This is a genomic window from Paenibacillus caseinilyticus, from assembly GCF_027533645.1.
Classification (GTDB): Bacteria; Bacillota; Bacilli; order Paenibacillales; family NBRC-103111; genus Paenibacillus_G; species Paenibacillus_G caseinilyticus.
This window is the reverse complement of record NZ_JAQAGY010000006.1, coordinates 57,672-115,342: the sequence shown is the minus strand read 5'-3', so window position 1 is coordinate 115,342 and position 57,671 is coordinate 57,672. Positions and strand designations below refer to the sequence as shown.

Below are 57,671 nucleotides of genomic sequence, written 5' to 3'. Positions count from 1 at the left end.
CGAGCAGGAAGTGGGCCGGGAAGCGGTACACAGCTTTGGCCCGGCCGATGGTGACGTGCCGGTCCTCCATGGGCTGCCTCAGCACCTCCAAGGCGACGCGGGAGAACTCCGGCAGTTCGTCGAGGAACAGTACGCCCCAGTGAGCGAGGCTGACCTCGCCGGGCTTCGGGATCCCGCCGCCGCCGACAAGCCCCGCCGAGGATACCGTATGATGCGGCATGCGAAAGGGGCGGGAGCGGATAAGCTGCCGGCGGTCTGAGAATTTGCCGGAAGCGCTGTAGATGCGCGTCACGTCGAGCGATTCCCCTTCGCTCATCGCCGGCATGATCGAAGGCAGCCGCTTAGCGAGCATCGTTTTGCCGGTCCCGGGGGGCCCGATGAGCAGGATATTATGCATTCCGGCGGCACAGATCATGAGGGCGCGCTTGACATGCATCTGACCGCAGACATCCGCGTAATCCTCTGCTGCGTGTCCTGCTTCGGGCGCGCGGGCTTTTCCCGTGTCTGCCCCTCCCGCAATCCCGTCATCTGCCGGCAATTCTGCCGCAAGACCGAGGCTCGCCCGCATTTCGCCGCCTCCTTCCGGAGAGGGACGAAGCTCGGCCAAATGGGAAATACAGCGGGTATCGCAGCCTTCGATCCATCCGGCTTCCTCCGCATTGTCGAGTGGCACCAAGGCTCGCGGGATGCCCTGCTCCCCGGCGCTCATCATCATAGAGAGCACCCCGGGTACGCCCCTGACGAAGCCGTCGAGCGCCAGCTCGCCGATAATGAGCCGGCCCTGGCACACCTCGGGAGGGATTTGTCCGCTCGTCATGAGAATCCCGGCCGCAATGGCAAGGTCAAAGGCAGCCCCTTCCTTGCGCACGTCCGCCGGTGCCAGGTTCACGGTAATGCGCTGCAGCGGGAAGACGAACCCGCAGTTTTTGATGGCGGCCCTCACCCGCTCCATCGATTCCTTGATCGCGGAGTCGGGGAGGCCCACGATGTTCATCTGAGGCAGGCCATTGCTGAGATCGACCTCCACCTCGACGAGCTTCCCTTCCACTCCGTGCAGACATGCGCTGATCACTTTACCGTACATAACAAAAAAACACCTCTTCCATGAATGGTCATGGCTCAAGGTGCTTCCTTATCCGCCTGATTCTATATCCGCTATTGTAATACGCTTCGGCCTTCAGGCGCAATCCCCCAAAATCCGGCCGCTGCTGAATATTTTGAGCGCGGTCCGGTTTAATTCTGTGCGGGGATGGCGACAATGAGGGCAGAGGTGAATAATCATGCAGGAAAAACCGTATTTTTGCCCGAACTGCCGGTCAAACCGGGTCAAATTCAGCGTGATCTCCAGTATCTCCCAGCGTTTTATGAAAGATGCCGTCACCGGCGAGCTCATGGAGATGGGGGACCAGGAGTCCTTGCCGGAAGCGGAACCGACCATTCAGTGTCTCGTTTGCAGCTACAGTGCCAATGAGCTGAGGTTCATCAAACAGGCGGAACGCGAACCGCGCTCCGGTGCTTCCTTCCCGCCGACATTCCAGTAAAGAGCATTTGTCATAAGACGCCGAACAGCCGCATGTTATGTTATAATGTGCGGTTGTTTTTTGTCGTTCCAGGGGGAATAAGCTTTCTTTTTGTTTGCAATAAAAAAGATATATCGAATTCTTCACAGAAAAATTAAGGAAACCTCAAGAAAAAAGTGGTACAATGAGTAAGGTTTGCGTCTGCGGACAAGCTAAACTTTGGCAGGCGGACTGTTGTAGATGGGCGGGTCCCCTCACCAGAAAAGGGACCGATTCCATAGAGCAAGTCATTACCGATAGGAGGATTTTGCTAAATGAATATCCATGAGTATCAAGGCAAAGCAGTGCTCAAGCAGTATGGGGTTGCCGTACCGGAAGGTAAAGTGGCGTTTTCGGTGGATGAAGCGGTAGAAGCGGCGAAGTCCCTCGGCACTCCCGTTGTTGTGGTGAAGGCTCAGATTCATGCCGGCGGCCGCGGTAAAGCGGGCGGCGTGAAGGTTGCCAAAAACCTCGATGAAGTGCGTACATATGCCGGCGAAATTTTGGGTAAAGTCCTCGTGACCCACCAAACAGGCCCGGAAGGTAAGGAAGTTAAGCGTTTGCTCATCGAGCAGGGCTGTGATATTAAAAAAGAATACTACATCGGCGTTGTTGTTGACCGTGGCACAGGCCGCGTGGTTATGATGGCGTCCGAAGAGGGCGGCACGGAGATTGAGGAAGTGGCCGAGCATTCCCCGGAGAAAATCTTCAAAGAAGTCATCGATCCTGCGATCGGTCTGCAGGCATTCCAAGCCCGCAAACTGGCTTACAGCATCAATATCCCTACCGAACTCGTGAACAAAGCCGTGAAGTTTATGATCGCTTTGTACACGGCATTCGTAGAGAAAGACTGCTCTATCGCTGAGATCAACCCGCTGGTTGTTACAGGCGACGGCAGCGTCATGGCGCTGGATGCGAAGTTGAACTTCGATTCGAACGCCCTGTTCCGCCACAAGGATATCCTGGAGCTTCGCGACCTGGAAGAAGAAGACGAGAAGGAAATCGAAGCTTCCAAATTCGATCTGAGCTATATCGCCCTCGATGGCAATATCGGCTGCATGGTTAACGGTGCGGGCCTTGCCATGGCTACGATGGATATCATCAAGTACTACGGCGGCGACCCGGCCAACTTCCTGGACGTAGGGGGCGGTGCTACGACGGAGAAGGTAACCGAAGCATTCAAGATTATCCTGTCCGATTCGAAGGTCAAAGGGATCTTCATTAACATCTTCGGCGGAATCATGAAGTGCGACGTGATCGCGAACGGCGTTGTGGAAGCGGCCAAGCAAGTGGGTCTCGACCGTCCGCTCGTCGTGCGTCTGGAAGGTACGAACGTTGAGCTCGGCAAGAAGATCCTTGCAGAGTCCGGCATCAACATCGTGGCAGCCGATTCCATGGCTGACGGCGCACAGAAGATCGTCTCGCTCGTGAAGTAATTCGGAAGCCGGGACTCCAGGCTCTGAATCGTAATTTGCAGGATCTCTTCAAAATAATCAGGGGATGTGAACAATCAACATGTCTATTTTGGTTGGTAAAAATACAAAGGTGATCACACAGGGCATCACGGGTTCCGTGGGCATGTTCCATACAAAAGGCGGCTTGGACTACGGTACGCAAATGGTCGGCGGCGTTACGCCGGGCAAGGGCGGAACGAAAATCGACATCGAGCTCGAAAACGGCGAAACGGCTTCCCTGCCGGTATTCAATACCGTTGTCGAAGCCAAGAACGCTACGGGCGCTACCGTATCCGTCATCTACGTGCCGCCGGCATTCGCTGCCGATGCGATCATGGAAGCCGTTGACGCGGAACTTGACCTTGTCATCTGCATCACAGAAGGCATTCCTGTGCTTGACATGGTGAAAGTCAGCCGTTATATGGAAGGCAAGAGAACCCGCCTGATCGGCCCCAACTGCCCAGGCGTCATCACGCCGGGCGAGTGCAAGATCGGCATTATGCCGGGCTACATCCATACGCCGGGCCATGTCGGCGTCGTATCCCGCTCCGGGACACTGACGTACGAAGCGGTTCACCAGCTCACGACCCGCAACATCGGACAATCGTCCGCTGTAGGGATCGGCGGCGACCCGGTTAAGGGTTCCGAGTTCATCGACATCCTGAAGCTCTTCAATGAAGATCCGGACACCTATGCGGTGATCATGATCGGCGAAATCGGCGGTTCTGCCGAGGAAGAAGCAGCCGAGTGGATTGCAGCGAACATGACAAAGCCAGTTGTAGGCTTCATCGGCGGCCAGACGGCGCCTCCAGGAAAGCGGATGGGCCATGCAGGCGCCATCATCTCCGGCGGCAAAGGGACGGCAGCGGAGAAGGTAGCTACGATGGAGCGCTGCGGCATCAAGGTAGCTCCAACACCATCCGAGATGGGCTCCACGCTGGTCAGCGTGCTCGAAGAAAAAGGCCTGCTCGAGAAGTGCATCACCAAGAAGTAAGATGAGGATTATGCACCTCATTCCATAGGAATTCCGGTGGGCAAGAAGCCCCTCCTTTCGCGTATGACCGCGGCTGGAGGGGCTTTTTGTTGTTAGTACGTACCGGTCCTGGGGGGTGAAAGTTGTTTCTACTTAAAGGAGGATATATACTAGATGAACAACCGCGACATGTTACTCGCCCTGCACCATATGCCGGGCGTAGGTTCCAAGACGATAGACGTCGTCTTTCAGCAGGTTCCCTGCGGCATCGAATGGAGCCTCGAGGAGCTGCGGCGCCTAAGAGTAGCCGGTCTGACGCCGGCCAGAGCATCGGCCCTGGCGAAGGGGCTGGCCGAGCTCACGACGGAAGGGATAGCGAGGCGCAATGAAGCCTACCGGGAGAAGGGGATCGGCTGCGTTACCCGCTGGGATGAGGAGTACCCGGACCTGCTGCTCGAAGCGCCGGATGCGCCTTGGGTGCTGTATACCCGAGGGGACGTCTCGCTGCTGAAGCGTCCCTGCATCGCCATGGTGGGCACCCGGACGCCGACGGCCTACGGCCGGACGGCTGCCGAGCGGCTAAGCGAATCGATGTCGGCAGCAGGCCTTTGCGTCGTCAGCGGGCTGGCGCGGGGCATCGACGCTTCGGCTCATATCGGCGCGCTGAAGGGGGCGGGGGGGACGATTGCCGTTCTCGGCTGCGCTATCGACGAAGTATATCCACCGGAGAATAGGCCCTTGGCAGGCAGCATCGCCGCGAGCGGGCTCATCCTATCGGAATACCCGGTCGGCACGAAATCTCATCCAGGGTTGTTCCCGCAGCGCAACCGGATCATCGCCGGGCTGAGCCTGGGTGTCGTTGTGGTGGAAGCGGCCCTGCGCAGCGGCTCGCTCATTACGGCGGACCAAGCGCTCGAAGCTTCGAGAGATGTGTTCGCCGTGCCGGGGCCGATCTCTTCGCCGAAGAGTCAAGGGACGTTATCCTTATTGAAGCAAGGGGCGAAGCTCGTGACCGGTCCGGAAGATATCCTCGAAGAATATACGGACCGGATAACTTTACCTCAAGCCGCATACATTATCGGTACGGGAGGGGCACAGCCGCAGCCGGGGGCAGACGAACAGCAGATCCTCGATTTGCTGCTTGATCGTCCCATGAATTTCGATGAGCTGATGGCGGCCAGTGGATTTACGTTTGGACATTTGCATTCAGTTTTGATAAATTTACTAATGATGCGGCGAATCGCCGAACTGCCAGGGGCTCTCTATACCGTACCCTGACCATAATACATATTTTTTCGTCGAAAGGGGATGGACACCTATGGCCGATTCGTTAGTCATTGTGGAGTCACCCGCAAAAGCCAAAACCATAGCCAAATATCTAGGCAGCAAATATATCGTGAAAGCGTCCATGGGCCATATCCGCGATCTGCCCAAGAGCCAAATCGGGGTCGAAGTCAAAAAGAATTTTGAGCCGAAATACATTACTATCCGTGGTAAAGGTTCCGTACTGAAAGAACTGAAAGACGCGAGCAAGCGCGTCAAAAAAGTCTATCTCGCAGCTGACCCGGATCGCGAAGGGGAAGCGATTGCGTGGCATTTGGCACACTATCTCGAATTGTCCGACCAGGATGCGTGCCGTGTCGTATTCAATGAAATTACGAAACAGGCAGTCAAAGATGCTTTCAAGACACCGCGCAAAATCAACCAGGATCTCGTGAATGCCCAGCAGGCACGGCGGATTCTGGACCGGCTCGTAGGGTACAAGATCTCCCCGCTGCTGTGGAAGAAGGTCAAGAAGGGCCTCTCCGCTGGGCGGGTTCAGTCCGTAGCGGTCAAGCTCATCTTCGACCGGGAGAACGAGATCAAGGCGTTCGAGCCTGAAGAGTACTGGACGATCACCGCAAAGCTCGCATCCGGCAAGGCCGAGTTCGAAGCGAAGTTCCACAGCGTAAGCGGAGAGAAGAAGGAACTGAAGAGCGAGTCCGATGTCAATGAAGTGCTTTCACTGCTCCAAGGCTCCGATTTTGTTGTAAGCGAAGTCAAGGAGAAAGAGCGCCAGCGCAACCCTTCTCCACCGTTCATCACGAGTTCCCTGCAGCAGGAAGCGGCGCGCAAGCTGAACTTCCGGGCAGCGAAGACGATGTCCGTAGCCCAGCAGTTGTATGAAGGAATCGACTTGGGCAGCGAAGGGACAGTAGGTCTTATCACCTACATGCGTACGGACTCCACCCGGATCTCGCCTGTTGCCCAGGAAGAAGCCAAGGAGTACATTACAGGCAAATACGGCGAAGCCTATTATCCAGCCGAGCCCCGGATTTATGTCAAGAAGAATGCGAATGCGCAGGACGCGCATGAAGCGATTCGTCCGAGCTCGGTGCTGCGCGAACCCGATTCGATCAAGGCGCATCTGAGCCGGGACCAATTCCGTCTCTACAAGCTCGTATGGGAGCGGTTCGTCGCTTCCCAGATGGCTTCTGCCGTACTGGATACGATGACGGTGGATCTAACCTCCGGTCCGGTCGTGTTCCGCGCTGTGGGTTCCAAAGTGAAGTTCCACGGTTTCATGAAAGTGTACGTGGAGAGCAGCGACGAAGGGGCGGCGGACGCGGGAGAGGATGATAAGTTCCTGCCTCCGCTGAAGACGGGGGACGAAGCACAGTCCCAGGCGGTCGATCCGAAGCAGCATTTCACCCAGCCGCCGCCAAGGTATACGGAAGCGAGACTGGTGAAGGCGCTCGAAGAGATGGGGATTGGCAGACCGAGTACGTATGCGCCTACCCTCGAAACGATTCAGAAGCGCGGGTACGTGGCGATTGAAGAGAAGAAATTCATTCCGACGGAGCTCGGAGAGCTCGTTATCCAGCAGATGATCGAATTCTTCCCTGAAATTCTGGATGTCGAATTCACGGCGCATATGGAAGAAGGCCTCGACCATATCGAGGAAGGCAAAGAAGACTGGGTCAGCGTACTCAGCGAATTCTACGACTCGTTCGAGAAGCGGCTTGAGGTAGCGGAAGAAGAGATGGAGAAGATCGAGATTCAGGACGAGGTGTCTGACGAGATCTGCGAGAAGTGCGGGAACCACTTTGTGTACAAAATGGGCCGCTTCGGTAAATTCCTCGCCTGCTCCGGCTTCCCCGACTGCCGCAACACGAAGCCGATCGTCAAAGATACCGGGGTCACCTGTCCAAGCTGCCATGAAGGCAAGATTATCGAACGGCGAAGCAAGAAGGGCCGTATCTTCTACGGCTGTGACCGGTATCCAGGATGCGAATTCGTCTCGTGGGATAAACCGGTGGAACAGCCGTGTCCCAAATGCGGAGCCCTGCTAGTCGAGAAGAAGAACAAGTCCGGAGTCTTCATTCAATGCGTTTCTTGTGACTTTAAGGAAGAAGCGAAAGAAGATGACCGGGAGGAAGATTAACGGGCCGTCCAAGGGGAGCGTGAGCTCCCCTTGGGGCTTTCTTCAATATCTAAGAATTTATATCTCGCCAGGGCTCGATCCTGTAATCTTATATATCTAATAAACGAGCTTACAAGAAAAACCACCCGCTCTGCGGCATGTGCATATTATAGGAGGAACATCAGGTGACAGAAGTACAGAAGGTAACAGTAATCGGCGCAGGCCTGGCAGGCAGCGAGGCCGCATGGCAGATCGCTTCCCAAGGCGTGCCCGTCGTATTATATGAAATGCGGCCGGTGAAGAAAACCCCGGCCCACATCTCCGACCAGTTCGCGGAGCTCGTATGCAGCAACTCACTCCGGGCCAACGGCCTCACTAACGCCGTAGGCGTGTTGAAGGAAGAGATGCGGATGCTGAACTCCCTGATCCTAAGGGCAGCGGACAAGCATGCGGTACCAGCCGGCGGGGCGCTGGCGGTAGACCGAGATCATTTCTCGGGCGAAGTGACGTCTCTGCTCCGCAATCATCCGCTGATCGAAGTGCGCAACGAAGAACTCGATTCGCTGCCGGAAGGCATCACAGTCGTAGCTACCGGACCGCTGACGTCGCCTGCCTTGTCGAAGCATCTGCAGGAGCTGACGGGAGAGGACTACTTGTATTTCTACGATGCGGCTGCACCGATCGTGGAGAAAGATTCGATCGATATGAGCGAGGTCTATCTCGCGTCGCGCTATGACAAGGGGGAAGCAGCCTATCTCAACTGCCCGATGACCGAAGAGGAATTCAATGTATTCTACGAGGCGCTGATCACGGCAGAGACAGCGCCGATCAAGGAGTTCGAGAAAGAGGTATACTTCGAAGGCTGTATGCCGATCGAGGTCATGGCTTCGCGTGGACGCCAGACGTGTCTGTTCGGTCCGATGAAGCCGGTAGGTCTCATTAATCCGCATACGGGCGAGCTGCCCTTCGCTGTTGTCCAGCTGCGCCAGGACAACGCAGCCGGCACCCTCTACAACCTGGTAGGCTTCCAGACCCATCTGAAGTGGGGCGAACAGAAGCGGGTCTTCTCCCTGATTCCGGGACTCGAGAACGCCGAGTTCGTGCGCTACGGGGTGATGCACCGCAACACGTTCATCAATTCGCCGAAGCTGCTTCGTCCGACATACCAGTTCCAGGCGAGGGACAACCTCTTCTTCGCCGGCCAAATGACCGGGGTCGAAGGGTATGTAGAGTCGGCCGCATCCGGCCTGATCGCAGGCCTGAACGCCGCACGGTTTGCCAAGGGAGAAGAGCTCTTCGTGCTTCCTGAGGATACGGCGCTCGGCAGTATGGCGCAGTACATCACTACGGCCGATTTCAACCACTTCCAGCCGATGAATGCGAATTTCGGATTGTTCCCGCCGCTCGAAGAGCGGATTCGTAACAAGAAACTGAAGAATGAGAAGATCGCCGAGAGAGCAATTGCGAAAATTCAGAATTTTTCTCAAAACCTATACAATTCGACTTGTAAATAAAACTTGACCTATGTTACGATAGTCCCGTCTGCATGGAATGCAGGGGGGAAGCTCCCTGCGGGCCTACAGGAAACTAAGCTGACCGGCTTAGTTTCTGCCTGTGTGGGGTCGTGTGGGAATCGGCCTGCTTGCCCCCTTGAGGGAGCGAGGCAGCCGGCGGAATAAGGACGGCCTGAACGTACATAGCTGCACTATCAGCCTATATGGAGGAGAATCCGGCCTATGGAACAAACCTTTCACGCGACGACGATCTTCGCCATCCGGCATCAAGGCAAGGGCGCCATTGCCGGAGACGGCCAAGTTACCTTCGGTAACTCGATGGTCATGAAGAGCCAGGCCAAGAAGGTCAGAAGATTATACCGCGGCAACGTCATCGCCGGATTCGCGGGATCGGTAGCGGATGCGATTACGCTGTTCGAGAAGTTCGAAGCGAAGCTCGAAGAACATCACGGGAATCTGCAGAGGGCAGCGGTGGAACTGACGAAGGATTGGAGACAGGACCGCGTGCTGCGCCGGCTTGAAGCCATGATGATCGTCATGGACCGCAGCGGCTTGCTGCTGCTCTCGGGCAATGGGGAGATCATCGAGCCGGATGACGGAATCCTGGCCATCGGTTCCGGCGGCAGTTTTGCGCTGGCCGCCGGGAGAGCGCTTCACCGTTATGCGCCGGGCATGGATGCCAAAGAGATCGCCCATGCGGCACTGACGATGGCCGCCGATATTTGCGTATTCACAAACCATAATATTATCGTGGAAGAAATCGAGTAATGTTAGTTTTGGTAGCGGAAGGCCATCCTATACAGGGAGGTTATAACGAGTGAAGCCATCAGCCTTGACTCCCAAACAAATCGTAGCCGAGCTTGACAAATATATCGTAGGCCAGAAGCAAGCCAAAAAATCCGTCGCTGTGGCCCTCCGTAACCGCCACCGCCGGAGTCTGCTCGACGAATCGATCCGTGACGAGATCGTGCCGAAGAACATCCTCATGATTGGCCCTACAGGCGTCGGCAAAACGGAGATTGCACGGCGTTTGGCCAAATTGGTTGGCGCCCCTTTCGTCAAGGTGGAGGCGACGAAGTTTACCGAGGTCGGTTATGTGGGCCGTGACGTCGAGTCGATGGTCCGCGACCTGGTCGAAACCTCCATCCGTATGGTGAAAGCTGAGAAGACGGAGAAGCTCAAGGACCGTGCGGAGCAGATGGTGCTGGACCGTCTGGTCCTCATCCTCGCCCCGAATCCTGCCAAGAACCGCAGCCAGCGCAATCCGCTGGAAATGCTGTTCGGCCAGCAGCAGGGAGGGGGTGCCCCGTCGTACAGCGAGCCTGACGAAACGGCAGACGCCTCCTTGACGGCCCGGCGCAAGGAAATTCGCGAGAAGCTGCTCCGCGGCGAGCTGGAGGGGGAAGTCATCGAGATCGAAGTGGAAGACAGCTCGCCTTCGATGCTGGATATGCTGGCCGGTCAAGGGAACGAGCAGGCCGGCATGAACATGCAGGAACTGTTCGGCTCCCTGATGCCGAAGCGGACGAAGAAGCGGAAGCTTCCGATCCGCGAAGCGCGCAAGGTGCTGCTGCAGGAAGAGGCGCAGAAGCTGCTCGATATGGATGAAGTCATTCAGGAAGCGGTGCGCCGCGCCGAACAGGATGGTATCATCTTCATCGACGAGATCGACAAGATCGCAAGCTCCACACGGGGAAGCGGTCCCGATGTCTCGCGGGAAGGCGTACAACGGGATATTCTGCCCATCGTCGAAGGATCCACGATCATGACCAAATACGGGCCTGTGAAGACCGATTACGTGCTGTTTGTAGCCGCGGGTGCTTTCCATATAGCGAAGCCTTCTGACCTGATTCCCGAGCTGCAGGGACGGTTTCCGATCCGGGTGGAGCTCAGCTCGTTGACCCAGGAAGACTTCGTGCTGATTCTCAGAGAGCCGAAGAACGCACTGACGAAGCAGTATACGGCACTGCTCGAGACCGAAGGCATCCGGGTGGAGTTCTCCGATGATGCCATACTGGAGATCGCGCGCATCGCTGCCGAGGTCAATGTCAACTCGGATAATATCGGAGCGAGACGCTTGCATACAATCCTCGAGAAGCTGCTCGAGGACCTCTCCTACGAGGCGCCGGATATCACCCTGGAGAGCATCGTTATTTCACCGGAGTACGTCAGAGAGAAGCTGTCCGGTATCGTGCAGAACAGGGATTTAAGCCAGTACATTTTGTAATTGGAATTTTGGAGGCAGAAACATGACATTATTGATGAAGACCCGGAGGCTGAACAAACTGCTGCAAAAAGAAGCGGGTCACGCGGTCTCCTTTACGGATATGGCCTCGGTGCTCAGCGACATTTCGCAAGCGGATATCTACGTGATCAGCCGGAAAGGAAAGGTGCTGGGGAGCGCGTTTTCATCACTGGATGGAGATTTGCTAGTTCATTCGTCCGTCCTGCAGGAGAACCGATTTCCTTCGGAATACAACCAGCTGCTGCTGAAGGTGGAGGAGACCTCGTCGAATCTTGCAGGCGGGAGTGCTTACGATGTGTTCGGCAATCACTCGGGGGAGGAAGATTTCTATATCACCATCGTGCCGGTGATCGGCGGCGGGGATCGTCTCGGGACGTTAGTCCTAACGAAGCGGGGCGGCGCATTCATCGACGACGATCTAGTGATGGCGGAGTACGGCTCCACGGTCGTAGCTATGGAGATTCTCCGCGAGAAGGCGGAGCGCATCGAGATCGAAGCCAGAGGCAAAGCGGTGGTTCAGGTGGCCGTTGGATCGCTGTCTTTCAGCGAGCTGGAAGCGGTAGAGCATATTTTTGAGGTGCTCGATGGGCACGAAGGTCTGCTTGTGGCCAGCAAAATTGCCGATCGCGTGGGGATAACCCGGTCTGTGATCGTCAATGCGCTCCGGAAGCTTGAGAGTGCCGGCGTGATCGAAACTAGGTCCTTAGGCATGAAAGGGACCTATATTCGGGTGCTTAACGATCAACTAATGCCCGGAATCCAGAGCGTAAAGTCATAAACAGCGTGATATATGATACAAACAAATACCTTGTAGAGCCCTATATGAAAATATAGGGCTTTTTTCTTATTGTAAACATTTCCAAAAGTCCTCAATATAGAGTCTAGTTCGTTAATTCTACAAATTTCTCCCTTGAATGCTATAAAGTATGGCGAAAAAAATGTCGAAACAAAGAAGGATATGCATGTGGTGTCGTTGAATACCTACGGGAGACTACGTAAGAGAAAGTGGGAGAGCGTCCATGAACATTATGAATAAATCAGGATTCAACCTGCTGGAGCGCTCGCTGGATGCGGCAGCTCTGCGGCAGAAAGTGATTGCAGATAACGTGGCGAATGTCGATACACCGAATTTCAAACGTTCGGATGTTCGTTTTGAAGAACTATTGGATCAAGAGATGAACGGAGGAGGTACCCTGGTAGGGAAGCGGACGGATGCCAAACACATTGAGATTGGCCGTTCCTCGCTGGGCACGCCTCAAACCGTACAAGATAGCCAGACCATCATGAACAACAATGGCAACAACGTAGATATCGATTATGAGATGGCACTGATGGCGAAGAACCAGCTTCGATACAACGTCATGGTTCAGCAGGTCAACAGCGAATTCAAAAAAATGAGAGCAGCCTTGGGGAGGTAATCTAGATGAAACTTTCAAACGGATTTGATATTAGTGCCTCGGCACTGACGGCGCAGCGCTTTCGGATGGATGTCATCTCGTCCAACATCGCCAATGCGGATTCCACCCGTGCAACGAACGTGAACGGCAAATGGGTGCCCTACCAGCGCAAGATGGTTACACTCGAGCCCAAGCAAAGCTTCTCCCAGACACTTCAGGGAGCCATGGGCGGTGCGCAGCAGAGCGGCACGGCCGGCGAAGGCGTACGGGTGACGAAAGTCGTCGGAGATACGACGCCGTTCAAGCAAGTGTACAACCCGACGCATCCGGATGCGGACGAGAACGGATTTGTGATGCTTCCCAATGTGGATATTGCCAAAGAGATGGTCGATATGATCTCCGCTACGCGCTCGTATGAAGCAAACGTGACGGCACTGAACGCATCCAAATCTTTAATTGGAAAAGCGCTTGAAATCGGAAGATAAAAAACCTAGTATAAAGGAGCTCAAAGCCCATGATTAATAAATTGAGCCTGCAGCCTCAGAACATCGTGAGCGCAGTGCAGCCGAAGAACACGACTACGAGTGCTGCTGAAGTTGCGGATGGTTTCGGCAAGTTCCTGACAACCGCAATTGAAGATCTCAATCAAGGCCAAGCTCAAGTAGACAAGCTCAATGCTTCCTTCATTAAAGGGGAGACGACGGATGTGCACCAGATCATGATCGCATCCGAGAAAGCTTCGCTTGGACTCGAAATGACGGTGCAAGTGAGAAACAAGATCATCGAAGCCTACCAGGAAATCATGCGCATGCAAGTATAAAGAGAAGGCCGGGACGAATTGCTTGCAATAATCGCCAGTGTGATGATCGTCATATGGCGGCCCGGACATATCGGTTATAGTTTGGATGAAAGCTTCGCCCGGTTGACGAATTCGTTCCAAGCCAAAGGAACCAGGTCATTGAAGCCTTCCAGGATAACATGCGGATGCAGGTTAGATGATTACGATCCTTATAAGAAAATGGGGTGAAATGGTGAACGAGAATTTACTCCAAGCTTGGAGCCGAACGAAACAATATTGGAGCCAGTTCAGCAAGATGCAGAAAACCACCATCATTGCAACGGTGATGATCGTCTTACTGAGTCTCGGACTCATCAGTTATAATTTCTCGAAGACGGAATACGCCCTGGCTTACACCAACTTGCAGCCGAGCGATGCGGCGTCGATTAAGACGTATCTGGACGGAGCGAAGATCCCGTACCAGTTAAGCGAGGACGGCAAGAGTATCGGCGTTCCCCGCAGCGAGGTGGCCAGCGTGAAGCTTGCCATTGAGTCGCAGGGCCTGAACAAGACCGGTAACGTTGGTTATGGCGCGTTCAGCGAGAGCTCCACATTCGGTACAACCGACCAGGAGTTCAACGTCAAATACGTGAACGCCGTGCAAGGTGAGCTTCAGCAGCTTATTAACTCCAACCAGGCGATTGCAAGCTCGAAAGTGTTGATCTCCATGCCGGAGAAGGAAGTGTTCCTTCGTGCGGGAGAAGAGCAGGAGAAAGCGACGGCTTCCGTTGTGCTCGATGTGAAGCCCGGTTATACGCTGGACCAGACTAAGGTAGATACGCTCTATAACCTGGTATCGCACAGTATCAAGGGACTTCCGGTCGAGAACATTACGATCTCCGACCAGAACGGCGACCTGCTCGAGTACTCCAAAGGCCAAAGCAAGGTGGCCGGTGCTTCGAACCTGGCGCTTCAACAGTTCGAGATTAACAGCCAGTTCAAGAATGATGTGCAGAAGAACGTACAGCAGATGCTCGGATCGATCTTCGGTAAAGACAAAGTTATCGTAAGTGTGTTCTCGACGATGAACTTCGACCAGAAGAGTTCGAAGAACCAGCTCGTGACGGCTCCGAACCAAGCCGATCAGAAGGGGCTTGAGATTTCGACGCAGGAAATTCAGAAGAACTCCACCTCTAACGGCGGTGCTGCCGGCGGTGTAGCCGGTACGGGCGAGACGGATGTACCGGGTTATCAAGGTGCAGCTACCAGCGGCAATGCCCAGTCGGAAGAGCTGCAGCGTACCGTGAACTATGAAGTGAACCGCATTACGGAAGAGATCGTAGCGACGCCTTACGTGGTGAAGGACTTGACGATCAACGTCGGCGTAGAGCCTCCGGATCCGGCGGATCCGAATTCGCTCAGCGATGCGACGATGACTGAAGTAAACACAATTCTCCAGAATGTCGTCCGCGCCGCTTTGGCTGATAATGGACAAACAATCACAGACGCCGATTTGGCAAAGAAAGTAACGGTTGTTAAACACACGTTCGCTAAAACGAATGAAGCAGCAACTACAGATACGAACACGATGCTGCTGTATGGCGGTTTGGGCGGCTTGGCTCTGGCGCTTGTCGCTGTAGGTGCATTCTTCATGATGCGCAAACGCAAGAAGGCTGCTACAGTAGAAGAAGAAATGATCGTGAACGATGCAGCGGCCACTCGCGTTGAGTTCCCTACGATCGGCATGGAAAACAATAATGAGAACCAAGTGCGCAAACAGCTCGAACAGCTGGCGAAGAAAAAGCCGGAAGAGTTCGTGAACCTGCTTCGTACCTGGTTAGCAGAAGAATAGAGGTGTAGAAGATTTGGCTAAAGTACAAACATCGGGTTTGACCGGCCGACAGAAAGCCGCAATCTTGCTCATCAGCTTGGGACCGGAAGTGTCTGCGCAAATCTTCAAGAACCTGAGGGACGAAGAGATCGAGCAGCTCACGTTGGAAATAGCCAATGTCCGTAAAGTGGATGCAGGGGAGAAGGATGCGATCCTCTCCGAGTTCCATCAAATCTGCATGGCACAGGAGTTCATCTCCCAAGGCGGTATCTCCTACGCTAAGGATATCCTGGAGAAGGCGCTGGGGTCAGCCAAGGCCTTCGATATCATCAACCGCTTGACGGCTACGCTGCAGGTTAGACCGTTCGACTTTGCCCGCAAAGCCGACCCGGGCCAGATCTTGAACTTTATCCAGAACGAGAATTCGCAGACCATTGCCCTCGTGCTGGCTTACCTACAGCCGGAGCAGGCTTCTATCATTCTGTCGTCGCTTCCGCAGGAGAAGCAGGCCGATGTGGCGAAGCGGATCGCTCTGATGGACAGCACGTCACCGGAAGTCATCTCCCAAGTGGAGCGTGTGCTTGAACAGAAGCTCTCCGCGACCGTTACGCAGGACTATACGAATGCCGGCGGCATTACTTCGGTGGTATCGATCCTGAACGGGGTCGACCGCGGTACGGAACGTACGATTCTCGATTCGCTCGAGATTCAAGATCCGGAACTGGCCGAAGAGATCAAGAAGCGCATGTTCGTCTTCGAAGACATCGTCAACATCGACGACCGTTCGATCCAGCGGATTATCCGCGATATCGAGAATGCCGATCTGCAGCTTGCGCTTAAAGTGGCAAGCGAGGAAGTGCGCGAATCGATCTTCAAGAACATGTCGAAGCGTATGGCCGAGACGTTCCGCGAAGAAATGGAGTTCATGGGTCCTGTACGTCTGCGTGACGTGGAGGAAGCCCAGACCCGCATTGTAGCGACGATCAGAAGACTCGAAGAGTCCGGGGAAATCATCATCGCACGCGGCGGAGGAGATGATATCATTGTCTAATATCATCAAGTTCTTTCAATACAAGCCGGTGGACGACAACAGCCAGAAGGTCGTTGTGGCCCACCCGCAGCACTTTGGTGTTCTTGATAACGAACAAACGATCCAGAAAACTTCGCCAGCCGAAAGCCCGGAAGTGATCGAAGCGCTGCAGATGAAAGACCAGATTCTCCAGGATGCGGAGTCTTTCGCTGAAGAGCAGGTCCGCGCAGCGATGGATGAAACGGCAGCGCTGAAAGAACAGGCGCAAGCCGACATCGAAGCCTGGTGGAATGAGCGGCGCGAGCTGGACCAGGAAACGGTCGAGGCGGCGATGGATCAAGGGTTCACGCAGGGCTATGAAGAGGGCCTGTCCCGCGCCGAAACCGAGCTGAGAGAGAAGTATGATGCGATGCTGCAGGAAGCTTCCTCGATCTTGGAGCAGGCTTACGCGCTGAAGCAGCAGATTATTCAAGAGTCCGAACCGTTCCTGATCGATCTCAGCTGTTCCATCGCGGAGAAGATCGTAGCCCGGCAGCTCACGCTGGAGCCGGAGTGGACGGTCGATCTCATCCGCAAGACGCTGACCCGCCGCAAAGACACCGGCGTCATCGCGCTGTGTGTATCGCCTTCGCAGTTCCCGCTGATCCAAGATGCCAGAGAAGAGCTTCTGCTCCACATCGATTCGCAAGCCGAGCTGCAGATTATTCCGGACGGTTCGGTGCAGGATCACGGCTGTGTGATCCGTTCTTCCTTCGGAAGCATTGATTCCCGGATCGACACCCAGCTCAGCGAGATTAAGAATGCGCTCCGCCAAATTGCGATAAGAGGAGAGGAATCTTAATGATAGCTTCCCCTAACGCGCTGAAATATATCGAGCATCTTCAGGGAATGGATCCAGTCCGGGTGAACGGCAAGGTAACCCAGGTGATCGGGTTGACTGTGGAATCGGAAGGTCCGGACGCCAGCATCGGGGATCTGTGCTACATCTATCCGCACAAATCCAATAAGCCGCTGAAAGCGGAAGTTGTAGGCTTCAAGAACAACAAGGTCATCTTGATGCCGCTTGGCGAGCTGGATTCGATCGGACCGGGCTGCGATGTCGTGGGGACAGGCAAGCCGCTTAGCGTACAAGTCGGACACGAGCTGCTCGGCAAGGTGCTCGATGGTCTCGGACAACCGATGGACGGATCGTTCCTGCCTTCCCGGATGGCCCAGTATTCCACAAATAATGCGCCGAGCAATCCATTGACCCGTCCGCGAGTGCTTGAGCCGATCTCCGTTGGTGTCCGCTGTATCGATGGACTGCTTACGATCGGCAAAGGTCAGCGTGTCGGTATTTTTGCAGGTTCTGGTGTAGGTAAAAGTACCTTAATGGGGATGATCGCTCGGAACACGTCGGCAGACGTGAACGTGATCGCCTTGATCGGGGAGCGGGGCAGAGAGGTGCTGGACTTTATCGAGCGCGATCTCGGACCCGAAGGCTTAGCCCGGTCAGTCGTGATCGTGGCCACTTCGGACCAGCCGGCGCTGATCCGGATTAAGGCCTCCCTCATCGCAACCAGCATTGCCGAGTACTTCCGCGACCGCGGTCTTAACGTCATGATGATGATGGACTCGGTCACCCGTTTTGCGATGGCCCAGCGTGAGGTCGGACTTGCGGTCGGCGAACCGCCGGCGACACGGGGATATACGCCTTCGGTATTCGCAATGCTGCCGAAGCTCCTAGAGCGTTCCGGCAACGGACCGAAGGGCTCCATTACCGCTTTCTACACGGTTCTGGTCGATGGGGATGATATGAATGAACCGATTGCCGATGCGGTGCGGGGGATACTCGACGGTCATATCGTACTGAACCGTGCAATCGCGAACCGGGGGCATTACCCGGCGATCGATGTGCTGGCGAGTGTCTCTCGTGTGATGAAAGAAATCGTGCCGAAGGATCAGCAGCTGGCGTCGGAGAATTTGAAGCGGCTGATGGCCACGTATAAAGATTCGGAGGACCTGGTCAATATCGGGGCGTACCAAAGGGGATCGAATCCGGATATTGACGAAGCGCTCGAGTCCATCCACTCCATCTGGGATTATACAAAGCAGCGTACCGACGACAAGTTGTCTTACGAGGAAGCCAGAGACCAGTTACTTCAACAATTCTACAAGGGATAGGTGAGCTATGCGGTTCCGGTACGCATTCCAGAAGATTGTGGATCTAAAGATCAATGAGAAGACCCAGGCCGAGTGGATGCTCTCCGAAGCCATCGGCCGTATGAAACAGGAGGAGTCTTCTCTCCTTGAGCTCGAGCGCTCCAAGCATTCCCTTCAGGAAGAACTGCAGGAAGCTTCTACCCAGCGGATCTCGGTGTCGGACCTGCTCTTGATGCAGAGCTATGTCGATTTCGTAGATACGAGAATTCAAGAAAAACATACCGATATCGAACGGGCCAAAACCGTGGTACAGTCTAAGCAGGATGATCTCACAGGCAAGATGCTCGAAGAGAAGGTATGGGCCAAAGCGAAGGAAAAAGCTTACCAGCGATTTTCGTTTGATCTGCTTAAAAAAGAGCAGGACGGCCTCGACGAGATGGCGACCAACCGCTACAAAGCGCCTTCCACCTATTAACGGTATCAAAATTATTCAGGAGGTGAAAGAATGGCTAAGGCGGATGCTGAACAAACAGGCTCGTATGGAGCCATGGAACGGTTTTTAATCTGGTTCCTCATCCCTTTTGTCTTCACGGCGGTGCTTCTAGGAGTGCTGCTGACCATCTTTGACTATGACGTCATGAACAGCGTACTCAGAACAGCGAACAAAATTCCTGTCGTCTCTACTTGGGTGCCGGATCCGAAGGATGAGGGCGCCAGTACAACGGTGACGCAAGAGGCGGCACCGAGCGAGGAGACCGCCGCCAAGGATGCGCAGGCGGCTGCCGATGCGGCGCTGCAGGCCAAAGACGAAGAACTGAAGAAGGCGGAAGCTGCGCTTCAGGAGAAAGACAAGACGATCAAGGAGCTCGAGAGCCAGAAGGCTTCCGAAGTGGAAGCGAAAGAAGCTGCCTCCGCCGAGGAAGAGTACGATAAGCAGATCCAGCAGCTGGCAAGCACTTATGCCAAGATGTCGGCCAGCAAATCGGCTCCGATCATGGAGCAGCTGACGACTGCCGAGCGAGTGCTGGTTCTCAGTAAAATGAAGACAGACGAGCGGGTCAAGGTTCTGGAGAAAATGGACCCGAAGATCGCAGCGGAAGCCTCGATTCTGCTGAAAGATCAAGTCAGCGTTAAAGACACGCAGATGGCCGCCCTTCAGGAGCGGGTGAAGGCACTCAGCGCACCGCAAGCGGGCACGACGGCTTCCGATAAACTCAGCAAGTCGGATCTTGGATCCACCTTCTCCACCATGGCTCCGAAAAGTGCGGCTACCGTACTGATGGAGATGCAGCGTTCGAACCCGGATAAGGTTTTATCCATCCTTGGCTCGATGGACAGTGCAGGCCGTTCCAAGATCTTGTCCGCCATTTCGGACCAGTCGAAGGAAACCGCCGCACTGATCTCAGCCAGGCTGGCTCAATAGATAAAGGAGGTGAAGGGACGAATGGAAATCGGAGCTTCCGCAACAACATCCAGAAACCTGCTTCAGGTAGGAACACCCGTTTCCAGCAGTTCCGTGAAATCCGCCGGCAGAGAGCGTGATGGATTCTCCACCGCACTCAAAGAAAAGCTCGGCGAACCGTCCAAAGCTGTAAAAGAGGCAACGAAAGACACAACGGCTTCTGCCGATGCGACAGTCAAGACCTCTTCTGCCGAAGCAGCACAGGCATCGTCCAAAACGCCCGCCGACGAAGAGAAGCTCGAAGCACTCGAGGAATTCATGCAGGAAGGCGACCCGGCAGAGGTCAATGCCCTGCTGGCCGACCCCGGCGTACAGGCGCTGCTTCAACAGCTGAGTGAGCTGCTGAAAGCGGGTCAAGCCGATGCAGGGACGACCGACGCAGCCGCCGAAGCAGTCGATGCGGCCGGCGCGCTCTTCGTCCCTCTGGCCGAAGCGGCAGCGGGCGGCATGCAGGCGGCGATTACGCCAGCCGCCTCCGAGGCGGTACCGGCTGCGATCGATGCAGCGGCCCTGCAGACTGTGGATGCGGCCGAGGCCGTTCAGATCCTCCAGGGGCTGCAGAAAGCCCTGAAGGAGGATGGGCAGCCGAAGCTGAAAGCGGCTCTGGAAGAGCTCGGAGCGGCCGTAAGCAAAGCTGCCGAATCCCAGACGGCATCAAAGCCCGCAGCGCAAATCGGGCAGCTGCTGCAGAAGCTGAACGGAGAGGCTGCTGTCACTAGCGACGTCAAAGCGCAGAGCAGCGATACAGCCTCCGGTCCGCTGCAAAAGCTTGAAACGTTGGCCGTGAAGCATGGGGCACCCCCGGCCGCCATGACAGCAGCTGCCGATGAAGGGGCACCGGCTGCCGAGGAACCGCTCTTTGTACCGCTGAACGCTGAAGCTGCTCCAGTCGATGCCACCGCACAACCGGCGGTAACGGTTCCCGATCTCCTGAAGCAGATCCAGTCAGGACAGGCGGTCAGCAAGATGCCGACGCTCCATATGCCTGCCGAGACGTTCACGGACGATATGACGCAGTTCGTGGCGGGTTCATTCCTCCTCGACAGCGGAGATGGCGGCATTACTGAAGCCAAGCTTTCCTTATATCCGCAGCACCTGGGCCACGTGGAAGTGAAGCTGACCATGCATAACGGCCAACTCATTGCTCAGTTTGCGGCAGACAGCGCGACAGGCAAGGATATGCTCGAGAGCCAGTTAGCCCAGCTGAAGCACTCGCTGCAGAGCCAGGGCATTCAAGTCGAGAAGCTGGAAGTCACGCAGAGCGCGAACGCCCAAGGATTCCAGTCCGGTATGTTCCAAGAGAAGGGCCAAGGCCAGCAGCCGCAGTCGAAGCAGAACCAGAAGGCGGCATCTGCCCGGATCGCAGCGCTCGGCGAGGAAGCATTCGGCGAAGAAGCGACCCAAACATCAGCTAGGCCGGCACGAGCAGGCAGCGGTATGATCGATGTCATAGCGTAAAAAGTTCAGCCGCGTTAGTATACCCTATAGGAGGTGATAGATATGTCCGATTCCTTGATTACATCAACAAAGAGCGCCATGACGTACTCCGCCACTTCCAAAGTATCCGAACCGAACAAAACGCTGGGGAAGGACGAGTTCCTGAAAATTTTGATCACACAGATGAAAAACCAGGACCCGACCCAGCCGCTGCAGGATAAAGAATTCATCGCTCAAATGGCGCAGTTCACATCCGTAGAGCAGCTGACGAACATGGGCAGCGAGATGAAGCTGCTTCGCCAGTCGCTTGGGTTCGCCTCTGGCCTTATCGGCAAGAACGTAACCTGGACCGAAGACGGAGCTGTGAAATCCGGTCTGGTAGATTCCATCGTAGTGAAGAACGGAGGCCAGTTCGCCAAAGTAGGCACGCAGGAAATTTCCATGGACCAGGTTAGCCAGATTTCGAACCCGGTGAGCGGGTCATGACCGACCGTATTACCGTAGGCCGCCTCTTTCCTAACCCGGCGACCCCCGGAGTCAACCGTCGTACGCCTGCCGAGACGGCAGGAAGCGGCAGTACGCCATCTTTTCAATCCGTTCTGCAGAACCGCCTTGTCCGATTCAGCCATCACGCGGAGCAGCGGCTGACCCAGAGGGGCATTGTGCTGGCACCGGAACAGCTGGCGAAGCTTTCGACCGCGATCGATCAGGCAGCGGCCAAAGGCGCCAAAGATTCGCTTATGCTGATCGGGGATGCGGCATTAATCGTCAATATCAAGAACCGTACGGTCGTTACGGCTATAGATAGCACTTCGATGAAAGACAATTTATTCACCCAAATTGACAGTGCCATGATAATTTCCTGATACAAAGACAGGCTGGACCGTTTACGGAAGCCAAGGTTGTGGACCGACTGAAACAACCATCGCAGCACACTACAACAACAGACGCTGCACCCGAAATGTTACCGGTGTGACAGACGTCATATGGGAGGACAACAATCTTATGTTAAGATCTCTTTATTCCGGTGTATCCGGTATGCGCGGTTTCCAAACGAAGCTGGATGTCATCGGTAACAATATCGCCAACGTCAACACGGTAGGCTTCAAGGCCGGCCGCGTGATGTTCAAGGACATCCTGAGCCAGACTGTGGCGGGCGTCAGCGCTCCGACCGATACGGCCGGCGGCGTGAACTCCAAGCAGGTCGGTCTCGGTGTAACGGTAGGCGCGATCGACACAATCCACACGCCAGGCAGTGCAATGACGACGAACGTCGTAACGGACCTGCGGATCAACGGTGACGGATTCTTCGCGGTATCGCAGGATGGCACAGCCGAGAATATGATGCTGACCCGTGACGGCAGCTTCCAGCTGGACGCTCAGCGCCGGATGGTGAACTCGAACGGGATGTTCGTCCTCGGAACCGGCGGAGAGCCGATTACGCTCGGTGAAGAGGTCACGGCGTTCACTATTGCGAACAATGGTGAAATCATTGGTACCGACGCTACAGGGACAGCGGCTTCGACAGGTCAGTTCATCGCGGTAGCGAAAGTAACGAACCCGGGCGGTCTCGAGAAAGTCGGCGGCAGCTTGTACCGCCAGACGCCGAACTCGGGCGAAGCGGTCGATCTCGGCGCCTCCATCGCAGGCGATACGGCTACCGGAACCGGTTCGGTCGTATCCGGGCAGCTCGAAATGTCGAACGTTGACCTCACGGGCGAGTTCACTGAGATGATCATCGCCCAGCGCGGCTTCCAATCGAACTCCCGGATTATTACGACTTCCGATGAGATTCTGCAAGAAGTGGTTAACCTTAAGAGATAATAACGGATAATAGATAAACACCGGGTTCACAGGGGGAGCGTGACTCTCCCTGCCATAACCCCCGGACGGAGGTACAAGGATGGTACAGCTTACCCGATTGAACGGCAGTCCGTTGCACGTGAACGCCCTGCTGATCGAGAGCATCGAGGCAACGCCGGACACCATGATTTCTCTCGTCACAGGGAAGAAGATTATGGTTCTGGAGCCGGTTGCCGATGTAGTCGTCTCCATCCAGCGGTTCCTGGGCACGATTGGACTGGTTGGCAGCACGATCAAAAGCTTGGAAACGGAGGAGTCCTAGTGTTTAAAAGTAAAATATTTATCATGGTCGTAGCCATACTTATTGCGATAACATTGATTCTGACAGCGGCGTTCGTACTGTGGAACTACATGGACAAGTCCAGTGACCCTGAGGCACAGGCTCAACATACAGCAGAGCAGGTTAAACCGAAGAAGAAGCTGAAGCCGGAAGAGATTAAGGCGAACACAGCCGTCATGAAGGATGTGCTGACGAACCTCTCGGGCGGCAGCAAGTTCATTAAAGTAAGCCTCGCTTTCGAACTCGAGAGCGCAGACGGCAAAGCAGCCTTCGACCTGATGGATTCGCAGATGAAGGCGGTCGTGATTCAGACCCTCGCCGATATGAAGCCCGAAGATGTGACGGGCAGCAAAGGCTTCGATAACCTCGGAGCGGCGCTTATGAACAAGATGAACCCGATGCTTGAAGAAGGAAACAAACTCTCGCGCATCATGGTTACCGATATCGTACTTCAATAACAAATCCTGATTTACCAGGAGGTGACGCTCATGGTTGATGTGCTTTCTCAAAATGAGATTGACGCCCTGCTCGCGGCGCTTTCCTCTGGAGAGATGGATGCGGAAGAGCTCAAGAAAGAAGAGACGCAGAAGAAAGTGCGCGCTTATGACTTCAAAAGAGCTGTTCGCTTCTCCAAAGACCATATTCGCAGCTTGACCCGGATTCACGAGAACTTTGCAAGGTTTCTGACGACTTACTTCTCGGCTCAACTCCGGACGTTCGTTCAAATCAACGTAGTGCAGGTGGAGCAGCTGCCTTACGACGAGTTCATCCGTTCCATTCCGAAGATGACGATCTTGAACATCTTCGAGGCCGAGCCGCTCGAAGGGCGCATGGTGCTTGAGGTTCATCCGAACGTGGCCTTCGCGATGCTGGACCGTCTGCTGGGCGGAGCGGGAACATCGCCGAGCAAGATTAACGCTTTGACCGAGATCGAGACGATCGTGATGGAGCGGATTTTCTCCCGGGCCTTTGAGAGCCTGCAGGAGGCATGGAAAACGGTCATTGATCTGGAGCCAAGACTTGAGGCGCTGGAGACCAACCCGCAGTTCATGCAGATCGTATCGCCCAACGAAACGATTGCTCTCATCTCGCTGAGCACGAAGATCGGCGACACGACGGGGATGATTAACCTGTGTATCCCGCACGTGGTCATCGAGCCGATCATGCCGAGATTGTCCGTGCACCACTGGTTCGTCTCGCAGAAGAAAACCAGTGCGCCGGAAGAACAGAGCGCCCTGCAGTCGAGGCTTCATAAAGCGAAGCTGCCGATCATAGCAGAGCTGGGGAGCTCGACCATATCCGTCGGTGAATTTTTGAACCTGAATGCCGGAGATGTCATCCCCCTTACCAAGTCCGTAGACCAGCCGCTGGATATTCGCATCGGAGAGAAGTTGAAGTTCTACGGAACACCGGGAACCGCCAAAGGGAAGCTGGCCGTGCAGATCAGCGAAATCATAAACGAAGGAGTGGAAGAGCATGACGAATAAAGACTACTTGTCCCAGGAAGAAATCGACGCCTTGTTGAAGCAATCTTCGGACGGCGGATCGGATGAGGACAGCGTGGGCGGTTCCGGATCGGTTCCCGCGGCAGAAGATTACCTGACCTCCTTGGAACAAGATGCGCTCGGCGAGATCGGGAACATTACCTTCGGCAGTGCCGCCACCGCCCTGTCTACGCTGCTTGGCAAGAAAGTGGATATCACCACACCGAAAGTGTCCGTGATTGCGCGGGACGACCTGATGCTTGAGTTTCCGAAGCCTCATGTGGCCATTAACGTCAACTATGTCGACGGGTTTGACGGCGTCAACCTGCTCGTCATTAAGAAGATCGATGCCCAGGTCATCGCCAATCTGATGATGGGTGGAGACGGCACGAACGTACAGGAAGAAGAACTGACCGAGATCCACGTCAGCGCCGTACAGGAAGCGATGAATCAGATGATGGGCTCCTCGGCGACCTCGATGTCCACGATTTTTAACCGGTTTGTTAATATTTCACCACCGGGTATCGACATAATAAACTTGTCGGAAGGTCAGGACATGACCACGATCCCGCAGGAAGATGTGTTCATCAAGATCTCGTTCCGTCTCACGATCGGCGACCTGATCGATTCGAACATCATGCAGCTGCTCCCCGTGGCGTTCGCTAAAGAGATGGTGGGCATCCTGATGGGCGGCACCTCGGTCGAAGAGGTGGCAGCAGCCGTCGCCGCACCGGCACCGGCCGCCGCACCGGCAGCAGCTCACGCCGCTCAGGCTGCACCGGCCGCAGTCCATGCCGCACCGGCGGCAGCCCACGCGGCGCCTCCACAGCCGGCTTACCCGGGCTACGACCCGTACGCAGCTCCGGCTGCAGGCATGCAGCCGCCGATGATGCCCCAGCAGCCTTACGGGCATCCTGGCTACGGACAGCCGATGTATCCGCCGATGGGCGCACCGATGTACCCGCCGCAGCCAGCCGGTTACGGTATGCCGGCAGGCCGCAACGTGAATGTCCAGCCAGCCCAGTTCAGCTCCTTCCAAGCGCCGAACATGATGCAGGCAGATGACACGAACCTGAACTTGCTGCTCGATATTCCGCTGAAAGTGACCGTGGAGCTTGGCCGCACGAACAAAGTCATAAAAGACATTTTGGAACTTTCGCAAGGATCGATTATTGAACTGGATAAATTGGCGGGTGAGCCGGTCGATATTCTGGTTAATAATAAATTGATTGCCAAAGGCGAGGTTGTCGTTATCGATGAGAACTTCGGTGTCCGTGTAACCGACATTGTGAACCAGATGGATCGCTTGCAAAAGTTGAATCTCTAACAAAATTTATTAAGATCCCTAGGAGGACTGCATACTATGGCAAACCGAATTCTGATTGTTGACGACGCAGCTTTTATGAGAATGATGATCCGCGATATCCTCTCCAAGAACGGCTTTGAAGTGGTTGGGGAAGCGAATGACGGTGCCCAAGCCGTGGAGAAGTTCAAAGAATTGAAACCGGACCTCGTCACGATGGACATCACGATGCCGGAGATGGACGGCATCCAGGCGCTGAAGGAGATCAAGAAGCTGGATGGAGCTGCGAAAGTCATCATGTGTTCGGCCATGGGCCAGCAGGCGATGGTTATCGATGCGATCCAGGCGGGTGCGAAAGACTTTATCGTTAAGCCGTTCCAAGCGGACCGCGTTATCGAAGCCATTAAGAAAACGATGGGCTAAAATTTGCAGGAGTAGTGGGGCCGCGAAGCTCCGCACAATCGGGTAAAAGGATGTGGGGAAGTTGAGAGGACTCACTGCCAAACTGCTATTCATGATCGCGACACTGGGCATGCAAACAGCAGCAGCAACCGCTGCTGTTTGCTTCGCAGCATCGGAAAAAGGGTCCGAGACCCCCGGTGCTGCTGCACCGGATGTTTCGGACCCTTTTGCTTCCAGCGGAGGAAGCGGAGGAGATACCCTCGTTATGATTGTCAAAGTCATTTTCTTTCTTATTATTATTATCGGAATCTTCTTCTTGATCATGAAGGTTCTCGCCAAAAGAAATAGCTGGATGACCGGAAGGTCGATCCGCTCCCTGGGAGGACTTCCGCTGGGCCAGAACAAATCGATCCAGGTTGTAGAAATCGGGCGCTCGCTGTATATCGTGGGTGTCGGAGAAAACATTCAACTGCTAGAGAAGATCGATGATCAGGCCGAGGTGGAGTCCATCACTGAGATGATGAACGTATCGACGCAGAACTTTGCGGCTCCGGGACTGGAATCGGCAATGAGCTGGCTGAAGAATCTGCGCAAACCGCCCGTGGAAGAGGAAGAGGTGGATGTTACCGCTTCCTTTCAGCAGGTGTTCCACAGCAAGATGCAAGGGGTTGCCGGCCGCAAGAAAATGATGGAAGAGATGATGAATCAAGATTCCAATGCAGAACGGTTGAATGATAAACATGGGAAACACCAAGATGAATAACAAGCGCAAGCTCCTGCTGACACTGCTCCTCCTGCTGATCGTACTGCCGCTTGCCGGCGGACACGCTTATGCGGCCGATCCGATTCCCGGTATCAATATCGATATTGGCGGGACAGCCAACAACGGCGCGCAGGGCGGTTCCAACTCGGTCATGATTCTGCTGCTCATCTCGGTACTCAGTATCGCTCCGGCGATCCTGGTGCTCATGACAAGCTTCACCCGGATCATCATCGTCCTGAGCTTTGTCCGGACATCGCTCGGAACGCAGGCGATGCCGCCGAACCAAGTGCTTATCGGACTTGCGCTCTTCCTCACCTTCTTCATCATGGCACCGACCTTCGGGGAAGTGAACCAGACGGCCCTTCAGCCTTATATGCGGGGGGAGATCAGCCAGACTCAGGCATTCAGCACGGCATCCGTATCCATGAAGAAATTCATGTTCAAGCATACGAGAGAAAAAGACTTGAAGCTGTTCCTCGATTATTCCAAGGCGGCACCGCCGACGGGAGTAGAGGACACGCCGCTCACGGCGCTCGTGCCGGCCTACGCGATCAGCGAGCTCAAGACGGCTTTCCAGATGGGCTTCATGATCTTCATTCCGTTCCTGGTCATCGATATGGTCATTGCATCCACCTTGATGGCGATGGGGATGATGATGCTGCCGCCGGTCATGATTTCGCTTCCATTTAAGATATTATTGTTCATCCTAGTAGATGGCTGGTACCTCATTGTAAGGTCTCTTCTGCTCAGTTATAATGCATAGACAGACCCACGAGGAGGTGGCCACATGAGTTCAGAGTTCGTAATTCGTCTGGCGGGCGAAGCGGTATACATCACCTTGAAAGCCAGCGCGCCGATGCTGCTGCTCGCTTTGGTCGTCGGTTTGGTGATCTCGATCTTCCAAGCTACCACGCAGATTCAGGAACAGACCTTGGCGTTCGTTCCTAAGATCGTCATTGTCCTGCTGGCCCTGCTCGTATTCGGTCCCTGGATCATGACCACCCTCGTGGACTTCACATACAACCTGATGAGTAACCTTTACAAATACGTTGGATAGGTTGTGGGTATCATGGATCAGCTTGCTGTGAATCTGCCCGGGTTTCTCTTATTCTTCTGCCGGGTCTCCGCTTTCTTCGTCATTGCGCCGATCTTCTCAGCGCATAACGTGCCGGCCCAGATGAAGATCGGAATCTCGTTCTTCGTGGCTTTTATCGCCTATCTCGGTACGGGAGCGGCATCGCCAGTGGCGATGGATTCACTCTATGTTCTGTCCATTGTCCGCGAAGTGCTGGTAGGGTTGTGCCTGGGCTTCATTGCCTATATGTTTATCTCGGTCTTGCAGATTGCCGGATCGTTCATTGATATCGCTATTGGGTTCGGTATGGCGAACGTGCTAGATCCTTTGACAGGAACCCAGAGCCCGCTCGTAGGCAACTTCAAATACATGATCGCACTGCTGCTGTTTCTGGGATTCGACGGTCATCATTACCTGCTCGAAGCCATCATGAGAAGTTACGAGTGGGTGCCGCTTAATAATGAGGCGTTCGCTAAAGCGTACAACGGGCAGCTATCCGACTTCATGGTCAAAACCTTCACCACGATTTTCGCCTTATCGTTTCAGATGGCGGCTCCCTTGGTTGTTGCCCTGTTTCTGACAGATGTCGGTCTTGGTCTTCTGGCCCGTGTAGCGCCGCAGTTCAATATCTTCGTGATCGGCCTTCCGGTCAAAATGCTGTTGGGGTTTCTGCTGCTGATTCTGTTATTTCCGGGGTATGAAGTGATTTTCAAAGATTTGTTCAGCACGATGCTCGATTCGATGGGCAAGTTCTTCGGCCTATTCACGGCCGCCGGGTAAAAGCTGAGGAATGGAGGGGATTCTTGCATGGCTGCGACACTTCGTCTAAGAATGGACCTGCAGCTGTTCTCCGGAGAGAAGACGGAAGCCGCAACTCCGAAGAAACTGCAGGATGCCCGAAAGAAAGGGCAAGTCGCCAAAAGTATGGACCTTTCGGCCGCCTTTATCTTATTCTTCTCCTTCTTGACCTTTTATCTGTTCGGCGGATTCATGAAAGAACATCTCATCGGACTTATTCGTTCCATTTTTAGCGACTACTTACTAATGAATTTATCGATCGATAGTGTTATGGTTCTAGTAGAGAAAGTGGTGGTCGAGCTCCTGTTCATTCTTGGTCCCATTCTTGGAGCGACCATGCTTATGGCAGTAGTGAGCAACTACATGCAGATCGGCTTCCTGCTTACCGGTGACGGTCTTAAGGTCAAGTTCAGCAAGATCAATCCGCTCGAAGGGGTCAAGAAGCTGTTCTCGCCCCGGGCTGCGGTCGATTTTGTGAAATCGGTCCTGAAGATGACCATTATCGGCATAGTCGTGTATAACACGCTCATGAACGAGCGTTCGAATATTATGCAGCTGGCTCATCTGCCACTCGAAGAGATCGTGCTCTATGCTTCGTCCGTTACGATGATGCTCGGCCTCAAGATCGGCGGCATTCTGATCGCTCTTGCACTCTTCGATTACATGTATCAGCGCTACGATCACGCCAAGAGCCTGCGGATGTCGAAGCAGGATATCAAGGATGAATATAAGAAGACCGAGGGTGACCCTCATATCAAAGGCAAGATCCGCGAGAAGCAGCGCCGGATGGCGATGCAGCGGATGATGCAGGACGTCCCTAAAGCCGACGTTATCATTACGAACCCGACCCACTTTGCGGTGGCGATCCAGTATGACTCGTCGAAGATGGGCGCCCCGACCGTGGTGGCCAAGGGTACCGACTTTATGGCCCTCAAGATTCGTGAGAAAGCCAAGGAGCACGGCGTCATGATTATGGAGAACCGGCCGCTTGCCCGTGCCTTGTATGCGCAGGTGGAGATCGGCGAACCCATACCGGGCGACATGTTCCAGGCTGTGGCCGAAGTACTGGCTTATGTGTATAAGATGAAAGGCAAAGCAAATTAACCCGTTACGGGTAAGGAATATAAGGGGGCCAAGCCATGAAACCCAAAGACCTAGTCGTTCTGGTCGGCGTGATCGGCATTATCTTGATGATGGTCGTGCCTCTTCCGATCTGGCTGCTTGATGTCCTTCTCATTATTAATATCTCCCTTGCGCTCGGAATTATTTTGATCGGGATGAACACGAAAGAATCGCTCGAGTTCTCGATCTTTCCGGCGCTGCTGCTCATCACCACCTTGTTCCGGCTCGCGCTGAACGTCTCTACGACCCGGAACATTCTTGCGAACGCCGATGCCGGTAACGTCGTTATGACCTTCGGGTCGTTCGTAGCCGGAGGTAACCTGGTTGTCGGTTTCGTCATCTTTATTATCTTGGTCCTTGTCCAGTTCATCGTAATCACCAAAGGTTCCGAACGCGTAGCGGAAGTTGCGGCGAGATTTACACTCGATGCGATGCCGGGTAAGCAGATGGCCATTGATGCCGACTTGAACGCCGGTCTCATCAACGAGACGCAAGCCAAAGAGCGTCGTGAGAAGATCTCCCGCGAGGCGGACTTCTACGGGGCGATGGACGGTGCGAGTAAGTTCGTAAAAGGTGACGCCATTGCGGGTATCATTATGCTGTTCATCAACATTATGGGCGGTTTGATCATCGGGATGACGATGAAAGGAATGTCCCTGTCAGAAGCGGGAAAACTGTATTCATTGATGACTATCGGTGACGGACTCGTTTCCCAGATCCCGGCGCTGCTGATTTCTACCGCTGCGGGTATTATCGTGACCCGTGCGAACTCGGAAGGCAACCTTGCGCATGACTTGACCAAACAGATGACGGCATATCCGAAACTGCTTTATATCATCGCAGCTACGGTGGCCGGTCTTGGTATCTTTACTCCGATTCATCTGACCGTCACGCTGCCGATCGCGGGTCTCCTGGCCTTTGCGGCGAACAAGCTGCAGAAGAACGCGGCGAAGAAGGAAATGGCGGATGTGCAGCTCGAAGAAGAGCAGCAGATCGAAGAAGTGCGCAGCCCCGAGAGCGTCATCTCCCTGCTGCAGGTGGATCCGATCGAGTTCGAATTCGGCTACGGCCTCATTCCGCTGGCCGACACCCAGCAGGGCGGCGACCTGCTCGACCGGATCATTCTGATCCGCCGCCAGTGTGCCCTGGAGCTTGGCGTTGTCGTTCCGGTCATCCGGATCCGCGACAACATCCAGCTGCGGCCTAACGAGTACGTTATTAAGATCAAAGGCAACATCGTGGCACGAGGCGATCTGCTCCTGAACCACTACTTGGCGATGAGCCCGGGCTACGACGACGATTCGATCACGGGGATCGATACGCTGGAGCCGGCCTTTGGTCTCCCGGCCCTCTGGATCGACGAGGCGACGAAGGAACGCGCCGAGCTGTCGGGTTACACGGTGGTCGATCCTCCGTCCGTGGTGGCGACGCATCTTACCGAGATTATCAAGAAGCATGCGCATGAGCTGCTCGGACGCCAAGAGACCAAAGCGCTCATCGAGAATGTGCGCGAGAACTACCCTGCGCTGGTCGACGATCTGATTCCGAACGTAATGTCGACAGGCGATGTGCAGAAAGTTTTGGTCAAACTGCTCCGCGAAAAAATATCGGTACGGGATTTGGTTACCATATTAGAGACGCTTGCCGATTATGGCACTTATACGAAGGACCACGAAATTCTGGCCGAGTATGTCAGACAAGCGCTCTCGAGACAGATTACCCAGCAGTTCGCCGCGGCCGGCGATTCCCTGAAGGTGATTACCGTCGGTCCGAGCCTCGAGAAGAAAATTGCCGAGTCCGTGCAGCAGTCCGATCAGGGCAGCTACCTGGCGCTCGACCCGGCATCGACGCAAGTGATCTACCAGCGGATCAGCGATCAAGTGACGAAGCTGCTCCAAGCCGGACAGCAGCCGGTTGTCCTGACTTCGCCGACCATCCGGATGTATCTGAGACAGCTGCTGGAACGCACGATGCAGGATATCCCGGTATTGTCTTACAGCGAGCTGGAGCCTAACGTTGAAATCCAAAGCATGGGGGTTGTGAACTTATGAGAGTAAAACGATATGTCGTGGATTCCATGCCGGATGCCCTTCAGAAGATCAGAACGGATCTGGGCAAAGATGCCGTCATCATCAATACGAAGGAAATCCGCTCCGGCGGATTCCTCGGGATGTTCACCAAAAAGAAGATCGAAGTCATCGCAGCGACGGATACCGCTTCCCCCAGCGGTACTCCGTCCGCTGCCGCATCGAGCGTCGCTACGATGCCGAAGCCGGCCGCCCCTGTGGCGACCGCTCCGAGATCGAGTGTTGCATCCGCCTACGGCGCGCCGAGCGCGCCTCCGCAGGCAGAACGGCACGAGGCGCCGCTTGCATTCCCCGATGTGCCGGATGTCTTTCCTTCGGCTCCTGCACCCGCTCCGCGGGCAGTCCAGCCGGCATCTCAGGCACCACAGGCTCCGCTCTCCAGGCCCGAAACCCCCGGCGAGGATGTGCTTGGCGAACTGAGGCAGATGAAAGAAATGATGAGAAAGCTCTCGAGTCACCAAGCGCTGCAGGTGCCGACAGACCCTGCCGTCGAAGCTGTGGAACAGCGGCTGCTGGAGCAGGAAGTCGATCCGCTGCTCGTGAAGCAGCTGGTGTCCCAGGTAATGGAAGACGCGGAAGAGGAGCCGAAGCCGCTGACTGAGGACTTCGTCCTGACTTCGATCCGCAGGCAGCTTATGAATTTCATGCAGTCCAAAGGCACGAAGTCGATTAAGCGCGACACGCGGATCGCCCACTTCGTGGGGCCGACGGGCGTCGGCAAGACGACGACGATCGCCAAGCTGGCCGCTGAGCAGGTATTGAAGCATGGGCGTAAGGTAGGCTTCATTACCTCGGACACGTACCGGATCGCTGCTGTAGAGCAGCTCAAGACGTATGCCACCATCCTGAACGTGCCTCTGGAGGTGGTGTTCTCCCCTCTGGATCTCGGCAAAGCGTTCGAGAATCTAAAGGACCGCGATCTGATCTTCATGGATACGGCGGGCCGCAACTTCCGTAACGAAATGTATGTATCGGAGCTCAACGCGCTGCTGAAGTCCGGCGGCCAAAGCGAGACCTTCCTCGTGCTGAGCCTGACGACCAAATATAAAGATATGAAAGTCATTACAAGCAACTTCAGCAAATTTAAGCTCGATAAGGTTCTTTTTACCAAAATGGACGAAACGGATTCCTTCGGCGCCATCATCAATCTGATTCGGGATTTCGGTTTGCAAACCTCCTATATCGCCAATGGCCAGAATGTGCCCGACGATATTGAAGAACTCGATGAGATGCGCATGATCGACTTGATTCTGGAGGATAACAACCATGAATGATCAGGCACAGGGACTGCGGAATCTCATAAAGACGCAGGAGACGGCCGGTGACAGGGCGACACGGATCATTACGGTCACCAGCGGCAAGGGCGGCGTGGGCAAATCGAACTTTACTTTGAACTTTGCTCTCGCCCTTCAGAAAAAAGGACTTAAGGTTCTCGTCTTCGATGCCGATATTGGTCTTGCGAACATCGATGTGCTAATGGGTGTATCGCCCAAATACAGTTTGTATCATCTGCTCAAGCGGGAGAAAACCATCTGGGAAATCATCCACACAGGATACAACGATCTGCAGTTCATCGCCGGAGGTTCAGGGTTCAACGATCTGATCCGCTTATCTGACGAACAGCTCGATTACTTCGCAGCCCAAGTGGAGCAGCTCAACGGTCATGTGGATGTCATTATCTTCGATACGGGCGCCGGTCTTTCCAAAGAAACGCTCAAATTCATCGTAGCGGCCCAGGAGACGATCGTCGTCACGACCCCGGAGCCGACATCCATTACCGATGCGTACGCGATTATCAAGATGGTCAACTCCATGAATTATCAAATTCCTTTCAAGCTGGTCGTCAACCGGGTAACGGATTGGCGGGAAGGAAGACAGACGGCGGATAAAATCAGCATGGTTGCCAAACAATTCTTAAGTCTGGATATTCCGACACTGGGTTACGTGGTCGATGACAGCTCGGTTTCCAAAGCCGTCAAAAAACAGGTGCCTTTTACCGTGGCCTTCCCGGACAGCGCGGCTTCAAAGTCCATTAACGATCTGGCGGATGATTTTATAGCCGGCCATATCCCGGCCCAGCAGGAGAAGGGGGCCATCAAAGGCTTCCTGAACAAGATGATGAAAATGTTGAAGCAGTAGCCGTTCCGGGTATTCGTGAACGACAAACGCAAAAGGAGTGGTAGTATGGCGCCGTTTGACATATTGGTTGTGGACGATTCGGTCTTCATGCGCAAAATCATCACGGATCTCATCTCCGAAGACCCGGCCTTCCGGGTCGTCGGTGTCGCGAAGAACGGCAAAGAAGGCGTAGAAATGGTTAAGAAGCTGAAGCCGCACGCCGTTACGCTGGATATCGAGATGCCGGAGATGAACGGGCTGGAAGCGCTCAAGCTGATCATGAAGGACCATCCGGTTCCGGTGATCATGCTGAGCTCTCTGACGCAGGAAGGGGCGTCGGAGACGATTCGTGCTCTCGAGTGGGGAGCCTTCGACTTCGTCGGCAAGCCATCGGGTTCCATCTCACTGGATCTGCACAAGGTGAAGAAGCTGCTGCTAGAGAAGCTCCATACCGCCGTGAAGGCCAAAGTCAGACGGGTGACGAGCGTATCGTGGAGCGCGCCGGCGGCTCCTGCCGTACCGGCGCCCAAACCGGCAGCCAAGCCCTCCGCAGCGTCTGCTCCGCCGCTTCCACGGACCGATACACCGTCCGTCAAGCCGCCGGAACGCTCCCGCTCCGATGCTGGCCTTCAGAGCTTCGACCATCTGGTGGCGATCGGCACCTCGACGGGCGGCCCGCGGGCCCTTCACCAGGTGCTCTCGGACATGCCGGATCAGTACCCGGCGCCGGTACTGATCGTCCAGCACATGCCTCCTAACTTCACCAAATCCTTGGCACAGCGCCTGGATTCCATCTCTAAGCTGAAGGTGGTGGAGGCGGAGAACGGGATGATCCTCGAGAGAGGAACGGCTTACGTGGCCCCAGGGGGCTTCCATATGACCGTAGCCCGCAACGGCAGCCAGTCTTACAAGATCCACCTCTCGAAAGATGAGCCGCGCGGCGGCCATCGGCCGTCCGTCGATACGATGTTCGAATCGCTGCTGCCGCTCAAAGAACTCAAACGCCATATCACCATCATGACAGGGATGGGCGCCGACGGAGCGAAGGGAATGCAGGCTCTGAAGCAGGCCGGCGCAGTTACAACCATCGCAGAATCAGAAGAAACCTGTGTGGTTTACGGCATGCCTCGTGCAGCCGTGGAGCTCGGCTGCGTTATGCACGTGGTGCCTCAACAGCAGATTGCTGGCATGCTGATCCAGTCGGTGGGACGCTAGTCCCCGGCCGGATTACATAAATACCTATTCTTATTGGAGGTGTGGTTATGGAAATGAATCAATATCTCTCGATGTTTATCGATGAGTCCAGGGATCATCTGCAGGCTATGAATGAGCATCTGCTCAGCTTGGAGGCCAGCCCGGAAGACATCAGCATCGTACAGCACATTTTCCGGTCGGCTCATACGCTGAAAGGGATGTCCGCCACGATGGGCTACGAGGATTTGGCTTCGCTGACCCACGAAATGGAAAATGTGCTCGACCTCGTCCGCAACAACAAGCTCAAGATGGATTCCTTTATTTTCGATTGCATCTTTAAAAGCTTGGATTCGCTCGAATCCATGGTAGAGGATGTCATCCAAGGCGGTACGGGGAAAGCGGACGTGACGGACATCGTTATAGCACTGAAATCCATCGTCTCCGGCGATTATAAAAAGGGCGCAGCAGCTGCAGCAGCGGTTCCTGCGGAAGCAGCAAGCGGAGCCCCTGCCCGCGGCAGCGAGCTCGACGAGTTCCAGTATTCGGTCCTGCATCAGTCCATCGAAACCGGCATGCCGGCCTACCGCATGGAAGTCACCGTCCGTCAGGACTGCGTACTGAAAGCGGCGCGCGCCTATATGGTCTTCAACGTGCTGGAAGAAAACGGCGAGGTGATCAAGTCGACGCCTTCCGTGGAGGATATCGAGCAGGAGCGGTTCGAAAATTCCTTCACCGTCTACTACGTGTCGCAGCTGGAGAAGGAATTACTCCACAAGCAGGTGTCCGACGTATCCGAGATCGACAAGGTCGACCTGGTTGCTCTGGACAAAGCCAAGCTGGACGACTACATGAAAGTGTCTGTCGGTGCAGCGGAAGCTCCTCAGCCGGAAGCAGCCGCGGCGGCTCCGGTTACCGGTACAGAGGACGCGCAGAAGGCGGCTCCTGCGGCCGAAGCCAAGAAGCCGGCTGCCGGCGGGGCCCCGGTAGCCAACCGGACCATCCGCGTCGACATCGAGCGTCTCGACATGCTGATGAACTTGTTCAGCGAGCTGCTGATTGACCGTGTAAGGCTCGAACAGCTTGCAAGCGAGATTCACAAGAATGAGCTCACCGAAACCGTAGAGCATATGGCGCGGGTCAGCACGGATCTGCAGAACATCGTGCTGAAGCTGCGGATGGTTCCTGTCGATACGGTCTTCAACCGGTTCCCGCGGATGATCCGGGACGTGGCGAAGACGCTGGACAAGAAAGTCGATTTGATCATTACCGGCGCCGAAACCGAGCTGGACCGGACTGTAGTCGACGAGATCGGCGATCCGCTGGTTCACCTTTTGCGCAACGCGGTGGACCACGGGGTAGAGCCGTATGCCGAGCGTATCACCTTGGGTAAGCCTGAGACCGGTACGATTAATCTCCGCGCATACCACAGCGGCAACCATGTCTTCATTGAGATCGAGGACGACGGCCGCGGGATCAACCGGGATCGGGTGTTATCGAAGGCGATCCAGAATGGGGTCATCAGCCAGGAACAGTCGGCACGGATGTCCGACGAGGAAGTATACCAGCTTCTTTTTGCCCCGGGGTTCTCTACAGCGGACAAAATTTCGGACATTTCCGGACGCGGAGTAGGCCTGGATGTCGTCAAGACGAAGATCGAGAGCCTCGGCGGCCACGTTCACGTCGATGCGAAGCTTGGCAAAGGCTCCAAATGGTCGGTCCAGCTGCCGCTGACGCTGTCCATTATCTCCGCGATGCTCATCCGGATCCATGGCGAGAAGTATGCGATCCCGCTGACATCGATTGTGGAAACCATGGCCATTCGCAAAGAGCAGCTGCGCAGCGTACACGGCAATCCGATGGTGGAATATCGCACCAGCGTCATCCCGTTAATCCCGCTCGCCGAATTGTTCGATGTGCCGGGCGGCAGCGAGCTCACCGACGACGAGATCCAAATGGTGGTCATCCGCAAAGGCGAAAAGCTTGCGGCGCTTGCGGTCAACGAATTCATCGGGCAGCAGGAGATCGTTCTGAAGACCCTCGGCAAGTATCTGACGAGCTTGTTCGCGGTATCCGGCGCTACGATATTAGGTGACGGACAAGTAGCATTAATCATAGACACTAATGCGCTTTTCAAATAAAGTATTACTTGCGGAGTGCATGAGAGCTCAACCCTTAGGAGGCGGAAAGCATGAGTGAGGAATTGAAAGTCATCGTATTCGCACTGGCACAGGAAGAGTACGGAGTGGAAGTCGAGAAAGTAAGAACCATCGAGCGCATGCAGCCGCTGACTCGCGTACCCAAAACTCCCGGCTTTGTCAAAGGTGTCATTAACCTGCGCGGCGTGGTAACGCCGGTCATCGATCTTCGCGGCCGGTTCGGTTTCCCCGAAACGCAGTATACCGATAATTCCAGAATCATCATCGTAGGTGTGGAAGACCTCGAAGTCGGCATGATCGTGGACTCGGCCAATGATGTCATCGACGTCGACCCGGAGCTGATCGACGATCCGCCCGAGATTGTAGGAGGCATCAAAGCCAAGTATCTGCAGGGGATCGCCAAGGTCGGCGAGCACCGTCTGCTGATTCTCCTCAATCTCAAGGAAGTGCTCAGCAAAAATGAGATCGTCCAATTGGATATTATAGAGGAGTAGATTTTCTTGGATACCTTCAAATCGTTCGCCGATTTTCAGATGGATGTGCTCCGAGAGGTTGGCAATATCGGCGCAGGGCATGCAGCGACGGCTTTGTCCAAGCTTATGGACAAGCCGGTCGACATGCTGGTTCCCAAGGTGCGGATGGTACCCTTCGAAGAGGTGGCCGACAGTGTCGGAGGGGCAGAGGCGATCGTGATTGCGATCTTCCTCCGGGTCGAAGGGGAGACGCCGGGCAACCTGTTCTTTATTCTTTCGCAGGAATCCGCAAAGAAACTGCTGAAGAGCCTGGCCGGCATCGAAGTGGTGAGCGATGAGGGGTACACCGAGATGGAGATGTCGGCGCTCAACGAGATCGGCAATATTATGGCAGGGTCATACCTCTCCTCACTTGCCGATTTTACCCAGCTCAACATGCAGCCCACGGTTCCTTCGCTGGCTATAGACATGGCGGGTGCCATTCTGGGCTACGGGCTCCTCCAATTCGGTCAAATGGGGGATCAAGCGCTGCTGATCGATACGAAATTCCTGGACGGCAGAGAAGAAGTGGAAGGTCATTTCTTCCTGATCCCCGATCCGGAATCCTTCCCCAAAATCTTCAAGGCGCTGGGAGTGGGGACTTCATGATTCAGGATAACCTCATTAAAGTAGGCATGGCCGACCTGAACGTCGCACATCAGACCGGGGTGCTCAAAACGACGGGTCTCGGCTCCTGTGTCGGAATTACGCTATACGACAGCACGGCGAAGGTAGCGGGAATGGCGCATGTCATGCTGCCCTCCTCGGAGATTGCCAGGGAAGGTACGCTGAACATTGCCAAGTATGCGGATACCGCGCTTCCGGAGATGGTCCGGATGATGGAAAAACTTGGCGCGCAGGTGCGGCGGATGGAAGCGAAGATGGCTGGCGGGGCGCAGATGTTCTCGTTCGGCAGCCAGTCGGAGACGATGCGAATCGGGCCGCGCAATGTGGAATCCTGCAAAGCCTTTTTGAACGAGCACCGCATTCCGCTGAAAGCGGAGGACACCGGAGGCAGCTTCGGCCGTACGATCGAATTCAACTGCGAAACCGGGCTGCTGAGCATACGCAGCGTACAACACGGAGTGAAGGAACTGTAACTATGATCGGATCATTGCGATGGAACTTATACGCCGGGCTAGCGGCCTTCCTTATAACCTTTGTGCTCTCCATTCCCAATAACATCTGGTTGACCACGATAGTACGCAGCTGTTACAGTTTCATTGTTCTCTTCTTGCTCGTCTTCGGATGCCGCTGGCTGCTCGGCACCATCGCAGGCTTGAATGGCCTGCCGGCACCCCAGCCCTCGGTCATGCCCGCTGCTCCTCCTGCCGAGGAAGAGGGCAAAGGCTCCGCCTATGACGCTATGACGCCTGACCAGGATGCAGAGCTTCACCAGATGCTCAAGGGCAGCATGAGCGGCACTGCGCCGCCGGAGCCGGGCTTCGCCCCTCTGACGCCGCCGAAGCTCTCGACGAAAGTTCAACCGACACCGGAAGAGTTAGCGCAAGCGGTACGACAAATGTCTGAAGAATAGGATGGTGACAACCACTAATGATCACTCAAAAATCCCATCTGGCCAATATTGAAACGTGGAAGCAGTGGAGAGAGCAGAAGATCCCTGCGGCCAAACAGACGCTGATCGAAACGTACCTGCCGCTTGTTGACTATGTCTCGAGCCGGCTGTCCATTGGACTGCCTAAGAACGTCGCAAAAGAGGACCTGGCCAGCTTCGGCGCCATGGGGCTCATCGATGCCATCGAGAAGTTTGACTATGACCGCGGCCTGCAATTTGAGACGTATGCTTCCTGGCGTATCCGCGGTGCCATTATCGACGGTCTGCGTCAAGGGGACTGGGTGCCCCGTTCCGTACGGGAGAAGGCCAAGAAAGTAGAAGAAGCCTACCAGAAGCTCGAACAGAAGTACATGCGTTCGGTAACCGACTCCGAGATGAGCGAATACCTCAACGTGAGCGAGACTGAGTTCCAGCAGATGGTTCAAGATATTGCCGTAACCGCAGTTTGTTCAATCGACGATCCGATCCGCGAAGAGGATTCCGAGACGCGTTTGTCTCTGCTCGTGGATGAGAAGGCGAAGAATCCGGAATCCAAAGTAAACGAACTTCACCTGAAGGAAACGCTGGCCAAAGCCATCGAGAAGCTCACGGAGAAGGAGCGTACAGTCGTATCTCTCTTCTATTTTGAAGAGTTGTCCTTAAGCGAGATTGCCGAAGTCATGAGCCTTTCCCCATCCAGAATATCGCAGCTGCACTCGAAGGCAATCTTGAGACTCAGAGGAGCTCTAGGACGTTATAAAGATCAATTGTTCGAAGAATAGCAGGATGGGAAGCGGGGAATGATGATGAGCGATCAGACAATGCCTCTTACTTATTATATGGACATCACCGTGTCCGACGATAAGCTGATGGCTTACGTACAGTTTTCTAATTGTGACGAAGCGTTCTCAGTAACGAAGGAACAGTTTGCAGGGCTGCTCGAAGCAAGTCACATTGTCCACGGTATCGATGAAGGCAAGGTAGCGGAGATCGTGAACCATCCGCAGGCGTTCTTCTTGTCCAAAACGGTAATTGCCACAGGTGATGCCCCTCAAGAGGGAGTGGACGGCAGCATCAAGACCTTATTCGACCTCGATGACAAATCGAAGCGTCCCCTTGAGCTTGAAGACGGTACGGTGGACTACAAAGAAGTGACTGCGATCCATAATGTTCGCAAAGGGCAGCTGATTGCAGAACGTCTTCCTGCGGTTAAGAGTATAGAAGGGCGCGCCGTTACGGGTGAACCGTTATTTTCCAAAGACGGCAAGGAAGCGCGCTTTAAAATCGGCAAGAACGTGGTCACCGACCCGGACCAGCTGGCGATGTACGCAGCCATCGACGGCATGGTGTCCAAAACGGACCGGGATAAGATCAATGTTTTTCCGATCTTTGAAGTCAACGGCGACATTGACTATAACATCGGGAATATCGATTTTGTCGGAACTGTCGTCATTCGCGGCAACGTGCTGCCGGGTTTCCGGGTCCGTGCCGCAGGCGATATCCGGATCACGGGAAGCGTGGAGGCCGCGGATCTGGAAGCGGAAGGCTCCATCGAGATTACCGCGGGCATTCTCGGCCATAACAAAGGCCTTATCCGTGCGGGGCGGCGGATTAAGAGTTCATTCGTTCAGGATGCTACCGTCGAGGCGGGAGAAGAAGTCGTAATTACCCAGAGCATCATGCACTCTCAGATTCGAGCAGGGCGCCAGGTGATATGCACAGGGGCCAAGGGGCTGATTGTCGGCGGCATGATCCAGGCGGGCGAGCGTGTGGCAGCCCGGACCATCGGCAATTCCATGTCGACACCTACTACGCTTGAGGTAGGCGTATTGCCCGAGCTTCGCAACGAGCTGGGGGCACTCCGCACACAGCTGAAGGTGTACATGGAGAACCTCGAAAAAACGGACAAGGCACTGTCGCTTCTCGACCAGCTCGCGGCGGCGGGACAGCTTAGCCCGGACAAGATGAGCATGCGCATCAAGCTGAACCATACGAAAAAGCAGGGCCGCGACGAAGTTAATACCTGCAAGGAACGGATTCTCGAGATTGAGAAATCGCTTGAGGACTCGGAGCGTGCGCGGGTAGAAGCTCTTGCCTATGCATACAGCGGAACGAAGATCGTCATCGGCCGGTATACCAAGTTCGTCAAAGACACTTCCCAGAGAGTACGGTTCATGCTGCAGGAAGGCGATATCGCCATGATCCCGATCGTATGACGTTTTTTCTGACCCGCAAGGCCATGTATCCTGATTCATAAGCCCGGTGAGTTCCACGGGGCCCTACATAAGTAATAGAGGAAACGGCCTGAAGCAAACAAGCTCCGTATGATGAGACCGCTGTCAGCACAGCGCATTCCAGCGTGAAGTCGGAGGTGATGGGTATGGATCAACCATGGATGTATATGGTGCTTCTCGGTTTGGTGCTGCTTGTCTACGCCCGCATGATACCGAAGTCCTCGGGCGGGGCTCCCAAAGAAGGCAGTATTATGAACGTAAACGAAATGGAAGAGGCGATGGATCATTTTGCCGCCGAGCTCGACGAGCAGAATCAGGCGCTGATCGCCATGTTCGCGGAGACGAAGAAGGAGAACGAGCTGCACCATGTGAGGCTCTCTTCCCGGGTCGAGGCGCTGGAGAAGCAGAATGCCCAGCTGCAGCAGGAGGTCAGCCGGCTGGCCTTCGCCCAGGAGCAGATGAGGGGAAGCTTCCCGGCAGAACCCGCTTCTGCGGCGGTGCTGCCCCGTGGAGCAGAGCTGCATGCGGCCGGCGGGGATCCGGCGGCTGCGCTCGATCCGCTCGAGCTTCAGGCGCTTGTGCCGGATGAGGTAGAAGAGCCTGCTCCACTTCCCGCTCCGAAGAACATTAAGGAGCGCTACGAAGAATTGTTCCGTCTCTATGAGCAGGGCAAATCGACTGATGCCATCGCGAAGAAGCTCGGACTCAACAAAGGGGAAATCCATCTGATCCTGCAGCTTGCCAAACAGGAGGAGAAGACGCATGCTTAAAAACAAGTCCCTCTTGTACGGGCTCGGGATCGGGCTGATTGCCGGCACGCTGATGCTCCAGCTGATGAACACGGTGGCTCACCCGCAGACAACGATGCCGGAGACGGCGGCCGGTCAGCTTGATAAAGCGCAGATCAAGGAACTGGCACTACAGCATTTTCAAGTCTACGAAAAAGACCAAGCGGTGTACGATCAGGCCAAGGTGGATCAAATCGTCCAGCAAAAGGTCGCGGAGGAGCAGCAAAAGCTGGCTGCCCAGCAGCCTGCCCCCGCGGCGGGCGCGGGTGCCGTGAAAGAAGTCTATGTCTATGTGGCCCCGGGCATCGTCGTCTCGCAGGTCGGGGATATGCTGGTGGCCAGCGGCGTCATACCGGACAAGACGGCGTTCCTGACAGAGATGAACAACCGGCAGCTCAACGAGAAAGTGAAAATCGGTGTGCATGCCTTTAAAGGGACCCTGACGCTGGAGCAGGTCCTTGCCATAGTTACCGGCCAGTAAAAGAACGGACTTCCTCCGGGGAGGCCGTTCTTTTTTTTGCGTGTTAGTTTGCGTGTTAGAAGGTTAACTTCGCTAGGCATTGTTGCCTCCTCTATTGTGCTGCTGTTTTTATTAAGACGGCGGGGCGATGGCTTTAAGTCTTGTTCTATTTCTCCAAGAGTTGCATACGATGGGCTCTTGTGTTATAGTAGTTCTCGGTGTTAAAAATCCACACGCTTGATTAATTCCAGTGAGGGTGCTTCCACGGTGGAAGTTTCGCTGGAAGATGAGATCAGCGGAGGAATTCACACAAAACCAAAACTAGAGGAGGTGTGTGAGGATGGCAGTTATCTCCATGAAGCAGCTTCTTGAAGCTGGGGTACACTTCGGTCACCAGACGCGTCGTTGGAACCCGAAAATGGACAGATACATCTTCACTGAAAGAAACGGGATTTACATTATCGACCTGCAAAAAACGGTTAAAAAGGTAGAGGAAGCTTATAACTTCGTCAAATCCGTAGCCGGCGAGAACGGGACAATCCTGTTCGTAGGTACGAAAAAGCAAGCTCAAGATTCCGTTAAGGAAGAAGCTGAGCGTTGCGGCATGTTCTACATCAACCAACGTTGGCTCGGCGGCACGCTGACCAACTTCCAAACGATCCAAAAGCGGATCGACCGTCTCCACACGCTCGAGAAATGGGAGCAGGACGGCACATTTGAAGTTCTGCCGAAGAAAGAAGTTATCATTCTTCGCAAAGAGAAAGATCGCCTCGAGAAGTTCCTGGGCGGTATCTCTCATATGAAAGGCCTGCCTAGCGCGCTGTTCGTAATCGACCCGCGTAAAGAGCGTATCGCTGTTGCGGAAGCTCGTAAACTGGGTATCCCAATCGTAGGTATCGTTGATACAAACTGCGATCCGGACGAAATCGACTACGTGATTCCGGGTAACGATGACGCGATCCGTGCAGTGAAGCTGCTCACAGCTAAAATTGCAGACGCGGTAATCGAAGCGCACCAAGGCGAGCAAACGACAGCTTAACATGTTATGAATAAGAAAAGGGTGGTTTAAAGGTGCAAAATCCTTTCACCGCCCTTTTTTTGGGAGTACATAAATTTTTGAGGGAGGCCACATCATGGCGGTAAATGCGGCAGCAGTTAAAGAATTGCGCGAAAAAACAGGAGCAGGCATGCTCGATTGCAAGAAAGCACTGGAAGAAGCGGGCGGCGATCTTACGAAAGCTTCCGAAATCCTTCGCGAGAAGGGTCTTGCGGCAGCGGCAAACAAAGCGGGCCGTATTGCTACAGAAGGCGTTGTTGAATCCTACATCCACGGCGGCGGCCGCGTAGGCGTTCTCGTCGAAGTCAACTGCGAAACTGACTTCGTGGCAAAGACAGACCAGTTCCGCGCTTTCGTGCGTGACATCGCTATGCAGATCGCTGCAGCGAACCCGAGCTATGTACGCCGTGAAGAAGTGCCTCAGGAAGCGCTCGACAAAGAGCGTGAGATCCTGAAAGCACAAGCTCTGAATGAAGGCAAGCCGGCTCACATCGTCGACAAGATGGTAGAAGGCCGCATGAGCAAGTACTATGAAGAGTTCTGTCTGATGGAACAGCCGTTCATCAAAGATCCGGACAAGACGATCTCTGCAATGCTCAACGAGAAGATCTCGACGATCGGCGAGAACATTTCGATTCGCCGTTTTGCCCGCTTCGAACTCGGTGAAGGCCTCGAGAAGAAGCAAGAGAACTTCGCTGAAGAAGTTATGTCCCAAGTGAAGCTGTAAGACGTCATAGAAGCTAGCCAAGATGGAACACTACTTTGTGTTCCTTCTTTTCTAACTATAGATAGAACGCATGGTAAAGATGCGGGTAGGAGACCGAAACGGAGGTATGGAGCTTGGAACATCCCACTTATAAAAGAGTAGTATTGAAATTAAGCGGTGAAGCGCTCGCTGGACAGCTGGGGTACGGTATTGATTCGGAAGTCATCACTTCCATCGCGCATCAGGTGAAAGAAGTAGTAGACCTGAAGGTGGAGGTCGCCATTGTGGTCGGCGGCGGCAACATCTGGCGCGGTATTGCCGGAAGCTCGAAGGGGATCGACCGCGCAACCGCGGATTATATGGGGATGCTGGCTACCGTAATGAACTCGCTGGCTTTGCAGGATGCCCTTGAAACCATTGGCGTGCCGACCCGGGTGCAGTCGTCGATTACGATGCAGCAAGTGGCAGAGCCATACATACGCAGACGGGCGATCCGTCACTTGGAGAAAGGCCGTGTGGTGATCTTCGCTGCGGGCACGGGTAATCCGTTCTTCTCGACCGACACCACCGCCGCGCTGCGTGCTGCAGAGATCGAAGCGGAAGTCATCCTGATGGCGAAAAACAAAGTGGACGGCGTCTACAGTGCCGATCCATTCAAAGACAGCTCCGCCATCAAGTACGAAACACTCACATACCTCGAAGTACTCAACAAGAACCTCGGTGTCATGGATTCAACCGCATCCTCTTTGTGCATGGACAACAATATCCCGCTGATCGTATTCTCCATCACCGAAAGCGGCAATATTAAGCGTGTGGTGCAGGGCGAGAAGATCGGTACGATTGTAAGGAGTGTATAAGCAATGCCCCAATCGATCAAGAAGAACGCCGAAGACCGTATGGAAAAAGCCATTGGCAGCTTGAAAAAGGAGCTCGCGTCCCTTCGGGCGGGACGTGCGACTCCGGCGCTGCTAGACCGGATTCAGGTGGAATATTACGGTGCGATGACGCCTGTTAACCAACTGGCCAATATCAATACGCCGGATTCCCGCACGCTGATGATTCAGCCTTGGGACAAGGGCTCGGTAGCGGCTATTGAGAAAGCCATCATGAAATCGGACCTCGGTCTTACGCCTTCGAACGACGGAAGTTCGATCCGTATCGTGATTCCTGCCTTGACGGAAGAGCGCCGCGCGGATCTCGTGAAGATGACCCGTAAAGCTGGAGAAGAAGCCAAAGTCGCTATCCGCAACATTCGCCGTGATGCCAACGACGACATCAAGAAGCTCGAGAAGAACGGCATCTCGGAAGATGAGTCCCGCGGACATCAGGAAGATATTCAGAAGATGACCGACAAGCATATTGCTGAAGTGGACAAAGTGTTGGTTGCAAAAGAAAAGGAAATTATGGAAGTGTAATTGGTGAAGACCCCCTATTTTTTAGGGGGCTTTAGTCTTTCCTGATGGGGGAACATAGGAATGATACCATTCAAGAAATGGTTTGGAAGCAATACGGAGGGTGAGGATTCCGCCCGAGGGCTGGCTGCAGACAATATTCCAAACCATGTGGCCGTCATCATGGACGGTAACGGACGGTGGGCCCAAAAGCGCGGACTGCCTCGTGTGGCAGGCCACCATTCCGGAATGAAGAACGTGAAGAAGATTACGATGGCGGCAAACAGCATCGGCGTGAACGTGCTTACCTTGTACGCCTTCTCCACAGAAAACTGGAAGCGGCCCAAAGAGGAAGTCGATTACCTCATGAAGCTGCCTCTGGAGTTCTTTCCCAAAGAAATCGATGAGCTGGTCGCCAATAACGTCCGGATCCGGATGACCGGATGGCAGGAGGGGCTACCCGAGTATACGCTCAAAGCGGTACAAGATGCCATTGACCGGACTGCAAATAATACTGGCCTTATCTTAAATTTTGCTTTGAATTACGGCAGCCGTAAAGAAATGCTCCGCGGCATCCAGCAGATCGCACAAGATGCGGCAGAGGGGAAGCTGAAGCCTGAAGAAATCGATGAGGCCCGATTCTCGAAGTATCTCTTAACCGATCCGCTGCCGGATCCGGACCTGCTTATCCGTACCAGCGGGGAACTGCGAATAAGCAACTTTATGCTGTGGCAGCTTGCTTATTCCGAGCTCGTGTTCACGGATTTGTGTTGGCCCGAGTTCACGGAAGAGCATTTCTTTGAAGCGGTACAGGAATATCAGCGCCGCGCAAGAAGATACGGCGGCTTGTAACCGGCGGTTCCGAGGCGCGTAAGCTGCCGGGCCGCCGGTTGCAAAGACATTGGAGGAATGGTCCTTGAAGCAGCGGATTGTTACTGGAATTGCAGCGGGTCTCGGGTTTTTGCTCCTCTTGTATCTGGGCGGCTCCTGGTATACGGGACTAATCCTGATTCTCGCCCTGATCGGGTATGATGAATTTTTGCGTATGAACGGACTGAAAGAAGGCAGAGCCCTTCCTGTTATCGGATATGTGGGCGTATTCGCCCTGATCATTCCCTGGGGAAGTACAGGGATCACGTTGACCCAGCTCATATGGGTATCGATGTTCGTCTTTATGGCGGCTACCGTGGTCTCCAAGAACAAAATCACGATCGACCATGTGGCCATGGCCTTTATCGGTATGGTATATGTCGGAGTCGGCTTTCATTATATGGTGGAGACCCGCAACGGCCCGGAGGAAGGGTTGTTTTGGACGCTCCTCGTATTTCTTTGCATTTGGTCGACGGATTCCGGCGCTTACTTTATCGGATCCCAAATTGGAAAAACCCCTCTGTGGCCCACCATCTCTCCCAAGAAGTCCATCGAAGGCGCACTGGGCGGCGTAGTCGTCTCGATTATCGTGGCCCTCATCTTCGCATGGCTGCGGCCCGATATCCTCACCTTCCCCCAAGCGGCTTGGATCGGACTTGTGATTGCGGTCGTGGGACAGCTGGGTGATCTGATTCAATCCGCATATAAGCGCGTCAAAGGGATTAAGGATTCGGGCAACCTGCTGCCGGGGCACGGAGGCGTGCTGGACCGTACGGATTCGTGGTTGATCGTGTTCCCGTTTCTTCAGCTCCTGTATCTCATACCGCACATGTAGCCCGCAAGGGAATCCGCAAGTTCTAAGCATACAGAGGTGAATCCCTTTTGAAGAAAATCAGTATTCTGGGCTCCACCGGTTCCATCGGAACCCAAACACTCGACGTAGTATCCCATTATCCGGATTTGTACTCCGTGGAAGGCCTCGCGGGGGGTTACAATGTTCCGCTGCTCCTGGAGCAGATAAGGCAGTTTAACCCAAGTAAAGTGTCGGTGGCTACGAAAGAGCTGGCACGGGAAGTGGCGGACCAGATCCCTGCCGGCATTCCGGTGCTGTTCGGTCAAGAAGGCTTAACGGAGATCGCGGCCGGCACGGATGCGGAGCTGGTCGTCACGGCCGTTGTAGGCAGCCAGGGACTGCGTCCGACGCTTGCGGCCGTACAGGCAGGCAAGCACATTGGTCTCGCCAACAAGGAGACGCTGGTGAGCGGAGGGCATCTCGTAACGGAGGCCGCTCGCCGCAAGGGTGTCAGTCTTCTGCCGATCGACAGCGAGCATTCCGCGATTTTTCAGTGTTTGAACGGGGAATCGCTGGGCGATATACATAAAATCACGCTGACTGCTTCCGGAGGCTCCTTTCGGGACCGCACCCGGGACCAGCTGCAGGGCGTAACGGTCGAGGATGCGCTTAACCATCCGAATTGGTCGATGGGAGCAAAGGTAACGATCGATTCGGCGACCATGGTCAACAAAGGACTGGAAGTGATGGAAGCCCACTGGCTGTTTGGGCTTTCCTATGATCAGATTGAGGTGATGATCCATCCCGAGAGCATCATCCACTCCTTCGTCGAGTTTGAGGATTACAGCGTTATCGCTCAGCTTGGGATGCCCGATATGCGGGTGCCGATCCAGTATGCGTTGACTTATCCTCGCCGGATGAAGACCCCATCGGAGAGACTGCGGCTGGCGGACATCGGAAAGCTGCATTTCCGCGAGATGGATTTCGAACGGTTTCCCTGCCTGCGGATGGCTTATGAGAGCGGACGGGCAGGCGGCTCGATGCCAACCGTGTTCAATGCGGCCAATGAGGTGGCGGTCGAGCGGTTCCTGAAGGGCGAGGTGGCCTTTCTGGATATCGAGCGGATCATCGAAGGCGTCATGGAGAAGCACAGCACGATCGCGTCTCCGGATCTCGACACGATTACCGAGATCGACCTGTGGGCGAGAGGGGCAGCCGCGGCTGTGAGAGGATAAGGCGCAGCAAGGCGGGCGAGACATCTTTTGGCGGCACGCAACATATAAGTTCGTATGTAGACATGCAATGGACCGGGACGAAAATGCCCCCTGGTCCTTCCTGTATCGCTTTGGGCAAGTAAGTTGTCAGGACGGAATCACAATCTGCAAGTACTGCAGGGCCAGTCAGCTTGTATTCCCTTCGGCAATAATGTTAATCTTATGATAATACAGCCCATAAGCTTTCACTACGAACATAGGTGTTTAAGGAGGCCGCATAAGCATTGGCTACGCTGCAGAACGTTTTCCAAATTATGCTCTTGTTTTTTGTTCTCGTGACGATTCACGAGTGGGGACATTTTTACTTCGCCCAGCGGGCAGGGATTCTCGTCAGGGAGTTCGCCATCGGATTCGGACCCAAGTTGTTCTCCTTCAAAAGGAAAGAAACGCGGTATACGCTCCGGCTGCTGCCTATTGGCGGGTTCGTCCGCATGGCCGGTGAAGATCCGGAACTCGTGCAGATTACTCCGGGCCAGCGGATCGCAGTCAAGTTGAACGGCAGCCAGGTGTCTCACATTTATGTCACCGATTTTGAGAATCGTTCCGGTGCCGTCGAAGGACTGGTCGAAGAGATCGATTTGGAGCGGAAACTCGAACTGCGGCTTGACGTGGATGGGGCGTTGGAGCAGTACAGCATCCATCCGCAGGCCCTGCTTGTCAATAAAGAGACCGAAACGCAGATTGCCCCCTGGGATCGTCAGTTCGGCAGCAAAACCGTCGGCCAGCGTGCGCTGTCCATTTTTGCGGGACCGCTGATGAACTTCATCCTGGCGTTCCTTCTCTTCGTTGCCGTCGTATTTATGATCGGCGTGCCGACCGGACGCGTAATGATTCAGGACGCTGTAGCCGGCTCGGCTGCCGAGAAGGCGGGACTGATGTCCGGGGATGTGGTGATCTCGGTTAACGGGGAGTCGCTCGGGTCCAACCGCGAGCGCATCCGGGAACTCGTCCAGAATTCCGCCAACAAACCGATGGACTGGGTGATCGAGCGCGGAGGCACGCAGATCCATAAGCAGGTTACACCGGTCATGGATAAAGACGGCGTGCTGCGCGTGGGAGTAACGAATACGCTGGAGACTCGTCCTACCCGGTTCGGGGAAGGGATCGTGGAGGGCGGCAAAAACTTGATCTCCGCCTCCACGCTGATTCTGGACGGGTTCGGCAAGCTGGCTACACTGCAGGTGAAGATGGATGATTTGGGCGGTCCCGTCCGTATCGTCGAATTCACCAGCGAGCAGGCCAGCGCGGGTATTCCTCAGTATATCTCGTGGACGGCCATCATGAGCCTCTATCTCGGCCTCTTCAATCTACTGCCCATTCCGGCGCTTGACGGAAGCAGACTGGTATTCCTCGGTCTGGAAGCGCTGCGCGGCAAGCCGATTGATCCGAGCCGGGAGAGCATGGTGCATTTTGTAGGCTTCGCCATGCTGATGCTGCTGATGATTGCCGTAACGTACAATGACATTTTGCGGCTGATTCAAGGATAAGAACTGGCTGTTGTAGGGGGAAACGAAAGGTATGGCTAAGGATAAGCAGGACAAACAATTCGTGAAGGAAATCACGCCGCAGGGCGAGGATTTCTCTCGCTGGTATATTGATGTGATCAAGAAAGCGGACCTCATGAGCTACTCGCCGGTCCGCGGTTGTATCGTCTTCAAGCCTGACGGATACGAAATCTGGGAGAATATCCAGAAGGAGCTTGACCGCCGCTTTAAGGAAACGGGCCACCGCAATGCGTACTTCCCAATGTTCATTCCCGAGAGCTTTTTCCAGAAGGAAAAGGAGCATGTCGAGGGCTTCAATCCCGAGCTTCCTTGGGTGACGGAAGCCGGCGGCGAGAAGCTGGAAGAGCGTCTGGCAATCCGCCCGACCTCCGAAACGATGATCGGTCACATGTATTCCGAGTGGATCAACTCGTATCGCGATCTGCCTGTCCTGATCAACCAGTGGGCGAACGTCGTCCGCTGGGAGAAGCGGACACAGCCGTTCCTGCGGACCAGCGAATTCTTGTGGCAGGAAGGCCATACAGCCCACGAGGACGAAGCGGATGCACGCAAGGAAACGATGCAGATGCTGGACATTTACCGGGATTTCGCGGAGAACTATCTGGCGATACCGGTGATCATGGGCCAGAAGACGCCTTCGGAGAAGTTCGCCGGAGCGGTGGACACCTTCTCCATCGAAGCAATGATGAAGGACGGGAAGGCCGTACAGGCCGGTACGTCGCATTACCTCGGCACGAACTTCGCCGTCGCTTTTGATATCAAGTATCTGGACCGTGAGAACACCCACCAGTTCTGCCATACGACTTCGTGGGGCGTAAGCACGCGGCTGATCGGCGCCCTGATTATGGTGCACGGCGACGACCGCGGACTGGCGCTTCCTCCGAAGATCGCTCCTACGCAGGTCGTCATGATTCCGATCGGACCGCCGAAGACCCGCGAAGCGGTCGTAGGGCGTGTGGATGAGCTGTACAGCCAGCTCAAGGCTGCCGGCGTCCGCGTCAAAGTGGACGACAATCCGGATCAAAGCCCGGGCTGGAAGTTCAACGAGTATGAGATGCGCGGCGTTCCGATCCGTGTCGAGCTCGGTCCGCGTGACATGGAGAACGGACAAGTCGTACTCGTCTCCCGCATCACAGGTGAGAAGCGGATAGTGCTCCAAGACCAATTCGTGGAAGAGGTCCAAAAGCTGTTGACGGAAACCCATCAGGAAATGTATGATCGAGCCAAGCGGTTCCGCGACGAGAACATGACGGAAGCGGATACGGTGGACGAACTGAAGACTTTCCTTGAGGGGAAGCGCGGCTTTGCCTTGTCGGGCTGGTGCGGTTCCGCGGCCTGCGAAGCACAGGTTAAGGAAGAAACCGGCGCGACGAGCCGCAACATACCGTTCGACGCTCCGGAGAAACCGAAGTGCCTCGTGTGCGGCGAGCCTTCCAAGCACACCGTCGTCTTCGGCCGTGCTTATTAATCGCCGCCTGGCTCGTTGAGCCGCGCAAGGTACCGGCAGCTGCTCGTCTTCGGCCTCCTGCCGAGGCGAGCAGCTTTGCAGATGTTTGTTTTGTTCCTTTACAACTACACCACGCAGTGTAATTTAGAAGTTTTGTTTTTGAAGGTTTGGCGGGCAGTCGTACCATTCGCTGGCTGACCCAGGACAAGCAGGGATGCGGAAAGTTTACGCCCTCCTTTGAAGTCAAGCTGCTGCCTTTTATCTTTTCATAATAATGCAGCTTGATTTCAACAGCGGTGGAGCCCATAGGCCCCACTCTGCCTCCACGCCTTCAAATCTCAAAACGACTAAACCTTTTTATATAAGGGCAGGGGATCTCTCATCCTTATGCCCTTTATTGTTTTTTTATGAGGGAGGGGCAGCATGACCAGCAGTACGGCGCAGAAGCGGGACCGGTTCGAGATGCTGATGCACCAGGCCGGGGTGTCGAACGATGTCGTCCAGTCGTTTTTTAGCGACGGCTATATCGAGAAGGTGGAGACGAGCCGCAAGAACCGGGAATGGATGTTTTATATCGTCAAAACCAGCGTAATTCCGCAGGATGTATACCGTTCCTTTTGCAAGACGATCCGCGACAAGTTCTCTCATATTGCGAACATCAAGTTCGCTCTGAGGTATACGCCGGACGTCTCGCTAGAGCGTGTCGCCCATGAATATTGGAGCATGTTCATCGAATGGGTTCAACGGGAGCATCCTTCCATTAACGGCTGGATGACAAAGGCCAAAATCGATGTGCAGGGCAGTACACTAACGCTTCATTTGCTCGATACGATCGGCATGGAACTGGCAAAGAAGAAAAATATCGGCGGACTCATCCAATCTTATTTTTCCATTTTTTTTGGTGTCGAGCTTCATGTGAAATATACGGTGGACCAGGCGCGCGGCGAAGTGTTCGAGAAGTTCGCGCAGCAGATCATCGAGGAACAGAAGGAAGTAACCTCCATCCTCATGACAGCCGTGGAAGCAGAGGAGTCGCAGGACGATGAGCCGGAAGGCGAAGTCAAGCTGATGGTCGGCTATGATATCAAAGAACCGGCCGTATCGCTGCAGGTCGTCAGAGACGAAGAAAAGAAAATTACGGTGCAGGGCTCCGTCTTCGGCATCGAGGTCAAAGAGCTGAGAAACGGCAGCACCCTGTTCACGTTCAATATAACGGATTTCTCCGATTCCATCATGGTCAAAGCCTTCGCCAAGACGAAGGAGGATGTCCGAATCTACAGCCTGATCCAGAACGGGACCTGGCTGAAGCTGCGGGGCAAAGTCGAGTATGACCGGTTCATGCAGATTCCGGAGCTGGTCATGATCCCGTCGGATGTGAACGAAATCTCCGCTCCGCCTGACCGCAAGGACGACGCGGCGGAGAAGCGGGTCGAATTTCACCTGCATACGACCATGAGCACGATGGATGGCATTACGCCGATCGACCAGTATGTGAAGATGGCGGCCAAATGGGGACACAAAGCGATCGCTGTAACGGATCACAGCGGGGTGCAGAGCTATCCGGATGCGAACAAGGCGGCCAAGAAGAACGGCATCAAAATGATCTACGGACTGGAAGCGAACGTCGTGGACGATTCGGTCAAAGTGGTTCATAACCCTACCGAAATTCCACTTGCGGATGCCGAATACATCGTGTTCGATATCGAGACGACGGGTCTGTCGGTCACGAGCAACAAGATCATTGAGATTGCCGGCGTGAGGATGAAGGAAGGCAAAGAGATTGACCGCTTCAGCACCTTCGTCGATCCCCATGAGCGGATTCCTTATAATATCCAGCAGCTAACGAATATTACCGATGAGATGGTCCACGGGGCACCGGAGATCGAAGAAGTGCTGCCTCAGTTCATCGAGTTTATCGGGGACAGCGTGCTTGTGGCCCATAACGCGCGGTTTGACATCGGGTTCATCCAAGCGAACTGCAGGCGTCTGGGCCTCCCGGAAGTGAAGAATCCGGTGCTCGATACGCTCGAACTCGCGAGATTGCTCATGCCGACCTTGAAGAATCACCGGCTGAATACGCTGGCGGACAAATTCAAGGTGTCGCTGGAGAACCATCACCGTGCCATCGACGACTCCATCGCGCTCGGTTATGTGCTGTTCCATCTGCTGAAGGACGCCGCTGAGATCGGGTATCATCAACTGCACCGGCTGAACGACCAGGTGGGCAAAAACTTGACGACCCAGCGTCCGTTCCACTGCTGCATCTATGCCAAGGACATGGTTGGCAAAAAGAACCTGTATACGCTCGTTTCTTTGTCCCACACGCAGTATTTTCACCGGGTGGCGTGCATTCCGAAGAGCAAGCTCATGGAGATGCGCGAAGGCCTCATTATCGCTTCCGGGTGCGAGAAGGGTGAATTCTTCGAGACCGTGCTCAACAAATCGGTGGAAGAAGCCGAAGCGGTGGCGGAATTCTACGATGTGCTCGAAATTCAGCCTACCTGCGTCAATATGCACCTCGTGGAGAAGGGACTGGTCGGCAGCCCGGCCCAGCTCGAGGATGCCAACCGGACGATTATCGCCATCGGGCGCAAGCTCGGGAAGCCGGTCATCGCCACGGGCAACGTGCATTACCTCCACCCGCGCGAGAAGATCAACCGGGATATTACCATTAACGGGATTACGGGCTTCAGTCCGCTGAAGGATATCCGCAAGCCGGACGTGCACTTCCGTACGACCAAGGAAATGCTGGCCGAATTCGACTATCTCGGCAAAGAAACGGCCTATGAGGTCGTGGTGAAGAATACCTCCGAACTGGCGGACAGGTTCGAGGAGCTGGAGCTCTTCCCGGACAAATTGTTCACGCCGATCATTGAAGGCGCGGATGAGGAAATCCGGAGCACGTGCTATGAGACGGCAAGACAGATCTACGGGGAACCGATTCCCGAGGTTGTCACGGCCCGGCTGGAGAAAGAACTGGTTCCGATCATCAAGTACGGCTTCTCGGCGAACTATCTGATCTCGGAGCGGCTTGTGAAGAAGTCCAATGCGGACGGGTATCTCGTCGGTTCGCGGGGATCTGTCGGTTCGTCCGTCGTCGCCACCTTCCTCGGCATCTCCGAGGTTAATCCGCTGCCTCCGCATTACACGTGCAAGGCCTGCCAATTCAGCGAATGGATTCTTGACGGCTCGATCCCATCGGGCTTCGACCTGCCGGACAAGGATTGCCCGCAGTGCGGCGCCAAACTGAGAGGCGAAGGCCAGGATATCCCGTTCGAGACATTCCTTGGATTCAAGGGCGACAAGGTGCCGGATATCGACTTGAACTTCTCGGGGGAATACCAGCCGCAGGCGCATAATTTCACCAAAGAGATCTTCGGTGCGGAGAATGTGTTCCGTGCGGGTACCATTGGTACCATTGCGGAGAAAACAGCATACGGGATGGTCAAAAAGTATGAAGAGGCCCAGGGGCAATCGTGGCGCGGCGCTGAAATCAACCGGCTGGCGCTCGGGTGCACGGGCGTCAAGCGCAGTACCGGACAGCATCCCGGCGGTATAGTCGTAGTACCGGACTATATCGATGTGGATGATATTACGCCGGTGCAGTTCCCGGCGGACGATAAGACCTCCGAGTGGAAAACAACGCACTTTGACTATCACGCCTTCGATGCCAACCTGCTCAAGCTCGATATTCTGGGGCACGATGATCCGACGATGATGCGGATGCTGCAGGATCTCACCGGGGTGGACCCAACGACGATCCCGATGAATGATCCGAAGGTCATGAGCATGTTCAACTCGGTCGACGCGCTTGGCGTCCGCCCCGACCAGATCCGTACACCGGTTGCGACCTACGGCGTTCCGGAGATGGGCACGAAGTTCGTTCGCCAGATGCTCGAAGAGGCGAGGCCGTCGAGCTTTGCGGATTTGCTGCAGATCTCGGGGCTGTCCCACGGAACCGGCGTATGGCTCGGTAATGCGCAGGAGCTCATCAAGAAGGGCATCTGCAACATCAAGACCGTGATCGGGTGCCGTGACGATATCATGCTGTACCTGATCTACAAGGCGGGGATGGATGCCAGTCTGGCGTTCAAGATTACGGAGAGCGTGCGGAAGGGGAAAGGGTTGACGCCGGAGTGGAAGGAAGAAATGAAGCGGTGCAAGGTGCCGGCGTGGTATATCGATTCGTGCGAGAAGATCGAGTACATGTTCCCGAAGGCGCATGCGTCTGCCTATGTTATCTCCGCCGTGCGTACTGCCTACTTCAAGCTGTATCACCCGATCGCGTTCTACGCCACTTACTTCTCCGTCCGTGCATCGGACTTTGAACTCGAGACGCTGTGCCAAGGGTATGACGCGATCCTGCGCCGTCTGATCGAGATCGAGGAGAAAGGGTTCCAGGCGCTGCCGAAGGAAAAAAATATGATCTCGCTTCTCGAGATGGCCCTTGAGATGACAGCCCGCGGATTCTCCATCAAGGGTATCGATCTGTACAAATCCGATGCGACCAAGTTCCTGATCGAAGGGGATTCGCTCATTCCTCCGTTCGCGGCATTGGCCGGGATTGGGGAGAACGCCGCGAAGAATATCGCTGCAGCGAAGGACGAGGGGCCGTTCCTGTCGGTCGAAGATTTCCAGAAGCGAAGCAAGGCTTCCAAAACGATCGTCGAACTGCTTGCAGGCATGAATTGCTTCCGCGGCCTGCCGGAATCAAACCAGCTGTCCCTGTTCTAGAGGGGGCGTTGTTGCACTACAGCTAGGGCTATGGTATAATCTTCTATGGTAGCAATGTAATATCTCGTGACCAAAGAGTGGGGAAACCCACTCTTTACATTTTGTATAAGGCTCTAAGCGAGTGAAGCACCGGTTTTTGGGGCTTTCACCGGGCATGTTAGGAGGAATAGTAGCCTTGAGCACACAAATCAAATCCATCGTGGAAGAACTTGTCCGGCCCTTTGTGGACGACAACGGATTTGAGCTGGTCGACATCGAGTATGTAAAAGAAGGCGGCAACTGGTTTCTGAGGGTGTACCTCGACAAGGAAGGCGGCATCGATATCGATGACTGCACCCGGGTCACCGAATACCTCAGCGCCAAGCTGGATGAGAAAGATCCGATTCCGGACGCTTACTTCCTGGAGATTTCGTCCCCCGGCGCGGAACGCCCCTTGAAGAAAACCCAAGATTACCATAAGGCCGTGGGCGAGCAT

General features: G+C 54.9%; 57 protein-coding genes (2 of these 57 cut by a window edge). 56 read left to right on the top strand and 1 reads right to left on the bottom strand.

Features of this window, described 5'->3' with window-relative positions:
* A protein-coding gene (locus O9H32_RS11335; protein WP_269866205.1) for a YifB family Mg chelatase-like AAA ATPase crosses the window boundary here: on the bottom strand, positions 1–1,084 show its 5' portion. The gene continues 509 nt to the left of window position 1, outside the view; the window shows 1,084 of its 1,593 coding nt (coding positions 1–1,084); it begins with the start codon at positions 1,082–1,084; its stop codon lies off the left edge, out of view.
* 196 nt (positions 1,085–1,280) lie between these two features.
* Between O9H32_RS11335 and O9H32_RS11330 the strand changes: the two genes are divergently transcribed.
* The 56 genes from O9H32_RS11330 to rimP form a co-directional block, all read left to right on the top strand.
* Complete coding sequence (locus O9H32_RS11330; protein ID WP_269866204.1) at positions 1,281–1,541, top strand: hypothetical protein; 261 nt, start codon at positions 1,281–1,283, stop codon at positions 1,539–1,541.
* Between the two features lie 293 nt (positions 1,542–1,834).
* Positions 1,835–2,995 (top strand): ADP-forming succinate--CoA ligase subunit beta, encoded by a 1,161-nt coding sequence (sucC, locus tag O9H32_RS11325; protein ID WP_269866203.1) that lies wholly within the window; start codon positions 1,835–1,837, stop codon positions 2,993–2,995.
* A 79-nt stretch (positions 2,996–3,074) separates the two neighbouring features.
* The gene (gene sucD / locus O9H32_RS11320) at positions 3,075–4,007 is read left to right on the top strand and encodes a succinate--CoA ligase subunit alpha (RefSeq protein ID WP_269866202.1); all 933 of its coding nucleotides are present in this window, start codon (positions 3,075–3,077) and stop codon (positions 4,005–4,007) included.
* Positions 4,008–4,160: 153 nt separating this feature from the next.
* Positions 4,161–5,264, top strand: a complete 1,104-nt coding sequence (dprA, locus tag O9H32_RS11315) for a DNA-processing protein DprA (protein WP_269866201.1) — start codon at positions 4,161–4,163, stop codon at positions 5,262–5,264.
* 40 nt (positions 5,265–5,304) lie between these two features.
* Complete coding sequence (gene topA, locus O9H32_RS11310) at positions 5,305–7,410, top strand: type I DNA topoisomerase (RefSeq protein WP_269866200.1); 2,106 nt, start codon at positions 5,305–5,307, stop codon at positions 7,408–7,410.
* A gap of 164 nt (positions 7,411–7,574) precedes the next feature.
* Positions 7,575–8,903, top strand: coding sequence for an FADH(2)-oxidizing methylenetetrahydrofolate--tRNA-(uracil(54)-C(5))-methyltransferase TrmFO (trmFO, locus tag O9H32_RS11305; protein ID WP_269866199.1), 1,329 nt, complete (start codon positions 7,575–7,577; stop codon positions 8,901–8,903).
* A 222-nt stretch (positions 8,904–9,125) separates the two neighbouring features.
* Positions 9,126–9,671, top strand: a complete 546-nt coding sequence (gene hslV / locus O9H32_RS11300; RefSeq protein ID WP_269866198.1) for an ATP-dependent protease subunit HslV — start codon at positions 9,126–9,128, stop codon at positions 9,669–9,671.
* Between the two features lie 49 nt (positions 9,672–9,720).
* Positions 9,721–11,130 carry an ATP-dependent protease ATPase subunit HslU gene (gene hslU, locus O9H32_RS11295; RefSeq protein ID WP_269866197.1) on the top strand — a complete coding sequence of 470 codons (1,410 nt, stop codon included), beginning with the start codon at positions 9,721–9,723 and terminating at the stop codon, positions 11,128–11,130.
* 22 nt (positions 11,131–11,152) lie between these two features.
* Positions 11,153–11,926, top strand: coding sequence for a GTP-sensing pleiotropic transcriptional regulator CodY (codY, locus tag O9H32_RS11290; RefSeq protein ID WP_269866196.1), 774 nt, complete (start codon positions 11,153–11,155; stop codon positions 11,924–11,926).
* Between the two features lie 241 nt (positions 11,927–12,167).
* Positions 12,168–12,566, top strand: coding sequence for a flagellar basal body rod protein FlgB (flgB, locus tag O9H32_RS11285; protein ID WP_269866195.1), 399 nt, complete (start codon positions 12,168–12,170; stop codon positions 12,564–12,566).
* 5 nt (positions 12,567–12,571) lie between these two features.
* Complete coding sequence (gene flgC / locus O9H32_RS11280) at positions 12,572–13,030, top strand: flagellar basal body rod protein FlgC (protein ID WP_269866194.1); 459 nt, start codon at positions 12,572–12,574, stop codon at positions 13,028–13,030.
* 29 nt (positions 13,031–13,059) lie between these two features.
* Entirely contained in the window at positions 13,060–13,365 is a 306-nt protein-coding gene (gene fliE, locus O9H32_RS11275; RefSeq protein WP_269866193.1) for a flagellar hook-basal body complex protein FliE, read from the top strand.
* Positions 13,366–13,540: 175 nt separating this feature from the next.
* Complete coding sequence (gene fliF / locus O9H32_RS11270; protein ID WP_269866192.1) at positions 13,541–15,175, top strand: flagellar basal-body MS-ring/collar protein FliF; 1,635 nt, start codon at positions 13,541–13,543, stop codon at positions 15,173–15,175.
* Between the two features lie 13 nt (positions 15,176–15,188).
* A complete protein-coding gene (gene fliG, locus O9H32_RS11265; protein ID WP_269866191.1) occupies positions 15,189–16,205 on the top strand; it encodes a flagellar motor switch protein FliG in 1,017 nt (338 codons plus the stop codon).
* On the top strand, positions 16,198–17,025 hold the full coding sequence (locus O9H32_RS11260; RefSeq protein ID WP_269866190.1) for a FliH/SctL family protein: 828 nt from the start codon (positions 16,198–16,200) through the stop codon (positions 17,023–17,025). Before fliG ends, O9H32_RS11260 begins: the two co-directional genes overlap by 8 nt.
* On the top strand, positions 17,025–18,347 hold the full coding sequence (gene fliI / locus O9H32_RS11255) for a flagellar protein export ATPase FliI (protein ID WP_269866189.1): 1,323 nt from the start codon (positions 17,025–17,027) through the stop codon (positions 18,345–18,347). Before O9H32_RS11260 ends, fliI begins: the two co-directional genes overlap by 1 nt.
* A gap of 7 nt (positions 18,348–18,354) precedes the next feature.
* Positions 18,355–18,801, top strand: coding sequence for a flagellar export protein FliJ (gene fliJ, locus O9H32_RS11250; protein WP_269866188.1), 447 nt, complete (start codon positions 18,355–18,357; stop codon positions 18,799–18,801).
* 30 nt (positions 18,802–18,831) lie between these two features.
* Positions 18,832–19,749 (top strand): MotE family protein, encoded by a 918-nt coding sequence (locus tag O9H32_RS11245; RefSeq protein WP_269866187.1) that lies wholly within the window; start codon positions 18,832–18,834, stop codon positions 19,747–19,749.
* A 21-nt stretch (positions 19,750–19,770) separates the two neighbouring features.
* Positions 19,771–21,246, top strand: coding sequence for a flagellar hook-length control protein FliK (locus tag O9H32_RS11240; protein WP_269866186.1), 1,476 nt, complete (start codon positions 19,771–19,773; stop codon positions 21,244–21,246).
* Between the two features lie 42 nt (positions 21,247–21,288).
* On the top strand, positions 21,289–21,711 hold the full coding sequence (gene flgD / locus O9H32_RS11235; RefSeq protein ID WP_269866185.1) for a flagellar hook assembly protein FlgD: 423 nt from the start codon (positions 21,289–21,291) through the stop codon (positions 21,709–21,711).
* Complete coding sequence (locus O9H32_RS11230; protein ID WP_269866183.1) at positions 21,708–22,091, top strand: TIGR02530 family flagellar biosynthesis protein; 384 nt, start codon at positions 21,708–21,710, stop codon at positions 22,089–22,091. The genes flgD and O9H32_RS11230 overlap by 4 nt, the downstream gene beginning before the upstream one ends.
* A gap of 139 nt (positions 22,092–22,230) precedes the next feature.
* Complete coding sequence (gene flgG / locus O9H32_RS11225; protein ID WP_269866182.1) at positions 22,231–23,049, top strand: flagellar basal body rod protein FlgG; 819 nt, start codon at positions 22,231–22,233, stop codon at positions 23,047–23,049.
* Between the two features lie 79 nt (positions 23,050–23,128).
* A complete protein-coding gene (locus O9H32_RS11220) occupies positions 23,129–23,350 on the top strand; it encodes a flagellar FlbD family protein (protein WP_269866181.1) in 222 nt (73 codons plus the stop codon).
* Positions 23,350–23,826, top strand: a complete 477-nt coding sequence (locus tag O9H32_RS11215; protein WP_269866180.1) for a flagellar basal body-associated FliL family protein — start codon at positions 23,350–23,352, stop codon at positions 23,824–23,826. The genes O9H32_RS11220 and O9H32_RS11215 overlap by 1 nt, the downstream gene beginning before the upstream one ends.
* A 30-nt stretch (positions 23,827–23,856) precedes the next feature.
* Positions 23,857–24,855: a flagellar motor switch protein FliM gene (gene fliM / locus O9H32_RS11210; protein WP_269866179.1), complete on the top strand. Its 999-nt coding sequence runs from the start codon at positions 23,857–23,859 to the stop codon at positions 24,853–24,855.
* Complete coding sequence (gene fliY / locus O9H32_RS11205; protein ID WP_269866178.1) at positions 24,845–26,179, top strand: flagellar motor switch phosphatase FliY; 1,335 nt, start codon at positions 24,845–24,847, stop codon at positions 26,177–26,179. The genes fliM and fliY overlap by 11 nt, the downstream gene beginning before the upstream one ends.
* A 36-nt stretch (positions 26,180–26,215) precedes the next feature.
* A complete protein-coding gene (locus tag O9H32_RS11200; protein WP_269866177.1) occupies positions 26,216–26,578 on the top strand; it encodes a response regulator in 363 nt (120 codons plus the stop codon).
* Positions 26,579–26,669: 91 nt separating this feature from the next.
* A complete protein-coding gene (locus tag O9H32_RS11195; RefSeq protein ID WP_269866176.1) occupies positions 26,670–27,320 on the top strand; it encodes a flagellar biosynthetic protein FliO in 651 nt (216 codons plus the stop codon).
* On the top strand, positions 27,313–28,083 hold the full coding sequence (gene fliP / locus O9H32_RS11190) for a flagellar type III secretion system pore protein FliP (RefSeq protein ID WP_269866395.1): 771 nt from the start codon (positions 27,313–27,315) through the stop codon (positions 28,081–28,083). The genes O9H32_RS11195 and fliP overlap by 8 nt, the downstream gene beginning before the upstream one ends.
* A gap of 24 nt (positions 28,084–28,107) precedes the next feature.
* On the top strand, positions 28,108–28,377 hold the full coding sequence (gene fliQ, locus O9H32_RS11185; protein ID WP_269866175.1) for a flagellar biosynthesis protein FliQ: 270 nt from the start codon (positions 28,108–28,110) through the stop codon (positions 28,375–28,377).
* A gap of 12 nt (positions 28,378–28,389) precedes the next feature.
* Positions 28,390–29,175, top strand: a complete 786-nt coding sequence (fliR, locus tag O9H32_RS11180) for a flagellar biosynthetic protein FliR (RefSeq protein ID WP_269866174.1) — start codon at positions 28,390–28,392, stop codon at positions 29,173–29,175.
* Between the two features lie 27 nt (positions 29,176–29,202).
* Positions 29,203–30,297 carry a flagellar biosynthesis protein FlhB gene (gene flhB / locus O9H32_RS11175; protein WP_269866173.1) on the top strand — a complete coding sequence of 365 codons (1,095 nt, stop codon included), beginning with the start codon at positions 29,203–29,205 and terminating at the stop codon, positions 30,295–30,297.
* Between the two features lie 35 nt (positions 30,298–30,332).
* Complete coding sequence (gene flhA, locus O9H32_RS11170; protein ID WP_269866172.1) at positions 30,333–32,366, top strand: flagellar biosynthesis protein FlhA; 2,034 nt, start codon at positions 30,333–30,335, stop codon at positions 32,364–32,366.
* The gene (gene flhF / locus O9H32_RS11165) at positions 32,363–33,676 is read left to right on the top strand and encodes a flagellar biosynthesis protein FlhF (RefSeq protein ID WP_269866171.1); all 1,314 of its coding nucleotides are present in this window, start codon (positions 32,363–32,365) and stop codon (positions 33,674–33,676) included. The genes flhA and flhF overlap by 4 nt, the downstream gene beginning before the upstream one ends.
* Complete coding sequence (locus O9H32_RS11160) at positions 33,669–34,541, top strand: MinD/ParA family protein (RefSeq protein ID WP_269866170.1); 873 nt, start codon at positions 33,669–33,671, stop codon at positions 34,539–34,541. Before flhF ends, O9H32_RS11160 begins: the two co-directional genes overlap by 8 nt.
* A 45-nt stretch (positions 34,542–34,586) precedes the next feature.
* Positions 34,587–35,735, top strand: a complete 1,149-nt coding sequence (locus O9H32_RS11155) for a protein-glutamate methylesterase/protein-glutamine glutaminase (protein ID WP_269866169.1) — start codon at positions 34,587–34,589, stop codon at positions 35,733–35,735.
* A gap of 47 nt (positions 35,736–35,782) precedes the next feature.
* Complete coding sequence (locus tag O9H32_RS11150) at positions 35,783–37,852, top strand: chemotaxis protein CheA (RefSeq protein ID WP_269866168.1); 2,070 nt, start codon at positions 35,783–35,785, stop codon at positions 37,850–37,852.
* Between the two features lie 50 nt (positions 37,853–37,902).
* Positions 37,903–38,364, top strand: coding sequence for a chemotaxis protein CheW (locus O9H32_RS11145; protein ID WP_269866167.1), 462 nt, complete (start codon positions 37,903–37,905; stop codon positions 38,362–38,364).
* Positions 38,365–38,370: 6 nt separating this feature from the next.
* Positions 38,371–38,991 carry a chemotaxis protein CheC gene (locus O9H32_RS11140; protein ID WP_269866166.1) on the top strand — a complete coding sequence of 207 codons (621 nt, stop codon included), beginning with the start codon at positions 38,371–38,373 and terminating at the stop codon, positions 38,989–38,991.
* Positions 38,988–39,482 (top strand): chemotaxis protein CheD, encoded by a 495-nt coding sequence (locus tag O9H32_RS11135; protein WP_269866165.1) that lies wholly within the window; start codon positions 38,988–38,990, stop codon positions 39,480–39,482. The genes O9H32_RS11140 and O9H32_RS11135 overlap by 4 nt, the downstream gene beginning before the upstream one ends.
* 2 nt (positions 39,483–39,484) lie before the next feature.
* Positions 39,485–39,919: a hypothetical protein gene (locus O9H32_RS11130; protein ID WP_269866164.1), complete on the top strand. Its 435-nt coding sequence runs from the start codon at positions 39,485–39,487 to the stop codon at positions 39,917–39,919.
* A 17-nt stretch (positions 39,920–39,936) separates the two neighbouring features.
* On the top strand, positions 39,937–40,719 hold the full coding sequence (locus O9H32_RS11125) for a FliA/WhiG family RNA polymerase sigma factor (protein WP_269866163.1): 783 nt from the start codon (positions 39,937–39,939) through the stop codon (positions 40,717–40,719).
* 24 nt (positions 40,720–40,743) lie between these two features.
* The gene (locus O9H32_RS11120; protein ID WP_269866162.1) at positions 40,744–42,153 is read left to right on the top strand and encodes a DUF342 domain-containing protein; all 1,410 of its coding nucleotides are present in this window, start codon (positions 40,744–40,746) and stop codon (positions 42,151–42,153) included.
* Positions 42,154–42,317: 164 nt separating this feature from the next.
* Positions 42,318–42,941 (top strand): hypothetical protein, encoded by a 624-nt coding sequence (locus tag O9H32_RS11115; RefSeq protein WP_269866161.1) that lies wholly within the window; start codon positions 42,318–42,320, stop codon positions 42,939–42,941.
* Positions 42,934–43,440, top strand: coding sequence for a hypothetical protein (locus O9H32_RS11110; RefSeq protein ID WP_269866160.1), 507 nt, complete (start codon positions 42,934–42,936; stop codon positions 43,438–43,440). The genes O9H32_RS11115 and O9H32_RS11110 overlap by 8 nt, the downstream gene beginning before the upstream one ends.
* Before the next feature lie 319 nt (positions 43,441–43,759).
* Entirely contained in the window at positions 43,760–44,458 is a 699-nt protein-coding gene (gene rpsB / locus O9H32_RS11105) for a 30S ribosomal protein S2 (protein ID WP_013919462.1), read from the top strand.
* A gap of 94 nt (positions 44,459–44,552) precedes the next feature.
* Positions 44,553–45,203 (top strand): translation elongation factor Ts, encoded by a 651-nt coding sequence (gene tsf, locus O9H32_RS11100; RefSeq protein ID WP_269866159.1) that lies wholly within the window; start codon positions 44,553–44,555, stop codon positions 45,201–45,203.
* Between the two features lie 113 nt (positions 45,204–45,316).
* Positions 45,317–46,039 carry a UMP kinase gene (gene pyrH, locus O9H32_RS11095; RefSeq protein WP_269866158.1) on the top strand — a complete coding sequence of 241 codons (723 nt, stop codon included), beginning with the start codon at positions 45,317–45,319 and terminating at the stop codon, positions 46,037–46,039.
* 3 nt (positions 46,040–46,042) lie between these two features.
* Positions 46,043–46,597 carry a ribosome recycling factor gene (gene frr, locus O9H32_RS11090; protein WP_269866157.1) on the top strand — a complete coding sequence of 185 codons (555 nt, stop codon included), beginning with the start codon at positions 46,043–46,045 and terminating at the stop codon, positions 46,595–46,597.
* A 60-nt stretch (positions 46,598–46,657) separates the two neighbouring features.
* Positions 46,658–47,425 carry an isoprenyl transferase gene (locus tag O9H32_RS11085; RefSeq protein ID WP_269866156.1) on the top strand — a complete coding sequence of 256 codons (768 nt, stop codon included), beginning with the start codon at positions 46,658–46,660 and terminating at the stop codon, positions 47,423–47,425.
* A 64-nt stretch (positions 47,426–47,489) separates the two neighbouring features.
* The gene (locus O9H32_RS11080) at positions 47,490–48,278 is read left to right on the top strand and encodes a phosphatidate cytidylyltransferase (RefSeq protein ID WP_269866155.1); all 789 of its coding nucleotides are present in this window, start codon (positions 47,490–47,492) and stop codon (positions 48,276–48,278) included.
* Positions 48,279–48,325: 47 nt separating this feature from the next.
* Positions 48,326–49,471 (top strand): 1-deoxy-D-xylulose-5-phosphate reductoisomerase, encoded by a 1,146-nt coding sequence (locus O9H32_RS11075; protein ID WP_269866153.1) that lies wholly within the window; start codon positions 48,326–48,328, stop codon positions 49,469–49,471.
* 263 nt (positions 49,472–49,734) lie between these two features.
* Positions 49,735–50,997 carry an RIP metalloprotease RseP gene (gene rseP / locus O9H32_RS11070; RefSeq protein ID WP_269866152.1) on the top strand — a complete coding sequence of 421 codons (1,263 nt, stop codon included), beginning with the start codon at positions 49,735–49,737 and terminating at the stop codon, positions 50,995–50,997.
* Positions 50,998–51,028: 31 nt separating this feature from the next.
* Positions 51,029–52,483 carry a proline--tRNA ligase gene (proS, locus tag O9H32_RS11065; protein ID WP_269866151.1) on the top strand — a complete coding sequence of 485 codons (1,455 nt, stop codon included), beginning with the start codon at positions 51,029–51,031 and terminating at the stop codon, positions 52,481–52,483.
* 402 nt (positions 52,484–52,885) lie between these two features.
* The gene (locus O9H32_RS11060) at positions 52,886–57,196 is read left to right on the top strand and encodes a PolC-type DNA polymerase III (RefSeq protein WP_269866149.1); all 4,311 of its coding nucleotides are present in this window, start codon (positions 52,886–52,888) and stop codon (positions 57,194–57,196) included.
* 175 nt (positions 57,197–57,371) lie between these two features.
* On the top strand, positions 57,372–57,671 hold the 5' portion of the coding sequence (gene rimP / locus O9H32_RS11055; RefSeq protein ID WP_269866147.1) for a ribosome maturation factor RimP. Its footprint extends 159 nt past the window's final position; only the first 300 of its 459 coding nucleotides appear in the window; its start codon is at positions 57,372–57,374; the stop codon falls past the right edge of the window.

Excerpts from the sequence above, each read along its gene's own strand:
- fliF (WP_269866192.1), top strand. The coding sequence starts at position 13,541 with ATGATTACGATCCTTATAAGAAAATGGGGTGAAATGGTGAACGAGAAT.
- proS (WP_269866151.1), top strand. The coding sequence starts at position 51,029 with ATGGCTAAGGATAAGCAGGACAAACAATTCGTGAAGGAAATCACGCCG.
- fliQ (WP_269866175.1), top strand. The coding sequence starts at position 28,108 with ATGAGTTCAGAGTTCGTAATTCGTCTGGCGGGCGAAGCGGTATACATC.
- fliE (WP_269866193.1), top strand. The coding sequence starts at position 13,060 with ATGATTAATAAATTGAGCCTGCAGCCTCAGAACATCGTGAGCGCAGTG.
- flgG (WP_269866182.1), top strand. The coding sequence starts at position 22,231 with ATGTTAAGATCTCTTTATTCCGGTGTATCCGGTATGCGCGGTTTCCAA.
- O9H32_RS11145 (WP_269866167.1), top strand. The coding sequence starts at position 37,903 with ATGAGTGAGGAATTGAAAGTCATCGTATTCGCACTGGCACAGGAAGAG.
- flgD (WP_269866185.1), top strand. The coding sequence starts at position 21,289 with ATGTCCGATTCCTTGATTACATCAACAAAGAGCGCCATGACGTACTCC.
- flhB (WP_269866173.1), top strand. The coding sequence starts at position 29,203 with ATGGCTGCGACACTTCGTCTAAGAATGGACCTGCAGCTGTTCTCCGGA.
- flgB (WP_269866195.1), top strand. The coding sequence starts at position 12,168 with ATGAACATTATGAATAAATCAGGATTCAACCTGCTGGAGCGCTCGCTG.
- tsf (WP_269866159.1), top strand. The coding sequence starts at position 44,553 with ATGGCGGTAAATGCGGCAGCAGTTAAAGAATTGCGCGAAAAAACAGGA.
- O9H32_RS11245 (WP_269866187.1), top strand. The coding sequence starts at position 18,832 with ATGGCTAAGGCGGATGCTGAACAAACAGGCTCGTATGGAGCCATGGAA.
- O9H32_RS11120 (WP_269866162.1), top strand. The coding sequence starts at position 40,744 with ATGAGCGATCAGACAATGCCTCTTACTTATTATATGGACATCACCGTG.
- O9H32_RS11130 (WP_269866164.1), top strand. The coding sequence starts at position 39,485 with ATGATCGGATCATTGCGATGGAACTTATACGCCGGGCTAGCGGCCTTC.
- fliM (WP_269866179.1), top strand. The coding sequence starts at position 23,857 with ATGGTTGATGTGCTTTCTCAAAATGAGATTGACGCCCTGCTCGCGGCG.
- O9H32_RS11085 (WP_269866156.1), top strand. The coding sequence starts at position 46,658 with ATGATACCATTCAAGAAATGGTTTGGAAGCAATACGGAGGGTGAGGAT.
- topA (WP_269866200.1), top strand. The coding sequence starts at position 5,305 with ATGGCCGATTCGTTAGTCATTGTGGAGTCACCCGCAAAAGCCAAAACC.
- sucD (WP_269866202.1), top strand. The coding sequence starts at position 3,075 with ATGTCTATTTTGGTTGGTAAAAATACAAAGGTGATCACACAGGGCATC.
- O9H32_RS11330 (WP_269866204.1), top strand. The coding sequence starts at position 1,281 with ATGCAGGAAAAACCGTATTTTTGCCCGAACTGCCGGTCAAACCGGGTC.
- fliY (WP_269866178.1), top strand. The coding sequence starts at position 24,845 with ATGACGAATAAAGACTACTTGTCCCAGGAAGAAATCGACGCCTTGTTG.
- O9H32_RS11155 (WP_269866169.1), top strand. The coding sequence starts at position 34,587 with ATGGCGCCGTTTGACATATTGGTTGTGGACGATTCGGTCTTCATGCGC.
- O9H32_RS11060 (WP_269866149.1), top strand. The coding sequence starts at position 52,886 with ATGACCAGCAGTACGGCGCAGAAGCGGGACCGGTTCGAGATGCTGATG.
- O9H32_RS11240 (WP_269866186.1), top strand. The coding sequence starts at position 19,771 with ATGGAAATCGGAGCTTCCGCAACAACATCCAGAAACCTGCTTCAGGTA.
- O9H32_RS11110 (WP_269866160.1), top strand. The coding sequence starts at position 42,934 with ATGCTTAAAAACAAGTCCCTCTTGTACGGGCTCGGGATCGGGCTGATT.
- fliI (WP_269866189.1), top strand. The coding sequence starts at position 17,025 with ATGATAGCTTCCCCTAACGCGCTGAAATATATCGAGCATCTTCAGGGA.
- flhF (WP_269866171.1), top strand. The coding sequence starts at position 32,363 with ATGAGAGTAAAACGATATGTCGTGGATTCCATGCCGGATGCCCTTCAG.
- fliR (WP_269866174.1), top strand. The coding sequence starts at position 28,390 with ATGGATCAGCTTGCTGTGAATCTGCCCGGGTTTCTCTTATTCTTCTGC.
- flhA (WP_269866172.1), top strand. The coding sequence starts at position 30,333 with ATGAAACCCAAAGACCTAGTCGTTCTGGTCGGCGTGATCGGCATTATC.
- frr (WP_269866157.1), top strand. The coding sequence starts at position 46,043 with ATGCCCCAATCGATCAAGAAGAACGCCGAAGACCGTATGGAAAAAGCC.
- fliJ (WP_269866188.1), top strand. The coding sequence starts at position 18,355 with ATGCGGTTCCGGTACGCATTCCAGAAGATTGTGGATCTAAAGATCAAT.
- sucC (WP_269866203.1), top strand. The coding sequence starts at position 1,835 with ATGAATATCCATGAGTATCAAGGCAAAGCAGTGCTCAAGCAGTATGGG.
- O9H32_RS11200 (WP_269866177.1), top strand. The coding sequence starts at position 26,216 with ATGGCAAACCGAATTCTGATTGTTGACGACGCAGCTTTTATGAGAATG.
- O9H32_RS11160 (WP_269866170.1), top strand. The coding sequence starts at position 33,669 with ATGAATGATCAGGCACAGGGACTGCGGAATCTCATAAAGACGCAGGAG.
- O9H32_RS11135 (WP_269866165.1), top strand. The coding sequence starts at position 38,988 with ATGATTCAGGATAACCTCATTAAAGTAGGCATGGCCGACCTGAACGTC.
- rpsB (WP_013919462.1), top strand. The coding sequence starts at position 43,760 with ATGGCAGTTATCTCCATGAAGCAGCTTCTTGAAGCTGGGGTACACTTC.
- O9H32_RS11230 (WP_269866183.1), top strand. The coding sequence starts at position 21,708 with ATGACCGACCGTATTACCGTAGGCCGCCTCTTTCCTAACCCGGCGACC.
- O9H32_RS11115 (WP_269866161.1), top strand. The coding sequence starts at position 42,318 with ATGGATCAACCATGGATGTATATGGTGCTTCTCGGTTTGGTGCTGCTT.
- dprA (WP_269866201.1), top strand. The coding sequence starts at position 4,161 with ATGAACAACCGCGACATGTTACTCGCCCTGCACCATATGCCGGGCGTA.
- hslV (WP_269866198.1), top strand. The coding sequence starts at position 9,126 with ATGGAACAAACCTTTCACGCGACGACGATCTTCGCCATCCGGCATCAA.
- O9H32_RS11150 (WP_269866168.1), top strand. The coding sequence starts at position 35,783 with ATGGAAATGAATCAATATCTCTCGATGTTTATCGATGAGTCCAGGGAT.
- O9H32_RS11220 (WP_269866181.1), top strand. The coding sequence starts at position 23,129 with ATGGTACAGCTTACCCGATTGAACGGCAGTCCGTTGCACGTGAACGCC.
- flgC (WP_269866194.1), top strand. The coding sequence starts at position 12,572 with ATGAAACTTTCAAACGGATTTGATATTAGTGCCTCGGCACTGACGGCG.
- codY (WP_269866196.1), top strand. The coding sequence starts at position 11,153 with ATGACATTATTGATGAAGACCCGGAGGCTGAACAAACTGCTGCAAAAA.
- O9H32_RS11125 (WP_269866163.1), top strand. The coding sequence starts at position 39,937 with ATGATCACTCAAAAATCCCATCTGGCCAATATTGAAACGTGGAAGCAG.
- fliP (WP_269866395.1), top strand. The coding sequence starts at position 27,313 with ATGAATAACAAGCGCAAGCTCCTGCTGACACTGCTCCTCCTGCTGATC.
- O9H32_RS11195 (WP_269866176.1), top strand. The coding sequence starts at position 26,670 with ATGATCGCGACACTGGGCATGCAAACAGCAGCAGCAACCGCTGCTGTT.